This is a genomic window from Pseudomonas sp. Root71, from assembly GCF_001429045.1.
In the GTDB taxonomy this organism is placed as follows: domain Bacteria; phylum Pseudomonadota; class Gammaproteobacteria; order Pseudomonadales; family Pseudomonadaceae; genus Aquipseudomonas; species Aquipseudomonas monachiensis.
The window spans coordinates 399,375-457,045 of the sequence record NZ_LMHY01000022.1 but is presented as its reverse complement, the minus strand read 5'-3'; the positions used below and the strand labels follow the sequence as shown (position 1 = coordinate 457,045).

General features: G+C 58.9%; 47 protein-coding genes and 3 pseudogenes (1 of these 50 only partly in view). 22 read left to right on the top strand and 28 right to left on the bottom strand.

What is annotated here, in order from left to right; genetic code table 11:
* Positions 1-665, bottom strand: the beginning of a protein-coding gene (gene pdxR, locus ASD95_RS15875; RefSeq protein WP_056724950.1) for a MocR-like pyridoxine biosynthesis transcription factor PdxR. Its footprint begins 844 nt before the window's first position; 665 of the gene's 1,509 nt are visible here — the first part of the coding sequence; it begins with the start codon at positions 663-665; the stop codon falls past the left edge of the window.
* Between the two features lie 296 nt (positions 666-961).
* Between pdxR and ASD95_RS15870 the strand changes: the two genes are divergently transcribed.
* The 4 genes from ASD95_RS15870 (at position 962) to ASD95_RS15855 (ending at position 4,865) form a co-directional block, all read left to right on the top strand.
* Positions 962-1,834, top strand: coding sequence for a DNA/RNA non-specific endonuclease (locus tag ASD95_RS15870; protein WP_056724948.1), 873 nt, complete (start codon positions 962-964; stop codon positions 1,832-1,834).
* 198 nt (positions 1,835-2,032) lie between these two features.
* The gene (locus ASD95_RS15865) at positions 2,033-2,401 is read left to right on the top strand and encodes an Orn/Lys/Arg decarboxylase N-terminal domain-containing protein (RefSeq protein WP_056724947.1); all 369 of its coding nucleotides are present in this window, start codon (positions 2,033-2,035) and stop codon (positions 2,399-2,401) included.
* Positions 2,402-2,570: 169 nt separating this feature from the next.
* Complete coding sequence (gene potE, locus ASD95_RS15860; RefSeq protein ID WP_056724945.1) at positions 2,571-3,911, top strand: putrescine-ornithine antiporter; 1,341 nt, start codon at positions 2,571-2,573, stop codon at positions 3,909-3,911.
* Positions 3,912-3,959: 48 nt separating this feature from the next.
* Entirely contained in the window at positions 3,960-4,865 is a 906-nt protein-coding gene (locus tag ASD95_RS15855; RefSeq protein WP_056724943.1) for an amino acid ABC transporter substrate-binding protein, read from the top strand.
* A gap of 197 nt (positions 4,866-5,062) precedes the next feature.
* Here ASD95_RS15855 and ASD95_RS15850 read toward each other — a convergent pair whose 3' ends face one another.
* From ASD95_RS15850 to ASD95_RS15840, 4 genes and pseudogenes are all read right to left on the bottom strand, one after another.
* Entirely contained in the window at positions 5,063-5,311 is a 249-nt protein-coding gene (locus tag ASD95_RS15850; protein ID WP_056724941.1) for a hypothetical protein, read from the bottom strand.
* Positions 5,312-5,455: 144 nt separating this feature from the next.
* A pseudogene (locus ASD95_RS30335) lies at positions 5,456-6,430 on the bottom strand (methyl-accepting chemotaxis protein); the annotation flags it as partial.
* A gap of 288 nt (positions 6,431-6,718) precedes the next feature.
* A pseudogene (locus ASD95_RS30330) lies at positions 6,719-7,021 on the bottom strand (PAS domain-containing protein); the annotation flags it as partial.
* A 314-nt stretch (positions 7,022-7,335) separates the two neighbouring features.
* Positions 7,336-8,673 (bottom strand): MFS transporter, encoded by a 1,338-nt coding sequence (locus ASD95_RS15840; RefSeq protein ID WP_056724938.1) that lies wholly within the window; start codon positions 8,671-8,673, stop codon positions 7,336-7,338.
* A gap of 228 nt (positions 8,674-8,901) precedes the next feature.
* Here ASD95_RS15840 and ASD95_RS15835 point away from each other — a divergent pair, with 228 nt between their 5' ends.
* Positions 8,902-9,468 (top strand): nucleotidyltransferase family protein, encoded by a 567-nt coding sequence (locus tag ASD95_RS15835; protein WP_056725114.1) that lies wholly within the window; start codon positions 8,902-8,904, stop codon positions 9,466-9,468.
* Between the two features lie 69 nt (positions 9,469-9,537).
* Here the strand turns inward: ASD95_RS15835 and ASD95_RS15830 are convergent, their stop codons facing one another.
* Entirely contained in the window at positions 9,538-10,563 is a 1,026-nt protein-coding gene (locus tag ASD95_RS15830; RefSeq protein WP_056725112.1) for an AraC family transcriptional regulator, read from the bottom strand.
* Between the two features lie 223 nt (positions 10,564-10,786).
* Here ASD95_RS15830 and ASD95_RS15825 point away from each other — a divergent pair, with 223 nt between their 5' ends.
* The 3 genes from ASD95_RS15825 (at position 10,787) to ASD95_RS28740 (ending at position 15,191) form a co-directional block, all read left to right on the top strand.
* A complete protein-coding gene (locus ASD95_RS15825) occupies positions 10,787-12,457 on the top strand; it encodes a GMC family oxidoreductase (protein ID WP_056724936.1) in 1,671 nt (556 codons plus the stop codon).
* A complete protein-coding gene (locus ASD95_RS15820; RefSeq protein ID WP_056724934.1) occupies positions 12,444-14,882 on the top strand; it encodes a flavin-containing monooxygenase in 2,439 nt (812 codons plus the stop codon). The genes ASD95_RS15825 and ASD95_RS15820 overlap by 14 nt, the downstream gene beginning before the upstream one ends.
* Positions 14,883-15,032: 150 nt before the next feature.
* Positions 15,033-15,191, top strand: coding sequence for a DUF2986 domain-containing protein (locus ASD95_RS28740; RefSeq protein WP_082562965.1), 159 nt, complete (start codon positions 15,033-15,035; stop codon positions 15,189-15,191).
* A gap of 277 nt (positions 15,192-15,468) precedes the next feature.
* Here ASD95_RS28740 and ASD95_RS15815 read toward each other — a convergent pair whose 3' ends face one another.
* Positions 15,469-16,791: a DUF1329 domain-containing protein gene (locus tag ASD95_RS15815; protein WP_056724932.1), complete on the bottom strand. Its 1,323-nt coding sequence runs from the start codon at positions 16,789-16,791 to the stop codon at positions 15,469-15,471.
* A gap of 332 nt (positions 16,792-17,123) precedes the next feature.
* Here ASD95_RS15815 and ASD95_RS30325 point away from each other — a divergent pair, with 332 nt between their 5' ends.
* The 3 genes from ASD95_RS30325 to ASD95_RS15800 all read left to right on the top strand — a co-directional run bounded on the left by ASD95_RS30325 (position 17,124) and on the right by ASD95_RS15800 (position 21,053).
* Positions 17,124-17,354 (top strand): hypothetical protein, encoded by a 231-nt coding sequence (locus ASD95_RS30325; RefSeq protein ID WP_082562964.1) that lies wholly within the window; start codon positions 17,124-17,126, stop codon positions 17,352-17,354.
* Between the two features lie 190 nt (positions 17,355-17,544).
* Positions 17,545-20,442: a sensor domain-containing phosphodiesterase gene (locus tag ASD95_RS15805; RefSeq protein WP_056724928.1), complete on the top strand. Its 2,898-nt coding sequence runs from the start codon at positions 17,545-17,547 to the stop codon at positions 20,440-20,442.
* A gap of 32 nt (positions 20,443-20,474) precedes the next feature.
* Positions 20,475-21,053 (top strand): eCIS core domain-containing protein, encoded by a 579-nt coding sequence (locus ASD95_RS15800; protein ID WP_056724926.1) that lies wholly within the window; start codon positions 20,475-20,477, stop codon positions 21,051-21,053.
* On the opposite strand, the gene ASD95_RS15795 is transcribed toward ASD95_RS15800, so the two are convergent.
* A complete protein-coding gene (locus tag ASD95_RS15795; RefSeq protein ID WP_056724924.1) occupies positions 21,022-22,248 on the bottom strand; it encodes an MFS transporter in 1,227 nt (408 codons plus the stop codon). The genes ASD95_RS15800 and ASD95_RS15795 overlap by 32 nt on opposite strands.
* Before the next feature lie 135 nt (positions 22,249-22,383).
* Here ASD95_RS15795 and ASD95_RS15790 point away from each other — a divergent pair, with 135 nt between their 5' ends.
* Positions 22,384-22,842, top strand: coding sequence for a winged helix-turn-helix transcriptional regulator (locus tag ASD95_RS15790; protein ID WP_056724922.1), 459 nt, complete (start codon positions 22,384-22,386; stop codon positions 22,840-22,842).
* 88 nt (positions 22,843-22,930) lie between these two features.
* Here ASD95_RS15790 and ASD95_RS15785 read toward each other — a convergent pair whose 3' ends face one another.
* The gene (locus ASD95_RS15785) at positions 22,931-23,848 is read right to left on the bottom strand and encodes a LysR family transcriptional regulator (protein ID WP_056724920.1); all 918 of its coding nucleotides are present in this window, start codon (positions 23,846-23,848) and stop codon (positions 22,931-22,933) included.
* A 195-nt stretch (positions 23,849-24,043) separates the two neighbouring features.
* On the opposite strand from ASD95_RS15785, the gene ASD95_RS15780 reads away from it, so the two are divergent.
* Both ASD95_RS15780 and ASD95_RS29890 read left to right on the top strand, forming a co-directional pair.
* Complete coding sequence (locus ASD95_RS15780; RefSeq protein ID WP_056724918.1) at positions 24,044-24,484, top strand: DoxX family protein; 441 nt, start codon at positions 24,044-24,046, stop codon at positions 24,482-24,484.
* Between the two features lie 44 nt (positions 24,485-24,528).
* Positions 24,529-24,801: pseudogene (locus ASD95_RS29890) on the top strand (NADP-dependent oxidoreductase); the annotation flags it as partial.
* A 26-nt stretch (positions 24,802-24,827) separates the two neighbouring features.
* On the opposite strand, the gene ASD95_RS15775 reads toward ASD95_RS29890, so the two are convergent.
* The 4 genes from ASD95_RS15775 to ASD95_RS15760 all read right to left on the bottom strand — a co-directional run bounded on the left by ASD95_RS15775 (position 24,828) and on the right by ASD95_RS15760 (position 32,572).
* Positions 24,828-25,898 carry a threonine aldolase family protein gene (locus ASD95_RS15775; RefSeq protein ID WP_056724916.1) on the bottom strand — a complete coding sequence of 357 codons (1,071 nt, stop codon included), beginning with the start codon at positions 25,896-25,898 and terminating at the stop codon, positions 24,828-24,830.
* A 102-nt stretch (positions 25,899-26,000) separates the two neighbouring features.
* Positions 26,001-26,816: an AraC family transcriptional regulator gene (locus ASD95_RS15770; protein ID WP_056724914.1), complete on the bottom strand. Its 816-nt coding sequence runs from the start codon at positions 26,814-26,816 to the stop codon at positions 26,001-26,003.
* Between the two features lie 184 nt (positions 26,817-27,000).
* Positions 27,001-27,456, bottom strand: a complete 456-nt coding sequence (locus ASD95_RS15765) for a glycine zipper 2TM domain-containing protein (protein ID WP_056724912.1) — start codon at positions 27,454-27,456, stop codon at positions 27,001-27,003.
* Between the two features lie 283 nt (positions 27,457-27,739).
* Complete coding sequence (locus ASD95_RS15760; protein ID WP_056724911.1) at positions 27,740-32,572, bottom strand: M10 family metallopeptidase C-terminal domain-containing protein; 4,833 nt, start codon at positions 32,570-32,572, stop codon at positions 27,740-27,742.
* A 609-nt stretch (positions 32,573-33,181) separates the two neighbouring features.
* Here ASD95_RS15760 and ASD95_RS15755 point away from each other — a divergent pair.
* The gene (locus tag ASD95_RS15755; protein ID WP_056724909.1) at positions 33,182-33,796 is read left to right on the top strand and encodes a dTMP kinase; all 615 of its coding nucleotides are present in this window, start codon (positions 33,182-33,184) and stop codon (positions 33,794-33,796) included.
* 94 nt (positions 33,797-33,890) lie between these two features.
* Here ASD95_RS15755 and ASD95_RS15750 read toward each other — a convergent pair whose 3' ends face one another.
* The 3 genes from ASD95_RS15750 to ASD95_RS15740 form a co-directional block, all read right to left on the bottom strand.
* Positions 33,891-35,306: an amino acid permease gene (locus tag ASD95_RS15750; RefSeq protein ID WP_056724906.1), complete on the bottom strand. Its 1,416-nt coding sequence runs from the start codon at positions 35,304-35,306 to the stop codon at positions 33,891-33,893.
* Positions 35,307-35,480: 174 nt separating this feature from the next.
* Positions 35,481-36,536: an ornithine cyclodeaminase gene (locus ASD95_RS15745; protein WP_056724903.1), complete on the bottom strand. Its 1,056-nt coding sequence runs from the start codon at positions 36,534-36,536 to the stop codon at positions 35,481-35,483.
* A 50-nt stretch (positions 36,537-36,586) separates the two neighbouring features.
* Positions 36,587-37,621: a histone deacetylase family protein gene (locus tag ASD95_RS15740; protein WP_056724901.1), complete on the bottom strand. Its 1,035-nt coding sequence runs from the start codon at positions 37,619-37,621 to the stop codon at positions 36,587-36,589.
* A 119-nt stretch (positions 37,622-37,740) separates the two neighbouring features.
* Here ASD95_RS15740 and ASD95_RS15735 point away from each other — a divergent pair, with 119 nt between their 5' ends.
* The gene (locus ASD95_RS15735; protein ID WP_056724899.1) at positions 37,741-38,241 is read left to right on the top strand and encodes an Lrp/AsnC family transcriptional regulator; all 501 of its coding nucleotides are present in this window, start codon (positions 37,741-37,743) and stop codon (positions 38,239-38,241) included.
* A 186-nt stretch (positions 38,242-38,427) separates the two neighbouring features.
* Positions 38,428-39,069 (top strand): LysE family translocator, encoded by a 642-nt coding sequence (locus ASD95_RS15730; protein ID WP_056724897.1) that lies wholly within the window; start codon positions 38,428-38,430, stop codon positions 39,067-39,069.
* A 49-nt stretch (positions 39,070-39,118) separates the two neighbouring features.
* Here ASD95_RS15730 and ASD95_RS15725 read toward each other — a convergent pair whose 3' ends face one another.
* The 6 genes from ASD95_RS15725 to ASD95_RS15700 all read right to left on the bottom strand — a co-directional run bounded on the left by ASD95_RS15725 (position 39,119) and on the right by ASD95_RS15700 (position 45,956).
* Positions 39,119-40,111 (bottom strand): LacI family DNA-binding transcriptional regulator, encoded by a 993-nt coding sequence (locus tag ASD95_RS15725; RefSeq protein WP_056724895.1) that lies wholly within the window; start codon positions 40,109-40,111, stop codon positions 39,119-39,121.
* A 75-nt stretch (positions 40,112-40,186) separates the two neighbouring features.
* Positions 40,187-41,689 carry a glycoside hydrolase family 32 protein gene (locus ASD95_RS15720; protein ID WP_056724894.1) on the bottom strand — a complete coding sequence of 501 codons (1,503 nt, stop codon included), beginning with the start codon at positions 41,687-41,689 and terminating at the stop codon, positions 40,187-40,189.
* Entirely contained in the window at positions 41,686-42,831 is a 1,146-nt protein-coding gene (locus ASD95_RS15715) for an ABC transporter ATP-binding protein (protein WP_056724892.1), read from the bottom strand. Before ASD95_RS15715 ends, ASD95_RS15720 begins: the two co-directional genes overlap by 4 nt.
* 27 nt (positions 42,832-42,858) lie before the next feature.
* Positions 42,859-43,701: a carbohydrate ABC transporter permease gene (locus ASD95_RS15710; protein WP_056724890.1), complete on the bottom strand. Its 843-nt coding sequence runs from the start codon at positions 43,699-43,701 to the stop codon at positions 42,859-42,861.
* Complete coding sequence (locus ASD95_RS15705) at positions 43,698-44,660, bottom strand: carbohydrate ABC transporter permease (protein ID WP_056724886.1); 963 nt, start codon at positions 44,658-44,660, stop codon at positions 43,698-43,700. The genes ASD95_RS15710 and ASD95_RS15705 overlap by 4 nt, the downstream gene beginning before the upstream one ends.
* Before the next feature lie 21 nt (positions 44,661-44,681).
* Positions 44,682-45,956: an ABC transporter substrate-binding protein gene (locus tag ASD95_RS15700; RefSeq protein ID WP_056724884.1), complete on the bottom strand. Its 1,275-nt coding sequence runs from the start codon at positions 45,954-45,956 to the stop codon at positions 44,682-44,684.
* A 167-nt stretch (positions 45,957-46,123) separates the two neighbouring features.
* Between ASD95_RS15700 and ASD95_RS15695 the strand changes: the two genes are divergently transcribed.
* The 4 genes from ASD95_RS15695 (at position 46,124) to ASD95_RS15680 (ending at position 50,097) form a co-directional block, all read left to right on the top strand.
* Positions 46,124-47,689: a carbohydrate porin gene (locus ASD95_RS15695; protein ID WP_056724882.1), complete on the top strand. Its 1,566-nt coding sequence runs from the start codon at positions 46,124-46,126 to the stop codon at positions 47,687-47,689.
* Between the two features lie 160 nt (positions 47,690-47,849).
* On the top strand, positions 47,850-48,782 hold the full coding sequence (locus ASD95_RS15690; RefSeq protein ID WP_056724880.1) for a carbohydrate kinase family protein: 933 nt from the start codon (positions 47,850-47,852) through the stop codon (positions 48,780-48,782).
* 156 nt (positions 48,783-48,938) lie between these two features.
* Complete coding sequence (locus tag ASD95_RS15685) at positions 48,939-49,712, top strand: ParA family protein (RefSeq protein WP_056724878.1); 774 nt, start codon at positions 48,939-48,941, stop codon at positions 49,710-49,712.
* 169 nt (positions 49,713-49,881) lie between these two features.
* A complete protein-coding gene (locus tag ASD95_RS15680; protein ID WP_056724876.1) occupies positions 49,882-50,097 on the top strand; it encodes a hypothetical protein in 216 nt (71 codons plus the stop codon).
* Position 50,098: 1 nt separating this feature from the next.
* On the opposite strand, the gene ASD95_RS15675 is transcribed toward ASD95_RS15680, so the two are convergent.
* On the bottom strand, positions 50,099-50,707 hold the full coding sequence (locus ASD95_RS15675) for a trimeric intracellular cation channel family protein (protein WP_056724874.1): 609 nt from the start codon (positions 50,705-50,707) through the stop codon (positions 50,099-50,101).
* Between the two features lie 283 nt (positions 50,708-50,990).
* Here ASD95_RS15675 and ASD95_RS15670 point away from each other — a divergent pair, with 283 nt between their 5' ends.
* Positions 50,991-52,295 carry an MFS transporter gene (locus ASD95_RS15670; RefSeq protein WP_056724872.1) on the top strand — a complete coding sequence of 435 codons (1,305 nt, stop codon included), beginning with the start codon at positions 50,991-50,993 and terminating at the stop codon, positions 52,293-52,295.
* Between the two features lie 43 nt (positions 52,296-52,338).
* Here the strand turns inward: ASD95_RS15670 and ASD95_RS15665 are convergent, their stop codons facing one another.
* From ASD95_RS15665 to ASD95_RS15645, 5 genes are all read right to left on the bottom strand, one after another.
* Positions 52,339-53,316, bottom strand: coding sequence for a 2-hydroxyacid dehydrogenase (locus tag ASD95_RS15665; protein WP_056724871.1), 978 nt, complete (start codon positions 53,314-53,316; stop codon positions 52,339-52,341).
* A gap of 21 nt (positions 53,317-53,337) precedes the next feature.
* On the bottom strand, positions 53,338-54,630 hold the full coding sequence (locus ASD95_RS15660; protein WP_056724869.1) for an MFS transporter: 1,293 nt from the start codon (positions 54,628-54,630) through the stop codon (positions 53,338-53,340).
* 103 nt (positions 54,631-54,733) lie between these two features.
* A complete protein-coding gene (locus tag ASD95_RS15655) occupies positions 54,734-55,720 on the bottom strand; it encodes a sugar kinase (RefSeq protein WP_056724867.1) in 987 nt (328 codons plus the stop codon).
* Positions 55,713-56,495, bottom strand: a complete 783-nt coding sequence (locus tag ASD95_RS15650; RefSeq protein ID WP_056724865.1) for a sugar phosphate isomerase/epimerase family protein — start codon at positions 56,493-56,495, stop codon at positions 55,713-55,715. The genes ASD95_RS15655 and ASD95_RS15650 overlap by 8 nt, the downstream gene beginning before the upstream one ends.
* Before the next feature lie 88 nt (positions 56,496-56,583).
* Positions 56,584-57,609 carry a LacI family DNA-binding transcriptional regulator gene (locus ASD95_RS15645; protein ID WP_056724864.1) on the bottom strand — a complete coding sequence of 342 codons (1,026 nt, stop codon included), beginning with the start codon at positions 57,607-57,609 and terminating at the stop codon, positions 56,584-56,586.
* Positions 57,610-57,671 lie beyond the last annotated feature (62 nt).

Genomic DNA, 57,671 nt, shown 5'->3' with positions numbered 1-57,671 from the left:
TCCTGCGGGTTGAGCAACAGCATGCCCAGCAGGTTGAAGGCTTGCTGGGCGCCGGACACGATGACCACTTGATCGGCAGTGCAATCAATGCCACGGGCATCGAAGACGTACTCGGCAATCGCCTCGCGCAGGGCCAGCAATCCCTGCAATTCTCCATAACCGAGCATGGCCTTGGTCGGCTTGTGCAGGTGGCGGTTCAACAGGCGCTTCCAGACCGATTGCGGGAACGCATCGTAGGCGCTGTGACTGGGCAGGAACGAGGTCGGGCTGCCGGTCGCCCAGCCGGCATAGGAAACACCGCGGAAATGATCGCTGCGCAACGACAGCATGGACTGGCTCAGGTCGGACAGGCGAGGGGGCTGGCGCTTGTGCTCATCGTCGTCGATACCGCGGCTCTCCCATTCATGCCCCACATAGGTCCCGGCCCCGGTCCGCGACGTCAGGAAACCTTCGGCAATCAGCTGATCGAACGCATTGAGAATGCTGATTCGCGACAGCTGCAGTTCCTTGCTCAGGGTCCGGGTGGAGGGCAGGCGCACGCCGCCCTGAATCCTGCCGCTGAGAATCTGTTTGCGAATCTGCAAGTAGAGTTGGCGGTACAAGGGGATGGAGCTGGCACGGTCCAGTTCGATACCTGACAACAGCAAACCTGCGGAGGATTTCATTTTTGGTTCGTCTGGATGAGTGTGGTTTGGCCTGAACTGCCGTCAGGCGCCCGGGTGCGAAAGGGTATCGAGGGGGGCTGGATATGTCATCCACCACAGCGTCACAATAATATGGCTGCCGAGTACGGCATTGCACTAACCGATCTTGTCATGGTCCATACACCCCGCATCGATAACTTGATCAAGGACCGCGAAAGCATGATCGCCGCCACATAATCAGCAACGCCCTCCACCCGGTTCCGTGAATCGGGCCTCGCCGCACGTTTATCCCTCAATTCCTTTCGAAGATTTAACCCATGTACCTACGCAAAATTGCAGTTGGGCTGTCGGCCCTTGTTTTGCTCTCGACCGGGGCGCAAGCCCGCAGTCTGCTGGATCTCCTCAAACCGCCCACCGCGCAACATGAACACACGTCCCGCTCCGGTTCGATCAGCCAGAACGCGGCCCTGGACCTCTATTCAAGCAAACAGAAACAGGCATCGTTTGACGGCTGCGCCGACCTGTTCCCGGCAGCGAAACCGATCAACACGGCGACAGTGCCATCCTCCATGAAACCCCTGGCGCTGTGTTCCGACAACTTCGCGGTGCTGTACTCGCAAACCAGCAAGACCCCGCTGGTGGTGGTCGAGCGTCTGAATGCGGCCCAGTTGCAGGATGCCAAAGGGGAGGAGCGTACCAATCAGTTCTACCCGGACCCACGCATTCCCAAGAGTGGGCGCGCCGAGTTGAGCGACTACCGCAGCCAGAAGCCGGCCGTGGACCGAGGCCATCAATCCCCGGCAGCCGATGCCCCGAGCCCCAAGGCAATGGCCCAATCCTTTGCGCTGTCGAACATGGTGCCGCAAGACCCGACCAACAACCGCAAGATCTGGAGCAAGGTCGAGTCTGACGTCCGCAAGTTTGCCAAGCGCGCCGATGGCAACGTGTTTGTCTTTACCGGCCCGCTCTTTGACCCGGGCCACTCGACCATCGGCGACAACCAGGTCTGGGTGCCGACCCGTCTGTTCAAGCTGGTGTACGACGCATCGTCCAAACGTGCCTGGGCCTACGTGCTGCCTAACGCAGAAACCCGAATCGAGAAGCCGATGGACTATGAGACGTTCGTGAAGAGTACCGGGCTCAAGCTGCTCGGGAACCTGCCCGTGACAGGTTCCGCCGGGCGCACCTGATGGCTGGATGAGCAGCACTCCAAAGGTTGGAGGCAACCGATGGGGTGTTGCATTGACCGATAAAATTTCGGCAAGGGGTAACAAATTGTAAAAATGGACTATACCCAATAGGGCAATCGCTCCGGACCCGGGACATGATGCCCCTGAAGGTACTCGTCCCAGGAACTTCAACGTCAAGTAGACCGAGAGATTCTGGATATGAACGCATTGAAAATCGCTGCCAGCGATGCGGTCCGGGATTGTTTTCGTAATACCCGTGAAGTCGTCCGGTTCGACCAGACAGACTTTACCGATGTCGCCGTCGCCGTACTCTGCATTGATGACCTGGCCGCCGGAGTGCTGGATGCCATCAAGCGCACCGGCTTCGATATCCCGATCTTCCTGGTGGCCTCTCAGGGCCGCAGCATTCGCTCCCTGGCGATCTACAAGCAACTGTGGGATGTCATCTTGCAGGTCAATGGCGTCTTCGACAGTTGCAGAAGTACATGTTCCGCAAGGAACACTTCCCGAAAAAGGGCATCAACCGCTTGCCCGGTTTTACGCCGGAGTTGCAGGGGGTGTACCTGAAGCAGGAAGGCGGTCGTACCCGGGCGTATGGGTATGTGATCAAGGCCTGATGCTCCACGGGTCAGAAGCGTTCATCTGGTCAAGCAGTAAGCATTAGCCCCTGTCCGGCCGCGTGTTGCACGTCGCCAGCCCCAGGTTCAAAACCCTGCAAAAAGGCAAGGAGTTTGCGATGGCTGATTCAAGCAAGAAAATGGGCCTGATGGGGCTCACGACGCTGGTAACGGTCAACATGATGGGCTCGGGCATCATCATGTTGCCCACCAACATGGCTCAACTGGGTGCCGTCTCGCTGCTGTCATGGATCTTCACGGCAATCGGTTCGATGGCCATCGCCTACTGCTTTGCGCAGTGCGGAGTCTTCTGTCCGCGCTCCGGCGGTTTGTCCGCGTACACCGAAGAAGCCCACTCAAAGTCGGGTTTTTTCCTCTGTTCTTACCTGTACTTCCTGTCACTGGCCATCGCCAACGTGGCCGTGGCCATTTCGGCGGTGGGCTACATGACCGCCTTCGTGCCCTGGCTGGGCACGGGTGCCATTCCATTGTGCGTCGGCACGATCTCGCTGATCTGGCTGACCACCTTCGCCAACTTCGGTGGCCCGGGCATCACCGGCAAGATCGGCGCGTTCACGGTGTGGGGGGTGATCATTCCGGTCGCGGGCCTGAGCATCATCGGCTGGTTCTGGTTCAAGTCCGATGTGTTGGCCGCTGCCTGGAACCCCAACAGCCTGCCGATTTCCGAAGCCATCGGCAAAGCCATCCCCCTGACCCTGTGGGCCTTCCTGGGCATGGAGTCGGCGGCCCAGGCCACCGATGCCGTGGAAAACCCCAAGCGCAATGTGCCGCTGGCCTGCCTGTTCGGCACCCTCGGTGCCGCCGTGGTCTATGTGCTGTCGACCACTGTCATCCAGGGCATCATTCCCAATGACGAACTGGCCAAATCCTCGGCGCCTTTCGCGTTGGTCTACGCCACGATGTTCAGCCCGATGGTGGGCAATATCGTCATGGCGCTGGCGGTCATGGCCTGTGTCGGCTCGCTGCTGGGCTGGCAATTCACCCTGGCGCAAACGGCCAAGATGACGGCTGACCAGAACCTGTTCCTCAAGCTGTTCAGCAAGGTCAACTCGATGAATGCGCCCGTCGTCGGCATGATTGTCTGCGGTGTGCTGCAGACCCTCATGGCCCTGTCGACCATCTCGCCCGATGCCGCCGCCCAGTTCAGCAAACTGGTCAGCCTGGCGGCGGTTACCAACCTGATCCCTTACATAACGGCGATGACCGGCCTGCTGGTGATCATGCACAAGGCCGGGGTCTCGTCGGGCATTTACTCGCGCAACCTGGTGGTCTTGCTGATTGCCATAACGTACTCCTTGTACGCCCTGTATGCCTGCGGCAAGGATGCAGTGATGGGCGGCACCCTGGTGCTCGCTGTCGGCTACCTGCTCTATGGATTCCTCGCCAAGCGCTTCACCGAAGCGCCAGCGGCCAACCAGGCCAGGGTCGCAAACCCTTAGGCGTGGCCAACAGGACTGCACAGACATCTGCATACGGGGAAACCGGACATGAACGTACCATTTGCCACAACCACCAGACTGCTGCTCGCCTTCGCACTCTCGACGCTGCCGCTAGTGGCTGGCGCCAATACCCTCGAACGTGTGCGCAGCAGCCACACCTTTACCCTGGGCTACCTGCCAGACCTGGCCCCTTTCAGCAAGCAGGAGGGCGACAAGGCCAGCGGCTATGCCATCGACCTGTGCCTGAAAATCGCCGACAAGCTCAAGAGCGAACTGGGCCTGCCCGACCTGCAAGTGCACTATCAGCCGGTAACGGTTTCGGACCAGGTCAGTGCCGTGAGCCAGGGCAAGGTCGATATCCTCTGCACGCCGACAGCGCCTACCCTGGAACGGCGCAAGATGATCAGCTACTCCATACCGGTCTACACCGCCGGCCTCTCGGTGGTGGTGCGCAACGATGCCGGCGAGCCGTTGCTCAACGTGCTCAACGGCAAGGTCGCCAATGCCGGCCCGACCTGGCGCGCCAGCATCAACAACGGCCTGGCCAACCAAACCTACGCGACCCTGGAAGGGGGCGTGACCGAAGACTGGATTCGCGAACAGATGCGCCTGCTCAACGTGATTGCCTCGCTGGTGACCGTGGCCAACAACGACGAAGGCGTCAAACTGGTCTCCGAGGGCAAGGCCGATGCGTTCTTCTCCGAACGCATGCTGCTGCGCAACGAAATCGCCAAGGAAGGCGCCGACAAGAACCTGATGATCCTGGACCGGATCTTCGAGTACTCGCCGGTGGCGATGATCGTGGATCGCAATGACGAAGACTTCCGTTTGCTGGTCGATACGGCCCTGAGTGAAGCCTACTACTCGGGCTACATAGAAAAGGCCTACGACCAGTATCTGGGCGGGAGCAACCTTACCGTGAAGAGATTGTTCAGGGTCTATGCATTGCCCTGATGCCGTCGAGAATCAAAGGCCGCTTGCGGGCGGCCTTTATCGAGCAGGTTGGCGAGCCGCCTCAAACTGACCTGTTACAGTTACCCAGTGCCTGTCCAAGGCACTGCTTGCAGGCAAGTAGCAGACTACTCAGGAGCTTTATCATGCGAATCGTCGCAGCCACTGTGTGCACACTCCTATTCTCCCTGGCTTTGCCATCAATCTCCTTTGCCGGTTCCAATTGCGATGATGCGGGCAGTGCAAGTGATGTCAGAAACTGCTTGAAAAACAGCAATGATCAAAAGGGGAAGGGCAATTGCAATGACAATGGCAATTGCGGCAAGGCCAAGGACAAGGCCAAAAATAATAATGATGACGATTACTCGGTCAGTTGCATGGAGATCAATAACCTTACCCTGCGACGTCAGTGCCTTGATAAACGCAGAGATTGAATGACGGGATTGCACCAGCGGATCCAGCAATTATTGAGCGCCAATCAACTGCGAAATCATGCAGCGACCTGAGCGTCGCCGACGAACTCTTGCATATGTCGGGTATTGGCCGATGCCTGCCTGTTGCCCGGATGCCAGACGGTCAACAGGCGCCAATGGCTATCGGCTGAAACGTTCGGCCAGGCTGTGCAGGTAATCGGCCATGACTTCCAGGTCCTGGCTGATGGCGGCGCCTTGCTTGGCCTGCCCGGCGCTGTGATCACACAGTTGGGCAATTCGGGTGATCTGTTGATTGATATCTTCAGCCACGTGACTTTGCTCTTCAGATGCCGAGGCCATCTGCTGGCTCATGCCGGTTATCCGGGTGACGGCCTGGCTGATGCCGACCAACGCCGACTGCACCGCCTCGACACTTTGCATGCTTTCGCGGGAAATCTGCTCGCCACGATTGGCCGTTGAAACGGCGCGATCGGCACCGTCATACAGTGAAGCGATGATGCCGTGGATCTGTTCGGTGGAGGTGCGGGTGCGTTGGGCCAGGGAGCGCACCTCGTCGGCAACCACGGCAAAACCGCGTCCTTGCTCACCGGCCCGCGCCGCCTCGATGGCCGCATTGAGCGCCAGCAGATTGGTCTGCTCGGCAATGGAGGTGATGACATCCACGACACTGCCGATCGATTGCGTTTCGCTCGCCAATGCATTGACCGCCTGGCCAATCTCGTTGACCGCCTCGTGCATGGTTTTCATGGCACTCAGGCTTTGCCGGGCCAACTCGCTGCCGTCACGGGTCAACTGGTCAGCCTCCGAGGCGGCATGTGCGGTGCTGATGACGTTTTGCGTGACTTCCTGAATGGTGGCGGCCATCTGTGAAATGGCGGCGGCAGACTGATCGGTTTCACTGCGCTGGCGATCCAGCGACTGCGCCTGGGAACCTGAAAGCTCCGATGACTGCGCCGCCTTGGCCTTGACATTGACCCCGGCATCGACCAACCGGCTCAGGGCTGTCTGCAGGCGCGCTTCCTCACTAAGCATGGCCATGTCCAATTGCCCTTGGGGGCCGTGGTTATCGCTGTAGGTGAGCGCGACCAGCGGATCGGAAAAGGCTTTCGGATGCTCGGCCAGGGTGCGCTCAATGGCCCTGCGATTTCGGGACTCGATCAGGTACCAGGCAATACCAAGGCTTGCGATCAGGACCCCTTGTGCCGCCGTTTGAGGTAGCCACTGACTACCCACCAGTGAAACTCCGCCAGCCATCAATAATGGCCATCCCTGTCGGAGTGGCCGGAATATCCGCGCGCTGCGCGCAACGATCGGCTTGCTGGCCCGCATCCTGGAATAGAGCGCTGATGCCCGCCGGACCTGGTCGCGGCTGGGCACCGAGCGGACCGATTCGTAACCACTCATGCGTCCGTTTTCATAGATGGGCGTGACGTAGGCACTGACCCAGTAGAAATCACCATTTTTCGCGCGGTTTTTCACAATACCCATCCAGGGTTTGCCTTGCTTGATGGTATGCCACATATGCACGAATACCCCGGGTGGCATATCGGGGTGTCGAACCAGGTTATGGGTCTGCCCGACCAGTTCGTCGTAGGTGAATCCGCTGATGGCAACGAAGGCGTCATTGCAGTAGGTGATTCGGCTGTCCAGATCGGTCGTGGAGATCAATCGCTGTTCGGTGGGGAAAACTCTTTCATGCTCGGTTACGGGTAAATTCACACGCATACAATGCGACCCCTCGGATTATTATTATGTTGAGCATATAAATCAGGAATGCGCCCAGGCATTGCGCCGGCCGGGCCTGGCGTCAGATCGGGGGATTCAACGCGCGGGCCTGAAGAGGAATTTATGGACGGGGGAGGCTATCGACCCTTCATTCGACGACAATTTCTTTTCATTTCATGACAAATCGGCGATATCAATGTGAAATCACTCGTGACGTCGACTTGAGTGGCCCCTGAGCCGCGAATGAGCATCGCAGTCAGAGGCCGCTGATGGAAACCCTGCTTACATGACGCCTGCCGGCTCGTTTCGTGTTTTCAGGCCGATGCGCCCACGCCCTCGGCTTTCTCCTGCGCCGCAACGTCATGCAGGGAAATCCTTGAAGTCTCCGGTAATGCCAGCCCACCCGCCAATGCGAGCAAGGCAATCGCGATCAGGTAGAACGCCGGCGACAGGTTGCTGCCGGTGGTGCTGATCAGCCACGTTGCCACCAGCGGCGCGGTGCCGCCGAACAGGGTGTACGCCATGTTGTAGGTGATAGCCGAGGCGGTGTATCGAGTACGGGTAGGGAAGGTTTCCGAGAGCAAGGCCGCGGTGACCACGCCACACAACACCGCGCCAATCGCCAGGAGCATGACGCCGACGATGGACGCGGCGAACGAACCGGAACTGGCCATCAGGAACGATGGATACACGACCACGATCAACAGCGCGCAAGCCGTCATCACCGTGATTCGACGCCCGACCCGGTCCGAATACAGCCCGGCCAGCGGGCAGATCGCCGCAGCGAACAACAATGCAATCAGGGACACCAGCAAGGCTGTTGCGCGACTCAGGCCTCCGGCGACTTGCAGGTAGGTCGCGAAGTAGGTGGTGAACATGTAAAACGAAAGCGCCGTGAGTGACACAAAGGCGCCCAGGCAACAGATCGCCGCACCATGGTTGCGCAAGGTTTCCTTGAGTGGGGAGTGGGCAACAGCATGCTCCTGAGTCACTGCCTGGAATGCCGGTGTCTCATCGAGCTTCCAGCGCAGGTAAAGCCCCACCAGGCCCAGAGGCGCGGCAATCAGGAACGGCAAGCGCCAGCCCCAGCTCCCCATCGCTTCGGCGGACAATGACGCCTCGAGCGCGTACGCCACCACGGCGGCCGCGGCGAAGGCGGAAAATGTCGAGACCGGAATGAAGCTGCCGTACCAGGCGCGTTTATCACTCGGTGCATGCTCCATCAGGTAGGCACAGGCGCCTGCGTATTCTCCCCCGGCGGAAAAACCCTGGGCGCAACGGATCAGGGACAGAAGAATCGGCGCCATGACCCCGATCGCCGCATAAGTGGGCAACAGTCCGATCAAGGTCGTGGCGCCGGCCATCAGCAGGATGGTCATCGCGAGGGTGCGCTTGCGGCCGATCCTGTCGCCCAGCATGCCGAAGAAAATCCCGCCAAGGGGCCGAAACGCAAAGGCCACGGCGAATACCGCAAAGGTCTTGAGCAGCGCGGCACTGGCATCGCCGCTGGGGAAGAATTGCTGGGCGATGGTCGTGGCCAGAAAGCCGTAGACGGCAAAGTCGAACCATTCGACGAAATTGCCGATGCCGGCGGCCACAATCACTCTTCTCAGCGTTTGCGGGCTGACTTGTTCCATAGTTGCGCTCGTCATGCTTGACCTCGACTGTTCGTCAGTAAGCTATCGATTATCGGGGCAGGCCCTGAGGTGGCTCACTTCAAAAGTGTCACCCACATAGTCAGTACCGACTTCATGCCGTTGAATGAGGCAGGATTCGCGCCAGATTGGCCCAAGGAGGGAAAAGGCCGACTTTTTCGCAAATTTGAAAAGCGTTGGGGGTATTGTCGGTCGCAGGGATCAGATCAATCAGAAGGGATGAAGATGACATTGACTGCCGAAAGCCTGCTCAGGATCGCAATGGCCAACCCGGTAAACGCAGAAATTTCCGCTCGCTTGCCTGAGCTCGGTTTGAACCAATGCGTGCTCACGGCCGGTTGCCTGTTCCAGGCCGTCTGGAATCATCAGGCACAGCGACCGCCGGCGTGGGGTGTGAAGGATTACGACGTCTTTTACTTCGATGATGACCTGTCGTGGGAAGCTGAGAATGAGGTTATCCAGTCAGGTCAGCGTCTGTTCCAGGACCTCGACGTGAACATTGAGATCAAGAATCAGGCTCGCGTCCACCTGTGGTACGGCCAGCGCTTTGGCGGGGATTATCCAAGGCTTCAGTCAGCCAAAGACGGGATTGACCGCTACCTGGTTGCCGGAACCTGCATTGGCCTGGATATTGAAACTGGCGAGGTCTATGCGCCCAACGGCCTGGCCGACACAGAGCACGGACTACTTCGAATCAATCCAAAGAATCCCAAGCCAGAGCTGTTCGATCAGAAGGCGAGAAGTTATCAGGCTCGCTGGCCGTGGCTCAGGATCGTGGAACAGCAACGTTGAATGGGGGGAGCCGATTGCTGCCGGTCGCGTCGGGCTTCAAACGCCCCCCTTAACGACCGGGTGCCTCATTTAGCACACGCCGCTGCTACTTTTTCGCAGCGAGAAATGACTCGGTGCTACCCCATACCAGCGCTTGAATGCCTGGGAAAAGCTCGACAGGTCGCTGAAACCCAGTCGCTCGGCAATCTCGGTGAGGCTCAGGCGTTCGTCGTTGAGCATTTCGATGGCACTGTGGCTGCGGGCTTCGGCCAGCAAGGCACGGAAAGTGGTGCCTTCATCGTGCAGGCGGCGCTTGAGGGTGCGTGTGCTGACGTGGATCAGGCGGGCCATGGCGCACAGGTCCGGTGGCGTGTTGTCGGTACTGGTCAGGTAGTGCTGGACCAGCGCCGTCATGCCGGAACGGGCGATCCGCCGCTGCATCAACTGTGTGCACATCTGCTCGCACATGCCCACTGTGACGGCGTTGGCTTGTGGCAAGGGGCGCGCAAGGAATGAGCGATCAAAGGCCAGGCTGTTGCTGCTGGCTGCGTAGGCAGGCGCCAGCCCCAACAAACGGTCGTTATCGCACTCGTGAGCGGGACCTGCGCGCAGCGTGAAACGCGACAGCGAAAAGTCATCGCCCCCCAGTTCCTTGAGCAACAGCGCCCCCGCAGCCATGTCCCGGGCCAACAGAAAATCCCGCAGGTCGGGTGCCAGCCCGGGCGTGGCGAAAGTCAGCACACCTTCACTGCCTTGCTCTTCATAGGTCACCACGGTGAATGCGTAGGTCAGTGGCAAAAAGCTCAGTGCCAGGGCTAGTGCATCCCCGGTGGTCGCGCTGCTGATCAGGCCGTAACCGAACAGGCCGTAGGTCGAGAAGTGGTAGCGTGCACCGACTTCGAAACCAAGACCCGGAGGATGACCGAGCAACTGCAACAGATTGCCGGTCACCCGCAGTTCCTGATCGGCAGTCAGCTCCAGATTCGGGTCGGCCAGTTGCGCTGCCGTCAGCCCCGAACCGGCCAATATCGCGCTGGCCTCCAAGCCTTTTTCGACACCGAACTCCACCAGCAGCAAGGCGCTGGCCGGGCCACGCAGAAAATCCCGAAAGCTCATGCCGATGTGCCTGTGGCGAAAAGGTTGGCCCGAATAATAAAACAATTGTCCCATTCCAGCATTCGGTTCTTTATCAATGGCCGTCACCATCCTTTGCGCACGGTTCGTCGTTTAACCATCAATAAAAGGCCGTTGCGGCACCTGGCGAAAACCTGGAGGCGCAATTGTGTGTTGTCGGGTAACCCCGCAAATCTCGCACTGCCTTGCACAAGGGAGAACAACAATGAAAAAGACCTTCGATTACATCGTAGTGGGCGGCGGTTCCGGTGGTTGCGTGGTTGCCGGTCGGCTAAGCGAAGATCCGGACGTCAGTGTCTGTTTGCTCGAGGCCGGTGGTGGCGGGCAGTCCAGCCTGGTCAATATCCCGGCGGCGATGGTGGCAATGGTGCCGACGTCGGTGAATAACTGGGCCTTCGACACCGTCCCGCAAATGGGGCTGGAAGGGCGCAAGGGCTACCAGCCAAGGGGTAAGGCACTGGGAGGTTCCTCTGCGATCAACGCCATGATCTACGTGCGGGGTCATCAATGGGACTACGACCATTGGGCCGCCCTGGGCAATACCGGTTGGGGGTTCAAGGATGTCTTGCCGTACTTCCGTCGCAGCGAACACAACGAGCGCATCGGCAACCACTTGCATGGGCGGGGCGGGCCGTTGTGGGTCAGCGATTTGCGTTCGGACAATCCATTCCAGCAACGTTTTCTGGAGGCGGCCCGCGAGTCCGGTTTGCCGCTGAACGACGACTTCAACGGTGAGGAACAGGAAGGCGTTGGCATCTATCAAGTCACGCAAAAGCACGGTGAGCGCTGCAGCGCGGCGCGGGCGTATCTGTTGCCGTATGTGGGCGTGCGCAACAACCTGACCGTCGAAACCCGGGCCCAGGTGCAACGCATCTTATTTGAAGGCACTCGCGCCGTGGCTGTCGAGGTGCTGCAAAACGGCCTGGTTCGCACCCTGCGCGCCAGGCGGGAAGTCATTCTCGCCGCCGGGGCTTTCCAGACCCCGCAACTGTTGATGTTGTCGGGCGTGGGGCCGAAAGAGGAACTGCAACGCCACGGCATCCCGCTCTTGCAGGACTTGCCTGGTGTCGGGCAGAACCTGCAAGACCACCCGGACTTCGTTTTCGTCTACAAGACCTCAAGCCTGGATGCCATGGGTGTTTCACTTGCAGGCAGTACCAGAATGCTCAAGGAAGCCGGCCGTTTTCGCCGGGAACGTCGAGGCATGCTGACCTCGAATTTTGCCGAGGGCGGAGCGTTTCTCAAGACGCGCGAAGGGCTGGATAAACCGGATATTCAATTGCATTTTGTCGTGGCTCCGGTGGAGGACCATGCGCGCAAGTTGCGCCTGGGCCATGGGTTGTCGTGCCACGTTTGCCTGTTGCGTCCGCGCAGTCGCGGAACCGTATCTCTGGCCAGCAAAGACCCGCAAGCGGCCCCGCTGATTGATCCGGCGTTTCTTCAGGACCCGCAGGACCTGGAAGACATGGTCGCGGCATTCAGACTGACACGCCGTTTGATGCAGGCACCGGCCCTGGCCAACTGGATCACCCGCGACCTGTACACCGACGGGGTCGACACCGACGAGCAGATCCGCACCGTACTGCGTCGTCGTACCGACAGTGTCTATCACCCGGTGGGCACTTGCCGCATGGGCGATGACCCACTGGCCGTGGTCGACGCACAGCTTCGTGTACACGGTCTGCAAGGGCTGCGAATCGTCGACGCATCGGTGATGCCTACCCTGGTCGGCGGCAACACCAACGCACCGACCATCATGATCGCCGAGAAAGCCGTTGATCTTATTCGCGGTATTGGGCGGGTGTGTTCCTCCGCCCGGACTGAAACGACAGCCACCACTGAAAACAACAATGAGGCATCTTATGTCGTTGCATGAAGTTGGAACCGGCAGTCAGTCGGCAACAGCCTTGAACGCCATCATCATCGGCAGCGGTTTTGCCGGTATCGGCATGGCCGTTGCCTTGCAAAAGGCCGGTGTGAAGGACTTTGTGATCCTGGAGAAGAAACAGGACGTCGGCGGTGTCTGGCGGGACAACAGTTACCCCGGTGCCGCGTGCGACGTACCTTCGCACTTGTATTCGTTTTCGTTTGAGCCGAACCCGGACTGGAGCAGGGTGTTCGCGCCCCAGGCCGAGATTCATGCCTATCTGCGGCATTGCGCTGACAAGTACGGGCTGGACAAGCACATTCGTTTCGGCGCCGAAGTGGTGTCCGCCGAGTTTGATGAACGCACCTCGCTGTGGCACGTGACTCAGCAGGATGGCAGCGTCCTGAGTGCATCGCTGTTGATCAGTGGCACCGGTCAGTTGAGTCGCCCGGCGTTCCCGAAGCTGGCGGGTATGGAAACCTTCAAGGGACACGTGTTCCACTCGGCGACCTGGGACCACGGCTATTCGCTGGCTGGCAAACGCGTGGCGGTGGTCGGCACCGGTGCATCGGCCATTCAGTTCGTGCCGGCGATTGCCGGGACTGTCGGGCACATGAAAGTGTTCCAGCGCTCGCCGGCGTACCTGATGCCTCGACCGGATCGGGCTTACTCGGAGCGGGCCAAATCATTGCTGCGCAACGTGCCCTGGATGATGACCGCGTACCGTGCCTCGATATACATGCGCTACGAGTCCCGGGCGCTGGCGTTCACCCGATTCAAGGGCTTGATGAAGTGGGCGGTGGGAATTCCGTTCCGTCGACTGTTGTCCGGGCAAGTGCCGGACCCGGTACTGCGCAATAAACTGACCCCGGATTATCCATACGGCTGCAAGCGTATCCTGCTGTCGAGCGATTACCTCAAGGCCATGAGCCGGTCCAACGTGGAGTTGGTGACCGACGGCATTGCGCGAGTCACTGAAAGCGGCATTGAAACCGTTGACGGCCAGCGGCATGAAGTCGATGCGATCATCTACGGCACGGGGTTCGCGGCCACCGAGTTTCTGTCGCCAATGCGTATCGTCGGGCGCAATGGCGTGGACCTTAACCATGCCTGGCGCGATGACACCCGCGCGTATCTGGGGCTGACGGTTGCGCAATTCCCCAATTTCTTCATGTTGTATGGGCCCAACACCAACCTGGGCCACAACTCGATTGTCTACATGCTGGAAAGCCAGATCGCCCACGTCATGCGCTGTTGGCGCGCGATGAAGGGCAACGGCGCCAACACCGTGGAAGTCGACTCCAGCGTGTATGAGCGCTTTCATGGGCAGGTCCGGCAGCGCCTGGTCAACACGGTGTGGAACGGCTGCAAGAGCTGGTATGTGGATGACGCTGGCAACAACAGCACCAACTGGCCTGGATTCACCTTGAGCTATCGCTGGCTGACGCGGTTTTCCGGGTTGCATGCATACCGCTTCACACGCGAGTTTAAAGGCGGCGCGACCGTTGGCGAATCCCGCGACTGGGCGGAAACGTTGAGCGCCGGATTCCTGAGGGTTTTTTTGCGCACCACGTTTCGCTCTCTGATCGGGCCTGGGTTGGCTGCGCCAGCACAGAGAAAGGTGGTGAGCCTATTGTCCAGGTTGATGCCTGGCACTGGCGGCGTGATTCGTTATCGTCAGCAGGCAAACGGCGTTCCCGTGCAAGTGGTCGCACCGAAGCAGGGTGAAAACGGCGGGGTCATTCTGTACCTGCATGGCGGGGCGTTCTGCCTTGGCTCGCCGGATACACATTGGAGCATCACCAGCCGCTTGGCCAAGACCTCGGGGATGTCGGTGTGGGTAGCTGATTATCGCCTGGCGCCAGAACATCCTTGCCCGGCGGCATTGGAGGATGCGCTGGCTTGCTACCAGGCACTACGGGCTCAGGGGTATGCCGCTGACCGAATCTTCCTGGCCGGTGATTCGGCGGGCGCCTCGCTGGTGTTGGCTCTGGCGCTCAAGCTGCGTGATCTGCATCCGCATTTTGCCGCCGGCATGCTTCTGTTGTCGCCAGTGGCTGACGAAAGCCTGAGCGGTGCTTCCATGGCCTCGCGGGTCGAACAGGATCCGATGATCCGTCGCGGCTGGCTGGAGCAGGGGCTGGGCTGGTATGCCGGTACGCAGGTGATGGACTGTCCGCTTGAGGTGGACCTGCAAGGGCTGCCGCCGATGTTGATCCAGGTCGGTGACCATGAGCTGTTGTTGTCTGACGCCACCCGGTTGGCCGAGCATGCGCTTGACTGCGGGGTGAATTGCCGCCTGGAGGTGTATGCCGCACGCTGGCACGTGTTCCAGTTGCAAGCCTTCTACCTGCGTTCGGCGGCCAAGGCGTTGAAGACCCTCGGCACATTTGCCCGGGAGCAACTGGCACGCACGAAGCCTGGAATGACGTAAAACCAAAAACACAAAAGCCCGCCATTCTCTTTAGGGTGGCGGGCTTTTCGGCGTTTTATCGGGCGTTCTTGCTCGCTGGTCGGTAACGGCACAATGGGGCCAATATCTTAAGCTGGTATCATTCAAGGCCTGACATACCGAGTAGAAAAAATGAATCGTCAAAAGAAATTAAAGCAGCTGTTCAAGGCTAAGGCCAAAAAGGCCAGTGCCAAACTGGCACCGAAGAGCAAGGATAAATACATTTGCAAAGCGGACCGATTGAAGCTGGCAGAAACCAGTGTCGAGTCAACGATCGCCTCTGAGAGCTGATTCAGGTCGGACCGCGTAGACGTGGTCGAACCCTTCCTCCAGGTCGAAGACGCTTCGCGGCTTTGAATGACCAGACTGCCTTGCTACATTTGACCGATCACTTCGGGACAATTTCTGCCGTCTCGAAAGGTGTCAGGCAGCCGGTCATTTGAGTCGGCAACGTCAGGGGCCTTTCACAAAAAACACTCACCCGAAATCTCAAGCCCCCGGTTCTTCTGAACCTGGGGGCTTTGTCATTCATCGCTCCTGCATGAGTGTGCGTTGTTTCGCCACGGACCTAGCGGATACCGGCACCCGCCATGGACTCTGGTACCCACTGCGCCGTCGATAGCGGCTCGATGTAGCGGATGCCGCCATGCGGGCCCACCACGCCATTGATGTTATAGGTGCCTTTCGACAGGTCGTAAGTCATGAAAGGAGTGGCGTCCGGTACCTGCTGGTCGTAGCTCTGGCTGAAGAACGCGAAGGAACCGCGGTATAGCTGGCCACTGGTGTCGTACTGATCGGAGGCGACTGCGGCCCAGGTGTCTTCATCGAGGTAGAAGCGGCGCTTCTGGTAGATGTGCTTGGCCCCAGGCTTGAGGTTGCCTTCCACGACGTAGACCCGGTGCTTTTCCCAGCGTACGAAGTCCGGGGCTATGAAATTGGGCGTGGTCAGCGACTTGGCAGCGCGAGCGTAGGTGAGTTTGTAGGTGTTGTAGGGCACGATCATTTCCTGCTTGCCCACCAGCGTCCAGTCGTACAACTCGAGCGCGCGGGCGGTACCGGGGTTGGGGGTGTCGTAGGCCAGGATCGAAATCTGTTTGACCCGGCGTTGGGCAGGCATGTACTGCCAGGCGCGGCCAGGGAACTGCGTCGGGTTGGTCGCGTTCTTGAGCATGATCGACTCGCCGGCCCGGCGGGCAGGTCCGGTATAGGACAGTTTCAACTGATAGTAGATGTCGGAGCTGTTGAACGGCTTCGACAGGTTCTCGTAGATCGGGAAGGAGATGAATGCCTCGCCGGTCACCGCCAGGCTCGGTACGCCCGCCGTGTCGACGCTCCAGGAGTCGTACTTGGAATGGATGTTGACGCCCTGGTAGCGCAGCAGGAAATTCCACATTGCTTCGGCGCCGGATTGCGGGATCGGGAACGGCACTCCGGGCATCACATTGTCGATGGCGATCCCGCCATTGAGAGACCTGGCGTTGGTGGCATTCTTGCGGCTGTTGTCCAGGATCGCCTGTGGCAGCGATGCCGTGCGGTGGGTCGGATAGACGTCAATGCGAAAGTCGGGATAGCGCTTGGCCAAGGCCACTGTGGTGGCGGTCAGCATGCCTTTGTGCGCGTCGACGTTCTTGCCGTTGATCACCAGCAGCGGTTTTTCGCCCGCAAAGGGGTCCGGGCGCATGCTGTCGCCGGCCTTGAAGCTGGAGGGGGCGGTGGTCAGGCCACCGTTGTAGGGCGGAATGGAACCGTCGGCATTACCGGCCTTTTCGGCTCCCACCCACGTCAGGCTGGTACCCAGCCGGGCGGCTTCCTGGCTCGACACATAGGCTTGGGCATCGATGGCCAGCGCCATGAGGGGTACAGCAGCCAGAAGACTTTTCACGAATTTCATATTGTTATTCTCCTGCCTGGCGTACCAGGCAACTCGTGACTCAGGCGCAGCAGACGCTCACGTCGACTCATCGCCAAAGACCTTTTCAGTACTGCCATTAAATAGCTCCCGTATCAGGGGCACTTTTCATTCGACGACAACCCCTTGGCTATTGATGACAGGCCCGGGCTGTCCCGGCGGGCATTCGATGGGGAGAGTGGCCATCAGTTGTTTGTATTTTTCAGCGGAATCATCGGGTTACCGAATGGTCATAGTTACGGCTGAACACTGCCCGGATGAAAGACTCGAGCAGCCATGACCCTTCCATATCTCCGACGTTTAGGACGTTTTTTATGAATCGCGCAGTAATCTTGATCGTGGCCATTTCCAGCGCCGTCTTGTTGGGAGGCTGCGGCCCGCATTGGGATGACGGAGAACGGTACGGGCGGTATCACGATCATGACCATCGACGGGGTTACGACCACAGAGGGGACGATGATCGGGGTTATTACCGTGACTATGATCGTGGTGACTATGATCGCGATCACCGTCGCTACCGTGATCGCGATGACAACGACGACTGATACGTTAGCTTCGAGTGATAGACGCCAGGTTTGGACAACACAGTGAATAATTTGCAGCCCGTCTCAGACCTGGCACTAAATTGAACAAATTCATTGAAAAAAACCGCCATAAGCTTTAAACGGAAAGTCAAATGGCACATTGAATGCAATCAGCCAGTGAGTTTCAGCAGTTTTGGCTCAGGGAGCGCTGATGAGTTTTTGTACGTTGACCGGCCCCCCGCGGCAATCGAGCAATGACGCAGTTGCCGCATTTCACCCTCCAGGGAACCCGGATACTGTCGGTATGGCTTGCGCCGGCAACGACGACAGGATCGAACAACTGCTGGATTCGGCGCGCAACTGGGACCATACCACCGCGTGGGTGTTTTACCGTGCCGGTGAACAGATGCTTCGGGTTGGCCAGGGCGACCCACGGGTACCGTGGCCTTCGAGTGTTGCGAATGACGAGTTCGAAGCCTTTTGCCTGGCTTCGAACCTGCACCGCTGGCCCACCGGCAGGGGCGAAAGTGAGCTGGGTTGGCTGCTCGCACCCGTCGACGATGCGACGCAACCGGCATTTGCTGAACTTGCCCTGCGCCTGGGCATCGAGCTGCAGACCAATACCCTGGCCCGTGCGCAGATCACTCAGCGTGTGCTGTATGAAATTACCTACCTGGCCAGTTCGACCCGTGACCGCTCAGAGTTCCTGGTGGGGGCTCACCGGCTGCTGGCCAGCCTGATCGACGCCGAGAACTTCTATCTCGCCTTGTATAACCCGCACACTGGCAAGATCGACTACCCGTATTACGTCGACATCATCGACGTTGATGCCCTGGAATCCGAAAACTACGAATACCTTGACCCTTCGCGCCTGTCGCTGACCGGCCAGGTGTTGACCACGGGCCAGCCGTTGCTGATCGATGCCGCCGGGATTCTTGCGGCCCAGGCCGAGAACCGTTTCCACTGCGTGGGTGATCGTCCCGAGTTCTGGATGGGCGCGCCGTTGAAAAATGCCTCGGACGAGGTGTTTGGCATGCTGGCGATGCAGGTCTACGACGTTTCTCGCATCTACAGCGCCGAAGACCGCGCGCTGTTCCTGGTGGTCGCACGCCACGTGGCCATGGCGCTGGACCGGATTCTGCACCGGGAGGACCTGGAAGAAACGGTGTTACGTCGCACCCTGGAGCTTTCGGCAGTCAATGACGCATTGCGCCAGGAAGTCACAGACCGGGAGCGTGCCGAACATCTGCAAGGCGCGCTGTTCCAGATTGCAGAACTGTCGAGCCAGCCGGGTGACATGGCCGAGTTGTTCCAGACCCTGCATGGCATCGTCGGTGATCTGCTGTTCGCGCAGAACTTCTACATTGCCCTGTTTGACGACGGGACCGGCGAAGTGACGTTTCCCTATTACGTGGATGAACGCCAGACCACTTGCCCGGCGGCACGCCGAGGCCGCCGGGGCTTGACCGAGTACGTCATCCGTCAGCGCCGCCCGTGCCTGATAGATGTCGGCGAGGCAGAACGATTGTCCGCGCAGGGTGAAATCGAAATTGCCCATGAGTCCGTGCGCTCCTTCTCCTGGCTGGGCATCCCCTTGTTCGAAGGCGACGTGGTGCGTGGTGTGCTGGCGGTGCAAAGCTATACCTCGCAGGTGCGCTATACCCTGCGCGACCAGGAACTGCTGACCTTCGTGTCGCGGCACATCGACACAGCGTTGTCGCGACGCACGGCCGCCGAAGCGATTCATGCCGCCAACCTCAAGCTCGAAGCCAGGGTGCAGAGCCGCACCCGCGAACTCGATCACGCCAATGCCAAGTTACAGCACGAAAACTCCCACGATGCGCTGACCGGGCTACCCAATCGCACCTATCTGCAGCAGCGCCTCAACCTGGCCTGGTCACGGTTCGGCAGCGAAGGCGGGCACCTGGCGGTGATGTTCATCGACCTCGACCGCTTCAAGATGGTCAACGACAGCCTCGGCCACCATTTTGGTGATCTGCTGTTGATGCAGGCCGCCCACCGCTTACGCGGTTGCCTGCGCGACACCGACATGTTGGCGCGCCTGGGGGGCGACGAGTTTTCGGTGATGGCTCCCGAGGCATCGCTGGAGGTGGTGATTGAAATCGCCGAACGGATCCTGGTGGCATTCGACCTGCCGTTTTTCATCAATGGCCATGAAGTTTTTTCGTCCTGCAGTATCGGTATCGTCAGCGCCGACAGTCAGTTCCATCACGAGCCCGCCGACTTGCTGCGCGATGCCGATGCGGCGATGTACCGGGTCAAGAGTGCCGGGCGCGACAGCTACGCCGTGTTCAACCAGGAAGTGCGCCGTGAAGTCTCGGACCAGGTCGAGCGAGAAGGCGCCTTGCGCAACGCGCTCAAACGCACCGACGAACTGCTGCCGTATTTCCAGCCGATCGTCAGCATCGAAACCGGTGAACTCTTGGCCCTTGAAGCGCTGATCCGCTGGCACCAGCCGGGCGGCCGGGTGATCGCACCGGGCGAGTTCCTGCCGGATGTCGAGGGGTTGCGCCTGATCGGTCGACTGGACCTGTACATGCTCGCCAGCATTGCCGCGATCCTCGCACAGCCCGAACACGCCGACTGGCCGCCGGTGCACGTCAATTGCTCCAGCTACAGCATGACTCGCCCCGAATTCGCCGGTGAGGTGCTTGCACTGTTGGCGCAGCACCGGGTTTCGCCATCGCGAATCTGCCTGGAGTTGACCGAAGGGGCACTGGTCGCCGAACCGGCGATTGCCCGACAGACCATGCAACAACTGGCCGACAACGGCATGTCAGTGGTGCTCGATGACTTCGGTGCAGGGTTTTCATCCCTGAGCTATGTGCATCAATACCGTTTCAGCGGCTTGAAAATCGACAAGTCGTTCATCTTCGAACTGACCACCAGCCCCCGCAGTCGCGCGATTGTCCGGGCCATTGTGCGGATGGCCGAATCGCTGGACCTGAGTGTGGTGGCCGAAGGTGTCGAAGATCAAGCGACGCTGGAGTTGCTGCGTGAAATGGGGGCAGGGCAGGCCCAGGGTTATCATTTTGCCAAGCCGATGAGCTTGAAGGCGCTCTTGACCAGTCCACTGCTCGGTCGCTAGAGGTCACCACTGTCCGCTACCTGGAGAGTCCAATGCCGCCCATCATCACGCGCCTGGGGGCGCTGCTGACTCTTTGCCTGGCGCTTGATGTGACAGCCCAGACCAATGCCTGCCCGGCTGGCGAGAAACAAGTGTGCCTGGATGGCTGCATTTGCCTGCCAGACGTGGTGCCTGATGGCATCTACCAGATCGCGGCGCCTGCCCTGGCATTGTGGCTGACCCAGGCCCGTGCTGAAGCTGCGATTGCCGGCACCCAAGCCATTCCACCGCGCATCCGCGAGCAGTTGCTGCATTGGTACGAGCCCGGCGTCCTCGATACCGCGCGCTACAGAATAAGCGACAACGGCCAATTCAACGCCGCCACTGCCATGCTGCAAAACCCCGATGTCGGTGCCGTGACGCTGATCGATATCATCCTGTTCCGGGACGCTCAATCCGCAGAACAGGACATCGAGCTCTGGGCTCACGAACTCAAACATGTGCAGCAGTATCAGGATTGGGGGGTGTCGGGATTTGCCCAGCGGTATACGCAGGATTTCAATGCGGTAGAGGCGCCGGCTTATGCCATACAGGCTGAGGTCAGGCGCTCGGTGCGGGCGGGGGTTTACTGAAGGGCAGCGTACTCAAGATCAGGGCCGTCGCACTGATCGAGGCTCCCAGCAGGCAAACGGCAGTCCAGCCCCATAGCGCATACACCTGCGTCGCGGCAGCGGCACCCAGTGCGCTGCCCACCGAGTAAAAGCACATGTAGGCGCCGACCATGCGACTTTGGGCGTCGGGCCGTGTCGCGAAAATCAGGCTCTGGTTGGTGACGTGTACGGCTTGCACCGCGAAGTCGAGCAAAATCACCCCGCAAACCAGCGCGATCAGCGAAGACTGCGCAAAGGCGATGGGTAGCCAGGACAGCGTCAGGATCACCAGCGAAATGCCGGTGACCCGTTGCCCCAGACCCTGGTCGGCCCAGCGTCCGGATCTTCTGGCAGCCAGGGCACCGGCGACGCCCGCCAGGCCAAACAGGCCGATGACCGTGTGTGATAGCGACAACGGAGGGGCGCTCAACGGCAGCACCATGGATGTCCATAGTACGGAAAACGCGGCAAAGATCAGCAAGGCCAACAGCCCCCTGATTCGCAACACCGGTTCGGTCATGAGCAGCGTGAAGAGCGAGCGGATGAGTGCCGGGTAAGTGTATCGACTGCGTGGCGTTGCTGCGCGAGGCAAGACTTTCCAGAACACCGCCGCAAGGGTCAGCATCAATCCCGAGGAAACGAAATACACGGCGCGCCAGCCTGCCAGATCGGCGATCAGCCCGGAGGTGAACCGCGCCAGAAGAATGCCCAGGACAATGCCACTGGTCACGGTCCCCACGGCCTGGCCACGTTGTGCCGGCGTTGCCAGCGCGGCGGTGCAGGCCACCAGCACTTGAACCATCACTGCCAGCAAACCCACGGCGATCATGGCCCCCAACAGGGTCAGCCATTGCTGTGCGGCGCCGACTCCCGCCAGTGCAATCGCAGACAGCAGCATTTGCGTCAGAATCAGCCTTTTACGGTTCAACAAGTCGCCCAAAGGGACGATGAACAGTAACCCCAGCGCGTAACCGACTTGAGTCGCCGTCACCACAAACCCGATCATTGAGGGGGCCACATCCAGGCTCCGGGCCATTGAATCGAGCAAGGGTTGTGCGAAGTAGACGTTGGCGACGGCGAGCGCGCAGGTGACAGAAAACACAAACGTGAGTTGCGCAGAAAGCCCCGAAGCCTGCGCGGCGAAAGGATGGGTGGCTGAATCGGTACCTGCTTTCATGTGAGCCTCCGTGGCGCTAAACTGGTTTCAATTAGCAACTTGATTCAATTGTTATCGAATCAGGTTTCATATTGCAACCACATTGCTCAAGACCAGACGACTGAACTGGCCGTCCTTATCCAAAAGGTAAACACCATGGTCGCAGACCCTTCACCGCAAGGCAGCGAATGCCCGGTAGCACGAACACTGGAAGCCATTGGGGATCGTTGGTCGCTGCTGATCATTCGCGACGCGTTCGACGGCATTCGCCGATTCAGCGAATTTCAAAAAAGCCTGGGGGTGGCCAAGAACATTCTGGCATCGCGCCTGAAGACGTTGGTTGAGGCCGGTGTGTTCGACGTTCAGCCTGCGTCGGATGGCAGCGCCTACAAGGAATACGTCCTTACAGAGAAAGGACGGGAGATCTTTCCGGTGGTGGTCAGTATGAGGCAGTGGGGCGAACGGTTTATGTTCGCGCGGGAAGAAACGCGCTCGGTATTGCTGGACAATGAGTTCGGCCAGTCCCTGATGCCGATTGAAGTACGCTCCGCGAGCGGTCAGAAACTTGGACCGTCCGACTGCCACCGAGTGAGGGTGGTTGCCGAGGAGTCTTGAATCGAACGGTTGAAGGCGAATCAGTCGAGCAGCGCCACCAATCGTGGTTTCATTGTGGGCGGCTCGAGCGGCACTGTGGTTCCAGACATCAAGGGGATGTCTCCTGCACCGGGCATTGTTGAACGAAGCGGTCGATCAACCACCTCGCCGCCGGCCCCGGCGGCAGATCTGTGCGGTAAATGATGTCGAAGGCGTAAATCCCGCTTTTGTATTCCGGTATGTTCAGTTGCACGAGTCGGCCGCTTTCCAGATCTTCCCGGACCATTGGCGCGGGCATGTTCCCCCAGCCGATGCCCTCACGCAGCAACATGTGTTTGGCGCCCAGGTCCGCCAGGCGCCAGGTGCGGTTACTGAGCACCGCGAAATCCTTGCCCCTGGTCAGGACCGAACGATCGGACAGCACCAGTTGTGTGTGCTCTCGCCCGGCGCCCGGAACGTTCGCGTCGCTTGAAGCCAGCGGATGATTCGGCGCCGCCACGGGAATCAACTCGACACTGCCGACGCCTATTCTTTCGATGCCGTCGATGCCCTCGTTCATGGGGCCGCTGACGCCGATGATCGCACCTCGGTTGATCACCAGCTCAGTGACGGCACCGAGGGCTTCCATGTGCAAGTGCAGGGCAACCGTCGGGAACTCTTCGCGAAAGGATTTGAGTGCGTCCACCACGCGCTCGGGGGGCAGCATGACATCGAGCACCACGTGCACTTCGGCTTCAAGCCCCTGGAGCAGGCCCTTCACTTTGGCGCGTAATCCATGAACACCGTTGGCGATGGTCCTGGCTTCGGCCAACACCGTGCGGCCGGCATCGGTGAGCTGGGGTTTGCGGGTCGTCTGGCGATCGAACAACGACACCCCGAGCTGCATTTCAAGATTGGCGATCGAGTAGCTGACGACCGACGTGGCGCGATGCAGTTTTCTGGCGGCCGCCGCAAAACTGCCGACTTCCACGACCGTCAGGAACACCCGCAGTTGGTCCAGTGTCGGTGTTCCCGGGTCAGAGATCATGCCTGTTTCCTCGAACCAGATGTCCCTGAGCAAATTGCACGATTTAACTCCTTTACCGGATATGTGGGCTGGCTTTTCTAATTTATAGAATCTAATGATCTAAATTAGTCAGCTATTCAGGTTAGCTGATGCAGGGCAACATTTCTTCACCCGGGCGGTTCAAGTCGAATCGCACCCAACCGAAGGAATTGCCCCATGACGACTTCTGCAAACATCGCTCAAACAACCACTTCTGAACAGAGCCGTTCTGATGTGGCCCAAGCCTCAGCTTCGTTGATCGGCCGCGTACTGCTCAGCGTAATCTTCATCCTTTCCGGTTTTTCGAAACTCGCCGCTCCGGCAATGATGGTCGGCTACATCGGTTCGGTCGGCCTTCCGTTTCCACAATTGGCACTGGCGGTGGCGATCATTGCGGAGATCGGCGGTGGCCTGGCACTGATCGCCGGCTACCGTACCCGTACCGTCGCCGCCGTACTGGCCGTGTTCAGCGTGTTTACCGCGCTGGCGTTCCATAACGCACTGGGCGATCAGAACCAGTTCATCCACTTCTTCAAGAACATCGCCATGGCCGGTGGCCTGTTGCAGGTCGTGGCCTTCGGTGCCGGTCGCTTCAGCCTCGACGCTCGCCGTCGTTGATACGTCCGCGCTGCGCAGGGCCCGCGCTCTCGCAGCGCAAATGTTTCGGCTTCATCGACATCGTCGGCGGTTACGCGACCAAAGCCGTTGCCCAGGTTTCCAAACTGGCGCTCAATCCAAAATCGATCAGTGTCTTGCAGGCCGGCGCTGTCCCGGCAACGGCCCTGACGGCCTGGCAGGCGCTGACCGAGCACGCTGGCGTGCAACGTCGCCAGAAAGTGTTGATCCATGCCGCGGCCGGTGGCGTGGGCAGCATGGCCGTGCAGATTGCCAAGTACCTGGGCGCCGAAGTCTACGCAACGGCCTCGGCACACCATCAAATCCCTGTGTTGGGTGACGAGTGTTACTCGCGATCCCGATCTACAGCACGCCTCACCTGGTTCAACAGATGGTCGACATCCTCGGCGGTGGTGGCGAACGAGGTGACGAAGCGAACGACATTCGGTCCCCAGCGATCATGGTAGAACCCGAACCCGGCCTTTAGCAGGGCATCGATCATTGCCGAGTCCAGCCGACAGAACAGGATGTTCGCCTCGGTGCCGCCGAGCACCTCAACCCCACTCAGGCCAGCAAGTCCCTGGGCCAGGCGCTGGGCGGCAGCGTTGGCCTTGCGTGCGTTGTGCAGCCAGAGATCGTCGGTCAGGTACGCATTGATCTGCGCCGACAGAAAACGCATCTTGGAAGAGAGATGGCCTGCGCGCTTGCGCCGGTAACTCATCTCGGTGGCGAGGGAGGTGTTGAACAGCACGATGGCTTCCGCCGCCAGCGCGCCGTTCTTGGTGGCACCGAACGACAGGGCATCCACGCCGGCCTTCCACGTCATCTCGGCCGGGGAGCAGCCAAGCGACACCAGGGCGTTGGCAAAGCGCGACCCATCCATATGCAATCCCAGGGAAGAGGACTTGCAGACGTCACCAATGGCTGCGATTTCGTCCAGGGTGTAGAGGCTGCCGACTTCGGTGGCCTGGGTGATGCTGACGCAAGCGGGCTGGGTCGTGTGCACGTCGCCGACTTTGTCGCGGGTGCGCTCGCGCAGTCGGACGATATCCAGCTTGGCCGCCGGGCCGTCGACGGTCATCAGCTTCGCGCCGTTGGAAAAGAACTCCGGCGCGCCGCATTCATCGTTGTTGATATGGCTGGCCGGATGGCAGTAGATGTTGCCCCAGGGTGGCGTCATCGCGCTCAGGCAAAGCGCGTTGGCGGCGGTGCCGGTGGGCACGAGAAAGACCTCCACGTTGCGTTCGAAGATTTCGCAGAACTTGCGCTGGACCTGCGCCGTCAACTCGTCGGTACCATAGGGACTCGCCTGGCTCGTGCTGTGTTTGACCAGGGCTTGTACCACCTCCGGCGAAGCACCGGCGATGTTGTCACTTGAAAAACCCAGCGCGGGCGGTCTGTTTGTTTCACCGTTCATCATCCAGTTCTCGGCTGCGCAGGCGAAGGTGTTTCGCCCGGATTGGCGCATCCTATGGAGAGGGAAGGTTGTTGCGCTTGTAAAAAATTGACAGCTGAAGGCCTAAGTCCTGTAGCGCGATGGCGCGACGCCGAATGCCTGCCGAAAGGCGCGGTTGAAATGGCTTTGATCGTAGAAGCCGACGGCGTGGGCGACCTCGACGATGGGTTGCGCGCTGCGAGAGAGCAGACCACAGGCCCGTTCGAGACGCAGGCGAAGCAGCCACGCGTGGGGCGTCATGCCGACCGTGCGCTTGAACTGCTTGAGAAACGGGAAACGGCCCAATCCGCACAGGCCTGCGAGATCATCAAGGGTGATTCGCTGATCGATGTGACTGAAACAATAGTCCCTGACGCGAGACCATTGCAGAGGCGACAGGGTGCCGGTAATCGTTTCGGGCTTGATCGCCCGTGACTGGCTCAACAACTGTTCCAGCAGGGTGAACCATTGCGTCTGCACCGCGAGGCTGCCGGGGCCAACGCACTGCTGCATCGCTTCGTGCAAGCCGCGCAGGTTGCCTTCAAGCCCCGGGTCTTCGAGCAATACACCGGCCAATTCAAGCTCTTTCGGATGACCGCTGATTTCCTCGGCCAGGCTCGCGACCAGCGCCTGGGACAGGCGGAATGTCTTGAGCGTATAAGCGCCGCCGCCCTCGGACACGCCATCGTGAATTTCACCCGGCGGCATCAGGGCAACACCTCCTGGTCCTAAAAGAAACGACTCGCCTTTGGATCGATGGCGCTGGATGCCCTCGGTGACAAAACCAATGTGCAAATCGAGGTGGTAATGACGATCGAAACCGACATCCGCAAAACGTGCGGACCCCAGCACCAGGCCTGGTACTTCGGAGACGTGATGGTACTGGGCATGCTCAGTCATGAAACCCGTTCAACAATCGGCGAGGAGGGCGAAAGACTCAAAGTCTAAGTGTGTCAGAGGTATGGATCCATGGGTAGCCAACAACTGGCCTGAGGTTGTGCATGAGTCATTGAGTGTCAACCGAACTTGCTCGGCATGGTGATGTTGCGCAGCTTGTCCGCTGCGCAACGTCCAGTAGCTGCCGCTAGCTTTGTGGCACCACCCGCGCTTCGTTTCCGGCACCCTCGACATACACGTTCATGCCTTTTCTCAGCACCGGATTGATCGACTGGGTCACCTGAACCAGTACGCCGCTTTGGGTGCGGACGATGATCTGCTGTGCGTCCACGGGCTGATCATATTTTTTCTTTTCGATGTAGTTGCCGCCTGCCGCGCCCGCGAGGGCACCGGCGACCATCGCCACATCCCGGCCGGTGCCCCCGCCGATCAGGCTGCCCAGGCCCAGACCGCCGATACCACCCAATATGGCACCGACACCGCTGTCGTGATTGGTCTGCATCTGGGTCTGTGTAATCTCCTCGATTTTCCCCGAGCGAATCTCCGTCTCGCCAGCGCCTCCGCTCCCGGCACCCACCGCGGCACAGCCGCCAAGCACCAGTCCAAAAAGCGCTAACGTCAGCCAGGAAGCGATTGTTTTCATCGTCGAACTCCATTTTTCAGAGGAAGTGGGTCATGCAAACGCATCCAATGACGTTAGACGAAAAAATCCGGTTCAGGCGCTTGTTTGGCTGTGCACAGCACTTGAGGTTGGCCAGGCTTTGTCTTTCTTGGAAGCTGATGATCCGCGGGTACCTTTGAGCCGCAGGGTTGCAACCAGGTTCAAGATGGACCCCGTGTGGCGCGCGAGCAAGCTCCCTCGCCACAGGTTCAGTATCCCCCTTGACTGACCGATCAGGACGAGCCCGCTCCCGCAGGGTGTGCGCTCAACCCAAGCCTGTGAAATCGCTGGCGTGCAGCTCCTGGACGCCCACCAGTTGGATTTCGAATTCCGGGGTGGCGTCGGCGTTGACACTGCCCTGGAGAACGCCATCGGCAAAGCGTAGTTGGCCGGTGGCGTTGGCCGGGTCGAAAGCGTTGCTGCCAATGAAGGTGAAGGCGTCGACAGCGGTGGTCAACGGCTTGGCGTCCAGGCCGGTGAAATCCAGATGATCACCCTCGGTGCTCTTGAAACCGTTGATCACATCGCGCAAAGCCCCGACGCCCATGTCCGACAGCGCACTGAACGCGAAGGTATCCGCGCCAGTGCCACCGGTGAGGTTGTCGGTGCCTGCACCGCCGATCAGTCGGTCATCGCCCGAACCGCCCACCAGCGTATCGTTGCCCGCACCACCGTTCAGAACGTTCGCGGCGCTGTTGCCCGACAGACTGTCGGCGTAGGCGCTTCCCGTCAGGTTTTCGCAGAACTTCAAGGTGTCGAGCCCGGAGCCCGCGGTGTTTTGTTGCGCCGAGGTCGAGAGGTTTACGTTAACGCCGGACAGGGCGCGCGCATAAGACACCGTGTCAGTGCCATCGCGCCCGTCCAGCACGTTGTTACCGGCTCCGGCGAACAGCGTGTTGTTCAGCGCGTTGCCCGTGCCATTGGCGGCGCCAGTGCTATCGATATACAGATGCTCGATGTTGTCGCCGAGGGTATAGGCTGCCAAGTCGCTGTGCACACGGTCGCTCCCTCCAGACACTGCATTGCTGTTGGTCTCGATCACGGCGTCATCGGCGTTGTCGACATAGTAGGTGTCGTTGCCATCGCCGCCACTCATGCTGTCGGCTCCGGCGGCACCGTCGAGCAGGTTATTGGCGGCATTGCCGGTGATGAAGTTGTGCCGTTCATTGCCGGTGCCGTTGATGTCCGACACGCCGCTGAGCACCAGGTTTTCCAGATTGGCGCCCAGAGTCCAGCTGACCGAGGCCTGCACCGTATCGATCTGCGAGATCGAGGTGCTGGTTTCCACCACGCGGTCCAACGCGTTGTCGACCACATAGATATCGTTGCCATTGCCACCGGTCAGGGTGTCGGCGCCAAGGGATCCATCCAGTGTGTCGTTGCCCGAACTGCCCGCCAGGGTATCGGCCTGGTCGGTACCGGAAATCATGTTCCGGGCGTTGTCGAAAATGTCCTGCACGCTGTTGTTGTCGTTGGGGTTGCCCTGCAAGCCAAGGTCACCGGCAATGTAGTCGGCCAAACGCTGGCCGACGATCTCCGCCGACTCCTCGTGCAGGTGCCAGACGTCGTCGGGATACGTCAGCGGATCGACTTCGTGGCGCAAGGGGAGGTCGGTGTAGTCCACCGCCAGCTTGACGTCGACGCGCTCGGCGGCGATGGCTTCCTGGGCGGCGCGGACATAACCAGCCCCCTCGACGATGGAGGCAATTTTTTCCTCTGAATAACCACGGGCCCGCGCCGCGTCCTGGTCGTAGTGACCGGTTTCCATCAAGTACACGCTGAAGTTGCCGAACTGGGCATGCAGGTAATCAAACACCTGCAGGGTCGCGGCCTTGTACGCCGCTGCTGCTGCAGCTTTGTCCGTGGCGCGGCCGATCTCCTGGGCGGCTTCCTCGCCCTGGCCCCAAATGATGCCCATGGTGACGTTATTGATCGATTGCAGTTCGCTGAGCTGGCCTCGCAGCAGCGTTACGGCGCGCAATAACGCCGCGCCGGGCTGGTTGGTGTCGGTCAGCCACCAGCACAACTCGAGCTCCCCGGCGCTGAGTGTCGACAGGCCGGTGACCGTGCTGCCCCCCACTGCGATGTCGATGCCGTTGCCATCGGCGTCGGTGAATTGGCTGCGCACATCATAGGGGGTGTAGCGGTCCAGGTCGTTGACCAGCATCGAGGTGCCGGACTGACCGTCGTCCTCGGTCATGCGCAGCAGGCGCGCATTGGATTGGCCGAGGGTGGGCAGGTAGAGAATGTCCTGCCGGGGGCTCTCGCCGAACACAAAGTCGCTGGCGGTCAGGGTGTTGATGTAGTTGCCGTTGAGGGCGATTTCAAAACGATTGCCATCGGCATCCGCTTCGGCGGACTTGATGTAGGTCTTGTCGCCGGCCGCGTTGAGGGTGATGTACAACGTGCCATTGTTGCCATCGCCGAGGCCGATAATACCCAGGCCTGAAACATCGATCTTGTCGACGCCCGCGGTGAAGTCATAAATCGTGTCGGTGGCCGAGACACCGCCGGTGTCGTAGTCACGGTAGCTGTCGAGCACGTTGCTGTAGCGGAAGGTGTCGGCACCGTCGCCGCCGTACAGCGAGTCGCGTCCGGCGCCACCGTCGACGATGTCCGCGCCGGTGCCAGCCTTGATCGTGTCGTTGCCACCGAGGCCGAGGATCAGGTCCGCACCCGCCGTGCCGTTGAGGGTTTCGGCGTTGTTGGTGCCGGTGATGGTATTGGCGGGTACATCGGCCACGACAAGGGTGAAGCTATCACTGACCGATGCTCCGGCCGGGTCCGTGGCCTTGACCAGCACGTTGTAACTACCGGACGCGGTGCTGGGCGGCGTGCCGGTGAAGGTCAGGTTGGCGGCATTGAAGACCAGCCAGCCGGGCAGGGCGCTGCCATCGGCCAGTTTGGCGGTGTAGCCGAGGCTGTCATTGTCCGGATCGGTGAAGCTGGTCGCTGGCACCACGTAACTGAACGGGGTGTTTTCGGTCGCGCTCTGATCCAGCAGCGGATTGGCCAGCACCGGTGCCTGGTTGGTCGGTGCCGACGTGGCGAAGACGAAGTTGGCGCTGGTCAGCTTGTCGAGGTAGTTGCCGTCCAGCGCCACTTCGAAACGGTTGCCATCGGCGTCGGCGGCCAGGGACTTGATGTAAGTCTTGGTACCGGTACTGTTGAGTGCCAGGTACACGGTATTGTTCTTGCCATCCCCCAGGCCGGTGAACCCCATGGCCGAGAGGTCGATCTTGTCGGCGGTGATATCGAAATCGGTGATCAGGTCGCCAAGGTTGGCACCGCCGGTGTTGTAGTTGCGGTAACTGTCCAGGCGACTGGAGAACACAAAGACGTCCGCTCCGGCACCTCCGGTGAGGGTGTCCATACCCGCGCCGCCGTCGAGCCTGTCGTCGCCCGCGCCGCCACTGAGGCTGTCGTTACCCGCCAGGCCGAGCAGGGTGTCGGCCGAATCGCTGCCCAGCAGCGAGTCGCTGGCGCCGGTGCCGGTGATCACACGATTGAAGATGAAGTGGCTAGCGGTCAGGGTGCCGGTGAGGTTGCCCGAGAGAATCAGTTCGAAGCGATTGCCGCTGGCATCGGCATCATAGTCCTTGATGTAGGTGCGGTCGCTGCTGGCGCTGTAGCTGACCTGCAGGGTGCCGCCACGGCCATTGCCCAGTCCTGTGAAGCCGAGGCCGGCGAGATCGATCTTGTCCTGGGTGACGTCGAAGTCGGTGATGGTGTCATCGAAGCTTGTGGTTGCGTTGCGGTAACTGTCGGACTGAGCGGTGAAACGGAACGTATCGGCGCCGGTACCGCCGGTGAGTTTGTCGATGCCTGCACCCCCCACCAGAATATCGCCACCGGCTCCGCCATTGAGGGTGTCGTTGCCGGCAACGCCGTAGAAAATCTCGCTGTCGGCGCTGCCCAGCAGGGTGTCGTTGCCGGCCGTACCTTGCACGATGGTCATCGGCACCGTGGCGCTGACGTAGCTGCCGTCGCCATAGATCAGCGTGGCGCCGCTGCTGGTGTGACTGATGGTGTTGCCAATAATGGCGTTGCGATCAGTGCCGTCTTCATTGCGCTCCGCGACGCCGTAGGTCGACAGGTCGCTGCCGCTGATGAGGTTGCCCTGGATGGTGTTATCGCTGCCGTTGAAGTACTTGCCGGACACGCCCAGGGTGTCGTCGTAGGACTGGATGATGATCTCCGGGACGGGGCTGCCCAGGGAATTGTTGTTGAGCGTGTTGTCGATGATCTCGACGTGGTTGCTGCCGTAGATGCGCACACCGGCGCTGGCGTTGTCGTGAATGTCGACGCCGCTGACGGTCACCTCGCTGGACAGCTTGATCAGCACCCCTTCGGCGCCGTTGCCGTACACCTCGCCACCGGTGATGGTGATGTTGCTGGGGGAGGGGATGTCCTCGCTGCCGCGCTGCACCACGATGCCAGTGCCGCCATTGTTGTAGGCAACGTTATTGGTGAGCGTGAAGTCGTGGGTGCTGGTAACGATGTTGAAACCGTGCCGGTCGTTGTCGTACGCGACGTTGTTTTCGAAGGTGCTGTCGCTGAGGAAGTCGGCAACGAAACCGTCCAGGCCGTTGCCGTGGGACACGCTGTTCTTGATGACCATGTTGACGGTCTGCTCGTGGGGGTCGAAACCGTACCCGGAGCAATCCTTGATCTCGACGCTGTCGAGGGTGACGTTGGAGTCGTAGCCCGCTTCGCCTGGAATGTAGCCGTTGAACCAACCGTCGATCTTGCCCGTGGTGTTGTCACGGTTGCCGTCGATGGTGAGGTTGCTCACGCCGAAGTCGTGGGTTTGCTCGCCGTAGGCGGAGCGGATGACTCCGGTGATCTTGGTGTCGGAGCCGTCAGCCACCTTGACGGTGGTTGCGCCCATGCCGTCGCCGTACAGGTAGACGTTGCTCTTGAGCATCAGGCAGCCGTCGGAGGGTTCCTCACCTCCCGAAACGATATAAGTTCCGGTCGGCATGTACACCTGCCCCCCGCCTGCAGCGGCCGCCGCATTAATTGCATTTTGTATCGCCGCCGTGTCGTCAGTGATGCCATCTCCTTTGGCGCCAAAATTTTGTACATTGAAAATCATGAGTTTATCTCCGTATCAGGCGAAAACCTCGGTAGTGCCAATATTCAATCGACAGCTAAGGCTTTATGACCCAACGGAGCGCAAAAGTTGCGACCGCATATCGGGGAAGCGTCAAGAAAACAGAACCAACTGATTAGCGGTTATGAGATGTTTCGAAAAAATAACGTTTTGTTGACGCTCGCTCGGGTAGCGAGGTTGCAGTGGACCAGCCAAGGAGTTGGCGCAAAGCTGTGTGGGAGGTGCCTGGAGGATCCTGGGCGATTCAAGTGGGCTCTACGTCTTCGGGTCGACAGAAACGCGTCACAACCCATGACATTGATGTTTGAGCGTCAACTGCGGTTTTTGGGGATGGAATTGCCCATCCGCGAATTCCACCGATGATCGTTAAGAGTGGGCTACTGCTACATACATGATTTAGCTTATGGGCGATGACCGATGTTCATAAGCGGCTGTAACCCTGGGTTTTGAGACCCGTTAGCCCGAAACCGGGTTAGAGTGTTCATCAATCTCTGTTCATAAGGGACCCTCCACTCGATTCGCGTAGTTGCGCCAAAGGGTTCCAGCGAACGAACAGGGCAAAAAAACCGTATATCAATCGTTATGTGAAAAATGAATCGTCCGCTGTTTGTTTCTCTGGATGGGCCCAAGGGAGCCGGCAAAACCACACTGTTGGAGGCCGTCACGAAAGTACTGAGGGCAGGCAACAAAAAAGTGATTCGACTTTGCGAGAAAAAAAGCGATCCCTATAGGGGTGAAACAATGACCCTCGTGAACAAATTCGTCAGAAATCCCACCCGCGATTTGGAGTTGGAGGTTTGTGAGCGCTTTGCTGATAGCCGTACCTGGATTTCCCGGCACGTGCTGGCTAAACAGCCACCAGGCAGCATCATCTTGATCGATCGCTGGTACCCGTCTGATGCCGCGTTTCGCCGGATAGTCCCGTTTGCAGAGATTCTACAGTTGAACATCGATCGAAACGTGCGAGTGCCCGACCTGCATGTCGGGGTTGTCACCGCCCCTGATATTTCATGGGCGAGGGCAGCGGCACGACGGCGTGGGCTGAGCAGTACCGTGATCCATAAGCTGGAAGAACATGTCGCTTGTACCAAGGCGTTCGAACGAGCGATTGCAGATCACGGCTGGGTTTTATGCCGCAATGAAGGAACGATCGAAGACGCAACGATGCAGGTGATTTCTGAGATCTATAGAGTCCTTCGATGCTAGCGAAGGCGCCAACAAACGCCCCGACATGTTCGGGGCGTTTGTTTTGTGCTGGAAAAAAGCCTTTCAGCCAATTAATACCATCAATAGGTGAACATCAGCTGTAATGACTTGCCGAGCCAGCAGCGGGTTTGAGTTTCCTGGTATGGGTCAGCTGATAGGCAATCGCCAGCCATATGAACCACCCTGGCATGACCGTCAAGGCAATACGGGTGTCAGGTCTCAATGCCAGCAGGCAGAGAACGAAACCCAGAAACCCCAAGGAAAACCAGGCCATCGGCACGCCGCCCGGCATCTTGTAGGCCGATATCGCATGTAAATCGGGTCGTTTTTTGCGATAGGCAATGTACGACGCGAGGATGGTCGACCAGGTGAAAATCACCAGGATTGCCGACACGGTAGAGACGATGGTGAACGCGGTCATGACTTCTGGAACGATGAACAGCAACAACACGCCTACCAGCATCAACAGTGTGGTGAACGCCAGGCTCAGCAGAGGCACGCTATTGCTCGACAGACGTCGGAAAATCCCCGGAGCGTTGTCCTGATTAGCCAATCCAAACAGCATGCGACTGGATGAAAATACGCCACTGTTGGCCGATGAGGCGGCGGATGTCAGTACCACGAAGTTGACGATGCCGGCTGCTGCGGGAAACCCTGCAACCAGAAACAGTTCGACGAAGGGGCTCTTGTTGGGCGAAACCTGTTGCCAGGAAGTCACTGCAATAATGCAGGCCAGTGCCAGCACATAAAACAGGATGATTCTCAGCGGAATCGAGTTGATGGCTTTAGGCAGGGTCTTCTCGGGGGAGCGTGTTTCGGCGGCTGCAGTACCGATCAGCTCGGTGCCCGCAAATGAGAAAATCGCCATCTGGAACCCGGCAAAGAAACCGAACAAGCCGTTGGGGAAGGCGGCCTGTTTATCCAGCAAGTGGTTCAGGGATGCGGTGACGCCACTGGGTGAGACAAAGGAGCTGGCAATCAGGACCATGCTGACGCCAATCAGGGTGACGACGGCAATGATCTTGATGATTGCGAACCAGAACTCCACTTCACCAAAGAGCCTGACAGTCAGCACGTTCAAGGCAAACAGTGTTATCAGCATACCGATGGCCGGTATCCAGGCGGGTACGTCGGGGAACCAGTACTGGAAGAATCCGCCGACCACCACTGCATCACCTATCACTGCAACGCTCCAGCTTAACCAGTATGACCAGCCGAGAAAGAATGCTGCGCGTGGGCCAAGGTAGGCACCGGCAAAATCCGCGAAGGTTTTGAAGTTCAAGTTGGAAAGTAACAGTTCGCCCATGGCGCGCATGACGAAGTAGACGAACAGACCGATGATCATATAGATGAGGATGATCGACGTGCCGGAGAGGGCGATGATCTTGCCGGACCCCATAAACAGACCGGTACCGATGGCGCCTCCCATGGCCATTAACTGAATGTGACGATTGCTGAGCGTGCGCTGCAGCGCGGGCTGTTCAACCCGCTCGGACGGAGTCGATTTCATTACAAAACCTCTTGATTTTATGTTTTTGAGTTTTGGCAGAAAGTGGGTGTCTAGCGTTCTTGTTAGAGATCCAACGGCTACTGACGATGGTGGGTTGCGGGTGGCAGGGTTTGTCGTCCACTCACAGGGTGAGTAGCTCCCCGGCACTTTGCTCAGGGGTATCACCTATGGCTATCAGCTCACTGTGCGTAGGCGCGAGGGGACGATTGCTGGCGGTTGATCAACCAGCTGGTATAGGTTTTTTATGTTGTCAGGCGTCGGCACCAGATGGATGCGCTCTCCGATGGCATGCTCCCGCGCCAGGTCATGCACGTAGCGCAGTGACGAAAAGTCTTCGAGGGCAAAACCCACCGAATCGAACACGGTGACCTGTGCGTCGTTCTCGCGGCCCGGGGCTTCGCCCTGAACAATCCGGAAGAATTCGACGACGGGAGAGTCGGCCTCCAATTGTTGAATATCGCCTTCAATTCGGGTTTGAGGTTCAAACTCAACGATGACCCGGGCGTTGCGCAGGATGTCGGCGTGCAGTTCGGTTTTCCCTGGGCAGTCACCACCCACGGCATTGATATGCATGCCGGGCTCGATCATCTCGGGCGTCAGAATCGTTGCATAGGTTTTGTCTGCGGTGACCGTGGTGACGATGTGCGCGCCCTTGACCGCTTCCTGTACCGAGTTGGCCAGAATCACCTCAATATCCGGGAACGCTGACAGGTTGTGCTTCAACTTGAGTGAAGCGTCGCGATCGAGATCGAAAATGCGGATTTGCTTGATGGACAGCATTTCGTGGAAGGCGAGGGCCTGAAATTCGCTCTGGGCACCGTTGCCGATGATTGCCATTGAGGTTGCACCGGGGCGGGTGAGAGATTGTGCGACCAATGCGGAAGTTGCTGCCGTGCGCACAGCTGTGGTCAGCGTCAGTTCACTGAGTAAAGTGGGATAGCCACTGTGGACATCGGCCAGGACACCGAAGGCCATGACCGTCAGCATATTGCTTTGACCGTTGCCCGGGTGACCATTCACGTATTTGAACGAGTACTGTTGGCCATCGTCGGTGGGCATCAACTCGATCACACCGTCGGCCGAATGATTGGCGGCACGGGGCGACTTATCAAACTGTGCCCAGCGCAAATAGTCCGCTTCGATATAAGTGGCCATTTCGCGGATTGCCCGGCGAATTCCCACCGTGGCGTACAGGCGTGCAGCATGATCGACGTCTATAAAAAGAGTCATGTTTTTATTCTCCGATTCAATAGTTGAAGCGTTGCGATTCAGGGGATGACTCAGGGGCGTTTGCTCTCGTAGCCATGCAGCACGTTGACCGCATTGATCCCGATCTCATCGACCATGTAGCCACCTTCCATGACGAATAGGGTGGGGCAGCCGACGCTCGCGATCAGCTCTCCGATGCCGATGAAGTCTTCGCTTTCCAGCAGGAAGTGGCTGATGGGGTCGTCCTTGAACGTGTCGACGCCCAGTGAAATCACCAGCACTTCAGGGGCGAACTGCTGGAGTTTCTTACAGGCGTGGAGCAAGGCGTTGCGATAACTTTCCCAGGTGGTGTTCTTCGGCAGCGGATAGTTCAGGTTGTAACCTTCGCCCTCGCCTGTGCCGGCTTCGTGGCTGAAGCCTGAGTAGTACGGGTAGGACACCGCCGGTTCGCCGTGCAGCGAGACAAACATGACGTCACTACGCTCGTAGAAAATGTTCTGGGTGCCATTTCCGTGATGAAAGTCGACGTCCAGTACCGCGACACGATTGGCACCTTGGGTAATGGCCTGTTGTGCAGCAATGGCGGCGTTGTTGAGATAGCAATAGCCGCCCATGTATTCACGCGCTGCGTGATGGCCGGGCGGTCGGCACAGGGCAAAAGCACTGTCATGGCCTTCATCGATCAGTGCCAGGCCGGTGAGCGCGATGTCTGCACTGGTTTTCACCGCTTGCCAAGTGGTGGCGGTAATCGGGGAGCCGGCGTCCATGGCGTAGAAACCGAGCTTGCCGTCGATGAACGTCGGGACTTGCTCGTTGGACAGGTCACGCACTGGCCATACCAGCGGTAGGGCGTCGTGCGTACGTCCGGTGGCGCACCATTCAGTCCAGGCGCCTTCTAGAAAGCTGACGTAGCGCTCGCTGTGCGCATTGACATAACACGACCGGTCAAATGCTCGCGGTTCGACGATCTGGCCAAGGCCTACCTGCTTGACACGCTTATGGACGGTATCGGCCCGACTGGGCTGTTCGAACGATGGCTTGAGCACGCCGTCTTTCAATTCGGTGCCGTGGTGCAAGCGGTGGGAATCACTGAAAACTGTAAACATTCTGCGCATCCGTTAATGTGAACCAGTGCAAGTATTCTGTTCCGGCCGGGATGCGCTTTCTTTGCTTTGTTTTCGTGGTTTGCTAGATTGTTCGGGCGTTTTTACTCTGGAATGGCGTAATGCAGAAAAAATTATCCAAACGCATCAGTCTCGACGATACCGACTTGGCAATCCTCGCATTGCTGCAAGAAGATGCGAGTATTTCCAACGCTGAGCTCAGTGAGCGCTTGTCGTTAAGCCTCACACCTTGCTGGCGGCGGCGTAAGAGAATGGAGGAGGCGGGTGTGATCAAGGGCTATCAGGCGAACCTTGATCGACGAATGCTGGGGCTGGATATCATGGCGTTCGTGCACATCCGTTTTTCCACCCACGCCGATCACGCTCCGGACGCCTTCGAGGCGGTGATTGCGCAATTGCCCGAAGTATTGTCCTGTCACAAGATCACCGGCGATGCCGATTACGTGCTGCAAGTGTTGGCAGAGGATCTTGATAGCTACAGTGACTTTATCGAGCAGGTGCTCAGGCGTCAGGTGGGTATTGCGTCCATCCAGTCCAGTCTGGCTTTACGCGAGGTCAAGACCAGTAGCCGTATAGCGATACCCAAATCGAGCAAGGAGTGAATGGGCAGGGGGTAGATCACCTTTTGAAACCCTGCCTTTGACGTAGCCCCGTTGTAGTCAACCGACACACTGGAGCCTGCTTTAATGCCACGGTCTCCATAAATCGACTCCATGACCAACGCATGGTAGTCCGCGCCAGATCATCTTCTGTAATATGCAACGCACATCCCACTATGAGCGTTGAAAATGGAATTTCACTCGATTCTTGCCTTTACCCTGGTCGCTGCAATTGCCATTGCGAGTCCAGGACCTGCGACCCTGATGGCGATCAACAACAGCTTGGCCCACGGACAGCGCAGCGCCGTGTGGTCGTCCCTTGGTAATGCCAGTGGCCTGTTCTGCCTGTCGGCCGCTGCCATGTTGGGGCTGGGGGCGTTGCTTGCCAGTTCCGAATGGCTGTTCAATGTGGTGAAGATCATCGGTGCCGGCTACCTGTTCTACCTGGGGCTAAGGCAGTTGTTCAAGAAGAGCCCGATGCTCGCGGAAGGTATGCAGGATGGCTCGAAGAAGAGCAGGCCCACTCGCTTAAAACTGTACAAGTCGGCTTTCCTGACGGCAGTGACCAACCCTAAGGCGACGATGTTCTTCACTGCGCTGTTCCCGCAATTCATCGATCAGAGCGCGACGTTGCTGCCGCAGTTCCTGATCCTCACCTCGATCTTCATGGCGTTGTCGGTTACGTCGCTGAGCCTGTATGCCGCGCTTGCCTCCCGGGCCAAGGGCGTGCTGACGCGGCCTGATTTGTCCCGGTGGGTTAGCCGGGTGGTAGGGTCGACGTTCATCTGCTTCGGAGCCGCCATCCTGACCATGCGTCGACAGGCTGCATAAGAGAAGGGCGGCTAGTCGCTCGTTCGGGCATCACCGAATTAACTGAATCTCATAGCGATGCCCTAACCACCAATGGACAATCAACTGGCTGGGTTCCCGATACGTCGAGGGTCTCGATCAGGTGCCGGGCAGCCTTGCGACCGATCTCGTAGTACGGTAGTTGCACCGTGGTCAGCGGCGGGATGAACAGCTCAGCAATACCGATCATGTTGTCGTAGCCGAGCACGGCGACATCGTCGGGAATTTTCAGGCCACGGCCCAACAACAGCTGATAGGCACAAAAGGCAATGCGGTCGTTGCCACAGATCAGAACATCGAACTGGGGACGACCTTCGATGATGTGCCGGTCGAGGATGGCTGCGGTTTCACCATAGGCATCATGATCGGAAAGGTCGTATTGCAGCAGTGCGTCAGGCGCCAGGCCGAATGCCTGACAGGCACGCTGCAGGCCTTTTTGTCGCAGGCCCCAGGCCAGGCTCTGTTTGGGCAGATTGATGCACAGAGGGCGTCGATAGCCTTGGCTCAACGCGTGATGTACGGCGCGATACTGCCCCGATTCGTCGTCCGGCACATAACTGACCAGGTGACTGTCATCGGCCAGGCAATTGGCGAGGACCAGGGGTTTGCTCTTCAAGCGCTCGGGAATGCTCACCTGGCGAAACCCCATGGCGCTGAAGATCAACCCGTCGGGACGGTGCGACAACATCAGGTCGATGTTCTGGTCGGTGGGCGGATTGCTCAACAGGTTGAGGATGAAGACATTCCAGCCGGCTTGCTGTGCGGTCTGTTCGATGGACAGCAACAGTTCGACCGCGAACGGTGTGGTCGCGGTGTCTAGCGCGAACACTCCGATGGTTCGCGACTGGAGGTTGTCGCCGCGCATCTTGCGCGCCGACAGGCTCGGTACGAATTGCAGTTCATCAATGGCGCGACGCACCCGCTGAAGGGTTTCGGGACTCAGTTTTTCCGGATTATTGAGCGCTCGAGAAACCGTCATCAGGGACACGCCGGCCAGCTGTGCAACATCTTTCACTGAAGTCATGCGAGATGAGACCGGTCAGGTTGACGCAGAATCATGACACAGGGCCCGGGCTTCTCGCGACTCGAATGACGCGGCTCATAGCCATCCAGAGCCGAGAGGCCATGCCTTGGGAATCGAGACACGCCCGCCACTTCCGCTGGTAAACAGCTTCACGCCCAGACTGTCGGGCCGCGGATAGAAGCGACTGCTGAGGCTGAAGCGCCCGTTCGCGTCGAACACCTCGATGGACGAGCGATCGAGAAACACACGCAGTTCCAGTCGCTCTTGTGTCGGGTCTATCGCCACGCTGCGCTGACCGGTGACTTGTGCACCCGAGCGGTTGCGGTCAAGCACCAGACGCTGCAGTGATGCATCGTAATAGAGCAGGGTTTCTTCCTGGCCATCATCGCTGCAACGCAAGGCGATTCCCAGGTGGCCGTCGGTGCAGTCGAGCAAATCCAGATGCACATGGATTTCGAGCCTGTCGCCATTCACTTCCCGCACCCATCGGGCTCCCGACCCATCCCACCAGGACGTGCCCGGTATTGGCTCCTTGCGTAAGGCGGCGAGCTCCCGAGCTGGATACACGCAAAGCCGATCGGCGTGCAGTTCAAGTTCGCGCGGCAACCCGAGCATGCCGCACCAGTGATGGGCCTGGCTCGGCATCGGGCTTTCCCACATGTCGAGCCACGCCCACACAAGACGCCGACCATCGGCGGCCAGTAGCGTTTGCGCGGCATAGAAATCGTGGCCGTTATCCAACTCGATAAAAGGCCCGCCGGTGAAGTGCCATTTGCTGTCGAGTCGGCCCACTCGATAACCGGTCTGGTACTTGTTGAGCCGTTCGTAACGCTCGGGTTGCATGCCCTGAGGGGAGTAGAGCAGCACATCGCGCCCGTTCAATCGGAACAGATCCGGGCACTCCCACATATAGCCATCGCCCTCACTGCCGCTGGACACATAATCGAGGAACTCCCAGGCATGCAGATCCGTGGAACGGTATAGCGGCAGTAGCGGTTTATCAGCCAGACGCGCGCCGGCAATCAGGTACCAATAGTCATCCTCCTGCCATACCTTGGGGTCACGAAAGTGCATGATCGTGTCTTGCGGCGCGTTCTCGATGACGGCGCCATGCTTGACGAACCGGATGCCGTCGGTGCTGGTGGCCAGGCACTGGACTTGGCGGATCGAGCGTTCGTCACCCACTTCTCCCAGCCAGGTGTGCCCGGTATAGATCAGTGCCAGGGTATCGCCACACACCACCGCGCTACCGGAAAAACAACCGTCACGGTCGAAGTCGTCGCCGGGCGCCAGCGCAATGGGCAAATGTTGCCAATGGACCAGATCGGAACTTTTGGCATGCCCCCAATACATCGGGCCCCATTTCGCTTCGAAAGGGTGGTGTTGATAGAACACATGGTATTCGCCACGAAAGTACACCACCCCGTTGGGGTCGTTCATCCAGCCCACGGGGGGGGCAAGATGATAATCGGGTCGATAATCGTGGATGACACGAGACAGGCCATCACTGAGCGCATGCTGCGCAATCTCAAGGGCAGTGGACATTGGAACACTCATGGAATTCAAAGACACAGTCATAGGGCGCCTGCTCGTGCCGAGCGTAGAGGGACGCCATCCGGCAGGGTTTCAATGGCGTGAGGGTGGCGCTTGAAGGCCGTGCCGTCGGCGTCGAACAGGTGCAGGTTGTCGACGTCCAGTTGCAGCTCGACCCGATCGCCCGCCTGCCATCCGGCGTTGACCTCACAACGACAGATCAGTGGCTCGTCCTGACCTGTATCCAGGTGCACATAGGTTTCACTGCCCAGGTATTCGACCCCGGTCACGACGACGCCGGCAGTTCCCTGCGCCGCCTTGAGCGACATGTGTTCCGGGCGAATCCCCAGGCTCAGTGGGGCGTCCGCCGCCAGGTTCGAGCTGTCGAAGGGCAGGGAGGTCATACCCAGGACGGGAGTTTCGACCAGGCTGGTTTCACCCGGGGCATGCAGGCGTGCCGCCAGAAAGTTCATTCTGGGCGAACCGAGAAAACCGGCGACAAAGCGGCTCGCCGGACGCTCATAGAGTTCGCGCGGTGAGCCGACCTGTTCTACGTGACCGCCATTGAGCACGACAATTTTGTCGGCCAGGGTCATCGCTTCCACTTGATCGTGAGTGACGTAGATCATGGTCGAGCCCAGTCGGGCATGCAGCCGGGCGATTTCGTTGCGCATCTGCACCCGCAAGGATGCATCCAGATTGGAGAGCGGCTCATCAAACAACAAAATGTCCGGCTCACGCGCCATGGCTCTGCCCATTGCCACACGCTGACGCTGCCCTCCAGACAGTTCCTTTGGCTTGCGTTGCAGCAGTTTGTCCAGCTGCAGGATTTGCGCAGTTTTCAGTACGCGCTCGCGCAAGCTGCTCTTTTCAGTCTTGGCCAGTTTGAGACCAAAGCTGATGTTGTCGTAGACGCTCATGTGCGGGTACAGCGCATAAGACTGAAACACCATGCCGACGCCACGCTCGCGCGGCTCCAGGTCGTTGACCCGTCGCCCGTCGATCAGCAGGTCGCCGCCGCAGATCGAATCCAGCCCGGCGATCAGCCGCAGCAGGGTCGATTTTCCGCAGCCCGAAGGGCCGACGAACACCACGAATTCACCCGCAGCGATCTCCAGGCTGACGTCGCGAAGAATCCGCGCGCCGCCCAATTGTTTGTTCACGTTGTCCAGTTTCAATTTGATCACGATGCTGTTCCTTGTCTTTGTTGGGCATCAACCCTTTAACGCGCCGGCAGTGAGACCGGAAACGATTCGGCGCTGGAAGATCAGCACCAGAATCACCAGTGGGACAGTGACCAGCACCGATGCAGCCATCAATAATCCCCAAGGCAACTCATGGGGGCTGCCGCCGGAAATCAGGGCAATGGCCACCGGCACTGTGCGTTGCGTGTCGGTGAGGGTGAAGGTCAGGGCAAACAGGAACTCGTTCCATGCGGCGATGAAGGCCAACAAACCGGTGGTAACCAGCGCAGGCCAGAGCAGCGGCAACAGCACCCGGGTCAGTGTGACCCAGGGTGAAGCGCCATCCATGATGGCCGCTTCTTCCAGTTCATGAGGCAGTTGCCCCATGAATGTGGTCAGCACCCAGACGGTGAAGGGCAGGGTGAAAATCGTGTAGCTCAGGATCAATGCCCAGGACGTGTTGTACAGGCCCAGGGCACGGATCACTTCGAACAGACCCGACAGCACAGCGACCTGGGGAAACATCGACACACCAAGAACCAGCATCAACACCGTGCCACGTCCTCGGAACTTCACCCGGCCCAAGGCATAGGCGGCGGTCAGGCTGAGGAACAGCGCCAGTGTCACCACACATAGCGCCACCACCAGCGAATTACCGATAGCCCGCAGGAATGAGGCTTGATGGAGTACCGCCGCGTAGTTGGAGAAGTCGGGGTTGTCGATCCAGTAGCTCACCTCGAACAAGGCGCTGGACGGCTTCAGTGAAGTCACGATGGCGTAGTAGAAAGGGAAAACCGCATACAGCAGCAATACTCCGATCAGGCACCAGAACCCGAGGCGCAACAGTGCTTTTTTCAGTAGGCGCAGGTTCATGACCGGACCTCCAGTTGACGGCGTCCGAGGTAGAGATAAAGCATGGCGATGACCGCAACCACCAGAAACAGCAGCGTCGAGGCCGCGCTGCCGTAACCGACGTCCTGGAACTCCACCAGGTGCTGGCGGGCATACACCGACATGCTCATGGTGCTCGACGAGTTCGAGGTCAGCACATAGATCACATCGAATACCCGCAGCGAGTCGAGGATGCGGAAGATTGCCGCCACCAGCAGTGCGGGCATCAGCAGGGGAAGGGTGACACGCCAGAACACTTTCAGCGGATGAATGCCATCGACCCTCGCGGCTTCGTAGCAATCGCTCGGCAACATCTGCAAGGCCGCCAGCATCAGCAGCGTGACAAACGGCACGGTCTTCCAGACGTCGACGAGGATCACCGCCCACATCGACAGATCCGCATCGGCCGTCCAGGCCAGGGGCGCGTCTATCAGGCCGAGGCTCAGCATCAGGTGATTGATGATGCCGAACTGGTCGTTAAGCATCCATGACCAGATCTTTGCCGAGACAATGGTCGGAATCGCCCAGGGAATCAGAATCAACGCCCGCACCAGGGAACGGCCGGTGAACTTGATGTTCAGCAGCAACGCCACCAGCAGTCCCAGTACGACTTCCAGTCCCACCGACACCACGGTGAAATGCAACGTGTTGCGCACCGCGTTCCACCACTGAGGATCGACCAGGATGCCCGACCAGGTGGAACCGTTGTGAAACAGATAATTGCTCAGGCCGACGAAGGATCCGCCAGCGGTGTCCGACAGACTGGCGTCGGTCAGGCTGAACCAGAATGTACGCAGTAGCGGCCAGGCTGCCACCAGCGTCAGACACAACAGCATCGGTGTCAGAAACAGCCAGGCGGTGCGTACCCGGCGTCGTTGTACGGGCGTTTCCCTGGTGAGCAGAAGCTCGTCACAGGGGACATGGGTCGTAGAGACAGACATGGCGATTTTCTTCCTTGTGGCTTACCAGTTCCGGCGTTTGATGCGCGTGAGTTCGCTTTCCAGCTCGGCCAGCGCCTGATCCACAGGCAACTCGCCCGCCAGCACGCCATGCACTCGATCGAAGAACGCATTGGAGACTCGTGGATAGCGATCGGCAGTGATGGAGGCGGGGCGCATGACCCCATCGTTGAGAATGCTGTGCAGCTGGGCGTAATAAGGCATGGCCGCGAGCAATTCGGGGTCCTGATACAGCGACTCGATAACCGGGTTATAGGCGCCGATCAGGGCACGGCGTTTTTGCTCTTGGGCACGGGTCAGGTAGCTCACCAGCTCGGCGGCAAGTTTGGGATGGGCGCTGTAGCGCGATACCGCCAGGCCCCAGCCACCGAGGGTGGAGGCATGGCTGCCGGTCTCGCCGCCGCGGGGCAGGGGAGCGACCCCGACTTTGTCTTTTACCGCACTGTCCTGGCTTTGCACTAACGCCCAGACATAAGGCCAGTTACGCATGAACAGCGCATTGCCCGACTGGAATACGCCACGACCTTCTTCCTCGGTGTAGTTGAGTACGCCACGCGGGGAGATGTCTCCCACCCAGCTTTTCGCCAGGGTCAAAGCAGCTCTTGAAGCCTGACTGTTGACCACGATGTCGCCTTGCGGATTGACCAGCCCGCCTTGCGGTTGGCTGCTGATCCACTCCAGGGCATTACACGTCAGGCCCTCGTAGGCGCGCCCCTGAAAGATGTAACCCCACGCATTGGGGTTCCCGGCATTGCGCTCAGCCTGTTGAATATTCCTGGCGGTAGCAGTCATCTCCTCCCAGGTCTGGGGAACCTGCTGGTTGTACTTCTCGAGCAAGTCCTTGCGGTAATACAGCAGGCCCGAGTCGGTGAACCACGGCATCGTCACCAACCGTCCGTTCACCGTGGCGTTATCCACCTGTGCCTGGAAGTAGCCTTGGGTCGCGTTGGCAGGTAGCACCTCGCGCAGATCCATCAAGTGTTTGGCCAGCATCCCTGGCCACACCATATCGATTTGAATGATGTCGATGTCGCTGGATTGCGCACTGAGGATCTGTTGATAGAACGACAACCTCTCGGTCGCCGAGTTAGGGGTGGAAACCACCTCGACGTTGTTGCCGGTCTGTTTCGACCACGCCTCGACAGCCTCCTTGCAGAGCTGCAACTCCGCACCCACCGCACCACACGAGATCGTTAAGTCGGCTGCGCTCGAGAGGCATGGAAATCCGGCACAGAGGGTGAGTAGTGCGGCTGGCAGGAGAGATTTTAGCTGTTTCATAAAGCCCTCTTTATTTTTGTTTTTAGAAAAGTTAACGTTAACATCGCCAAATGTAGCAGCGTATTTGCGATGAGGCATCCTTTTTTTCGTCAATTTTGACAATTCACAATTGACGAAAAAAGGCCGTTCGCGGGAACAGAAAAATAAAAACAAAACAGGAAATTCACATGCAGAAAGCATCAAGCTGGCTACTCGCAGGCGTGCTCGGCACCTCGGCGGTAACCTCTCAGGCCGCGACTCTGGAAGAACGCATGGCCGCGTTTGAAGCCCGTACCAGCGCAGCGGAGAAGCGTGCGGCCGCAGCCGAACAGCAAACCCAGGCACTTGCCAGGGAATTGCAGCAGATCAAACTCGCCACTGCTCCCTTGCAGCCTGCCGCGTCTACTGCGGCAGTAATTTCGGCGCCCGCTTTGGATACCCGACTGGCAAAACTCGAGGCCCGCCAGCAAAGCCTGGAGAAAGAAGGCAGTACCGGACACCTCACTGATGGGTTCAGCTTCAACGGCTACGCCCGCTCCGGATTGCTGATCAACGATCGGCTGGGGGGTGGTCGTGGCGGCCCTTATGAAACTCCTGCCGGTTCAGTCGGTGGTGCAGTCGGGCGACTCGGTAACGAAGACGACACCTACATGCGTATAGACCTGTCGAAAGAAATCTATGCGCAAAACGGCACCCGTTCCAAATTCACGGTCTCCATCGCCGACGGTGTGGAAAGTTCCAATGACTGGACGGCTGACGAAAGCAAACTGAACGTGCGCCAGGTATTCACAGCGCTTGACCATCTCGCGGCATTCAAGGGCAATTCAGTGTTCAAGAACGCCACCCTGTGGGCAGGCAAGCGATTCGATAGAGATAATTTCGATATCCACTGGCTGGACTCGGACGTTGTCTATCTGGCCGGCACCGGGGGTGGAATCTACGATATGCAGATGAACAAGAATTGGCGTTCGAACTACTCTTTGATCGGGCGCAACTACGGGGATTTCAGTCAAGGCGGTCTTAGTGCCGATGTGGAAAGCTACATCCTGACCTCCAACCAGTTCTTCGAGGATGGTCAGTGGCAGTGGATGTTCAATGCCATCGGCGCAAAGAAAAACGATTTCGCTACCCGAACCAATGCAGCGGGTTTGACGCCTGCGGATTCCGGCTTGCACAGCATGCTGGCCAATCACCAGAAAAACTTTTTCGGCAGGGAAGGCTTCTTCAAAACGGCGCTGCTCTATGGGCAAGGTCTGGGAGCTGAGGTCAAGAACGTCGGCTCGGATGGTGAACTGATCGACGATGCCCGCGCTCTGCGTCTGGCACTTTACGGTGAGACACCCCTTGCGCCTGACTGGCATATCGGCCCCAGCTTGCTGGCCGAACAGAGCAAGGATAGATACGTCAAGGGTGACGACTACCGCTGGCTGACCCTGAACGTGCGTTTGGCCAATAAAATCAACAGCAATTTCGAGATGGCCTACGAAATAAGCTGGCAAACCATGAACCTTGATCCGAAGGACTATCTACAACGTAATGCGGTCGACGGTAACTTTTGGAAATTCACTGTCGCCCCGACATTTAAACCCGAGGTTGGAGATCTTCTTACACGTCCCGAATTGCGAGTGTTCGCAAGCTTCATGAACTGGTCTTCGGATCTGGACAGATTCAGTACCACAGACTCCTTTGGCATGACGGACTTCAAAGCCGGAGGTGTATGGCAATACGGCATACAAATGGAAACCTGGTTTTAATATTCAAGCGCGTTAGGCCAACATCTGCTTTGAGGTTGGCCATGAGAACTTCTCTAACTTCAACAAACCCTGCCTTTCATCAAAACGCATTGAGTCAGTGATTACCGGTCGAATCTGATCAGCCAGCAGTTCCCTACGACAAAAAATTGAGGAAATGACGATGGTATTGCCTCGCGCAGTAGTGTTTGGCGAAGCCCTGACCGATCTTGTCCAAGGCACTCCTGGACAGTGGAAGGGCTACCCGGGTGGTGCTCCCTGGAACGTTGCACGAGCGCTAAGTCGCTTGGGTGTCAGCAGCGCTTTTGCTGGGGCGGTGAGCATGGATTCACTGGGTGACGAGATAGTTTCACAGTCGGAAGCGGCAGCATTGGATATGAGGTTTATCCAACGGGTAGACCGAGATCCTTTGGTCGCCATCGTTCCATCGAGCCGTCCTCCAAGGTATTTTTTTGCTGGAGATGCCGATCTGTTTTTTGATCCGGATCTGATGCCCGATGGATGGATCAACCATGCAGAGCTGTGTCATTTCAGCTGCATCAGTTTGGCTCGACAGCCACTCGCAGACAGGCTGGTTAAAATTGCTCAGCAGGCCAAAGAAGCCGGTAAACGGATTAGCTATGATCCGAACTGGCGCAATTTAATGGATAGCCATTATCGGGAGCAGACCTTCCCTACGATGACCACCCTTGCTGACATGATCAAGCTTTCCGACGAAGACCTTCGGCAAGTTTATCCAGGGCTGACAGAACACCAGGCAATGGATGAACTTCGCGCTCTTAATCCTCAGGCGCAGATCCTTTTTACCCGAGGGGAACACGGGATGGTTCTCCACACCCCGGACAGCCAACTCGATCAGCCGGCTATTGCCGTGAAGGTAGAGGACACGGTTGGAGCAGGAGACGCGTGTATGGCTGGTTGGCTGGCTGCGGAGTTGTTGGGGATCGCGGACTTGAGAGAGCGCCTGCAATTTTCAGCGGCTTGCGCATCCATATCTTGCCGCCATGCCGGAGCCCATGCTCCAGCGCTAGCTGACGTGGAAGGTTTGCTGCAGCGGCTAACATTGGCAAACCCAGGGGATTGCTCATCCGTGTAAATCTATCGCTACCACCTTGTGTTGGCAGTCAAATGCTCTAGTGCGCAGCTTTGGCCAATCGCTGTCGCAAAACTGTAATGTTGCCGTCATAGAATTGACATGACTTCTTACACACTTCAGCCGGCCTTTGGCCTTTTTCATGGATGAGCAAGCCCTATGCGTCGTGTCATATTCAATCAGAAAGGGGGCGTTGGGAAATCCAGCATTGCCTGCAACCTTGCCGCCGTGAGTGCTGCCGAAGGTTACCGAACGCTGCTGGTAGATCTCGACCCCCAGGCAAACTCGACTCACTACCTCACGGGCTTGACCGACGAGCACATTCCCGCAGGCATAGCGGACTTCTTCAAACAAACACTGTCCAGTGGCTTTGAAGGCAGAAGGAATCGAGTGGCCATCACCGAGACCCTTTACGACAACCTTCACCTGGTGACTGCTAGCTCTGAACTGTCAGACCTCCAGTCAAAACTCGAGAGCAGGTTCAAGATCAACAAGCTGCGCAAGTTGCTGGTAGAGCTGTCCGAGGACTATGAGCGCATCTATATCGATACGCCTCCGTCGCTGAATTTCTACACATTCAGCGCGCTGGTGGCTGCAGATCGATTGCTGATTCCATTCGATTGCGACAGCTTTTCTCGCCAGGCGATGTACCGTGTTATCGCACAGGTAGAAGAACTACGTCTTGATCACAATGAATCACTGAAAGTGGAAGGGGTGGTGGTCAACCAGTTCGCCGGGTATACCGGCCTACACCAATCTCTCGTGAATGAGTTGCTGGCCGAAGGCTTGCCAGTGCTACCGGTCTATCTGAGCAGCTCCGTCAAGATGCGCGAATCTCACGAAATGTCAGTTCCCATCGTCCATTTGGCCCCGCGACATAAGCTTTCGCTGGAGTTTGTTGGCTTGCTGGACGCCCTGGAACGGGCCGCTTAGCTTCATCGCGGATGGGCTGTTACAAGTGTAATCGTCCCCTCAGGGGTGTCACTCCAGCTAGTGTCAAACCAGCCAGGGTCGATGATTCAAAACCAGTTCGTACAGCTGAAACACTAACGAAACATTCCGGCCATATGATTCGCACCACCGAAACCAGGGAGGGTTGGAGATGAATCGGCCATCAAGAAGCATGCGCAAACTGCTCGATTCCGTTGCCACCAACAATGAGGCAGCGGCGCTTGATGTGATGCGTGCTGCAGAGCAGCTCCAGGATGAGGTGTTGCGCCAACGATTACTGAACTTGATTCATCGGCTCAACCAAGACGCCAATGACTTGCGAATGGCGAGGGACGATATCCAAGGCGGGGCCATCAAGCTCGCGTGACTTACCTCTGCCTGGTGGAGAAAATCGCTGGCATTTGGAGCCCTTTATAAATGGCGAGAAACCTGAATCCAGAGGTAAGTATCAAAGCGATCCAACCAGCGATCCGGATTGACGGAAATGTATCGCGCAGCAAGACATACAAGGTGCACCCCAGCAGGACTGGCGTGGCGTAGATCTCACGTGACATCAACAACGAGGCCCTGCCGGCTAGCACATCACGCGCTATGCCGCCTCCAATACTGGTCAGCACGCCCATCATCACTGCCAAAGGTGCACCAAGCTGTAATGCCATCACTTTCTCAGTAGCGACTAATCCGAACAGTGCGGCCGCAAAACCATCGAGATACAGCAATAGCTGATAGCGTTTGTGCAATCTATTGGTGAGAAAAAATGCCAGTAGTGAGGTAACCAATGCGACCCAGATGTAGTTGAAGTCTGCAATCCAGAAAATCGGTTGATCCAGCAGTAGGTCTCGAATGGTGCCACCACCAATAGCAGTGATGATGCCCAGCACTACGGCCCCGAACAGATCGACACCTACCTTTTGGATAGCTAACAATCCGGTAATGGCAAACACGGCGGTGCCCAACATTTGCTGAAAATAAAGCATCCGTTACTCCGTTCTCAGGTTGTCCAATAAGTGAACGATGGCGATGTGGGGAATGCAGGCGCGCGCCATCTGCAAGGCATCGTCGTTGGCCTGGCAATGCGGGTTGTAAATGTAGGTGGTGCTTCACCCACCGGAAGTCTAGTGGGTTCGTGCCCTTCCCACATCGGAGACTGCATTGAGGTGGAGGAGAGGGGAGTGCTCGCGAGTGGGGTGTTCAGGATCGCGGGTAACGAGACGACAGGCTTTTTTCAGACCTGTTGAGTGACTGTGCGGAGTTGATGATATGAAATTGTTCAGGCCGTTGCTTCAGCGGCCCGTAGCCTTGCTGTGGGGAGGGTTGGCGCTTTCTTCGATTGGTGACGAACTCTTCGCGATTGCCATCGCCTGGATGGCGGTGCAGATCGCCGGAACCGATGCAAGCTGGCTCAGTGCTTTACGCGGTGCTGCCGCGTTGGCAGGTGCTTTGCTGGGCGGAATATGGGCTGAGCGCTGGGACCACCGTCGCACGATGATCGGCGCCGACCTGGCGCGGGCCGGGCTTGCCTTGATTCCGGTGCTTGCTTGGGGATTCGGCATCATGAGTCTGTGGATGCTGGCGGTGCCGCTCATGCTCATGATGATCGTCAACTCGTTGTTCGAGCCGGCGCTGCGCGCCAGTCTTCCGCGGATTGCCGCGGCGCCGGACCAGCTGCAATCGGTCAATGCGCTGTTCGATGCGATCATCCGGGTCGCCCGGGTGATCGGGCCAATGCTGGCAGCGGCGATTACGCTGCTGATCCCGATCGAGCATCTATTTACCCTGAATAGCATCACCTTCCTGATCTCCGCGTGGGCGGTCATGAAGTTGGGCAAGGCGTTGCCGCGCCAACCTGTCAAGGCAACAAGCCGGCGTGCCGGATTTACCGCCGGTTGGAGAAGTCTTGCGGGACGCAGCCAGATGCAGGCGGTGTATGTGTGTGCGGGACTGGGCAATGTTGCCTGGAGTGTGGGGATATCGATCGGCATGGCGCTGGCAGTCGTCAAATACGATATCCAGGGATTCGGGGTACAGGGGTTTGCTGCCTACGGCCTGATCATGGGGGCTTACGGGGCAGGGAACCTGATCTCCATTTTTGTTGTGGGCAATCTGCAGATCCGTCGCTTGTATCACGGGTTTACCTTCGGTTCCGTGGTTAACGGCCTGGGCATCGCGATCATCGGTGCGGCGGTGCTGTACCTGCCACCGGAACACGTCCTCACGGGGATGATGGTCGGCGCAAGTCTTGCGGCACTCGGCGGGCCACTGATCGACATCTCCTTCATTCTGCTGATTCAAACCCGGTTCAGACAAAGCGAAATCGCCGGGCTGGCACGGCTGCGTTTTGCGGCGCTGGGCGCGTCGATTCTGATTGCCGGTGCCTGCGGTGCTGCGCTGTATGCCCGCTTTGAAACCGGCCTGGTTATTGTCGGTGCCGGGATTTTCGAAGTGATCGTGGGGGCAATTGTGCTGCTAGCCCCCAAGGATAAAGTCCACGGCAAGATCCGTTTCAATTCAGGATTGTCGAAGTTCAGCGAGATATACGTGGCGTCGGCAGCGACCAATCGCTGAGCCGCTGCCTCAATCTTGTCGGGAGCAGTGGCTTGATGAACGGCTAACGCTTCCATGCCCCGGTGTTCACCAGATTCGCCGGCCGCTCACCCGCCAGCGCCGCCAGCAGATTATCCAGCGCGCACCTGGCCATCGCCTCCCGTGTTTCATGTGTCGCCGAGCCGATGTGCGGTGTCGCCACCACATTACTCAACTGCAACAGCGGCGAATCCGGATTCAGCGGCTCACGCTCGAACACATCCAGCCCGGCCGCGCGAATCTGTCCTCGGCGCAATGCGTCGATTAACGCGGTTTCGTCCACCACCTTGCCCCGGGAAATGTTGATGAAGATGCTTTCCGGGCGCATCAAAGCAAACTCATCGGTGCCGATCAGCCCCTCGGTTTGCGCAGTCAGCGGCAAGGTCAGACAAATGAAATCCGCCTGCTGCAACAGGTCGTTCAAGCTGCGGTATTGCGCATCGAAGCGCTGCTCGACCGCTGGTTTGGGCGAGTGGCTGTGGTAGATCACTGGCATGCCGAAGCCGAAATGCCCGCGCTGGGCCAGTGCCTCGCCAATGCGGCCCATGCCGATGATGCCCAGGGTTTTACCGTGCACGTCGATGCCGAAATGTGCGGGGCCGATATTGCGCTGCCAACCGCCTGTGCGCACCAGGTTCGCCAGTTCCACCACCCGCCGGGCCGTTGCCAGGATCAGCGCGAAACCGGTGTCGGCGGTGGTTTCGGTCAGCACATCCGGCGTATTGGTCAGCAGGATGCGCCGCTCGGTCAGGTAATCGATGTCATAGTTGTCGACCCCCACCGACACGCTGGCGACGGCTTCAAGGTTCGGTGCCAGGTCGAGCAGTCCGGCATCCAGCTTCAGGCTTGCACCGAGCAAGCCATGGGCACGGGGCAGGGCATCACGCAGTCTCGCCAGGCCCTCGGCGTCGAGGCTGTCGATCACTGTTACCTCGGTCTGCTCTTGCAAGCGAGCCATTAGCGGCGACGAGAGTTTCTTGTATAGAACGACCTGCTTTTTCATGGTGGTTATCTCAACATCGATTCAAGAGTGTGCAGTGGCGGTGCGCGCTACTGTGGGCCGCTCGCGGTCACTGGCGCCGGGTTTTAGGAACATCGTCAGCACCACCGAAAGCATCAGCGCACCGCTCATCAACAAGTACGACGCGCCGGGCGAACCGGTGGAGCTGTTCAGGTAACCGACCAGATAAGAACCGCCGAACGAACCCAGCGCGCCCATGCTGTTGATCAACGCCATGGCACCACCCGCCACGTTGGCCGGGAGGATTTCCGGAATGATTGCGAAGAACGGCCCGTAAGGCGCGTACATGCAGGCCCCGGCAATTACCAGCAAGGTGTAGGACCACCAGAAATGTTCAGCGCCCAATGCGTACGAGCCGTAGAAGGCAATCGAAGCAATCAGCAGCGGCGGCCAGACGAAACGTTTACGTTTTTGCAGCTTGTCCGAACCCCAGGACACCAGCAGCATGCCAATCACGGCCGCGAGGTACGGCAGCGCCGACAGCCAGCCGGCCTGGACCATGTCCATCTGCGCGCCGGCCTTGAGGATCGACGGCAGCCACAACACGAAACCGTACACGCCAATGCTCCAGCAGAAAAACTGCAGGGCCAGGATGATCACTTTGGGTGAGCGGAACGCTTCGGCGTAGTTCTTCACGGCCTTGATGCCGACCTGTTCGGCGGCCAGTGCGCTTTCCAGGTCCTGTTTTTCCTGATCGTTGAGCCACTTGGCTTGTGATGGACGATCATCGGCCAGACGCCACCAGATGAATGCCCACAACACCGCTGGCAAACCTTCGACGATGAACATCCAGCGCCAGCTGTAATGCTGCACCAGATAGCCCGAGACCACCGACATCCACAGCATGGTCACCGGGTTGCCGAGGATCAGAAAGGTGTTGGCCCGCGAGCGTTCGGCGCGGGTGAACCAGTGGCACAGGTAGATCAGCATTGCCGGCATCACTGCCGCTTCGACCACGCCAAGCATGAAGCGAATGACGATCAGCCAGTAGGCATTGGAGACAATCCCGGTCAACGTCGCCAGGCTGCCCCAGAGGATCAGACTGACGAAAATCAGCTTCTTCACACTGTGTTTCTGCGCGTAGATCGCGCCGGGTACCTGGAAGAAAAAGTAGCCGAGGAAGAACAGCGCGCCGAGCATCGACGACAGCCCTGGTGTGATCATCAGGTCCGCCGCCATGCCGGACGCGGCGGCGAATCCATAGTTGGCGCGATCCAGATACGCCAGGCTATAGGTGATGAACACGATGGGCATGATGTACCACCAGCGGCGGGTGGCGAGCGTTGCGGTTTTCATGGTGGTGCTCCTGAGCTTGTTGTTTTTGTCGCAGCAGGTAACGGTTTAAATCTTCGGTGCCTTTACTGGCCTCATCGCGAGCAAGCTCGCTCCCACAAGGGATCTAGGTTCGACACATATCCCCTGTGGGAGCGAGCTTGCTCGCGATGGCGGCCTCAAATTCGCTGGCCATTTCGGCGCGGGTCGGCAACCCCTCCATATCCCCCCGACTCTGCACCGCACGGCTGCCAATCCAGTTGGCGCGTTTCACGGCCTCGACAACGCTTTGGTTTTCCAACAGCGCGCTGATCATGCCGACGGCAAAACCATCGCCGGCACCCACCGTATCGACCACTGTTTGCACCGGTACGCCAGCCACGAAACCTTGATCAAGATGTGTGCGGTAGTAAGCCCCGTGTGGGCCAAGCTTGATCGCCACGGCTTCGGCGCCCTGGTCGAGGTAGAAGGCGGCGATGTCGGCCGGGTCTTCGAAACCGCTCAGCAAGCGACCTTCGCTCAACCCCGGCAGGACCCAATGGGCGAGGGCGGCGAGGCGGTTGATCTCGGTGATCATTTGTCGTTCGCTGGCCCACAGGCTCGGGCGCAGGTTCGGGTCGAAGGACACACTGCGCCCGGCCTCGCGCATGCGGGTCATCAACTCGAACGACATCTGCCGCGCCGACTCCGACAGCGCCGGGGGAATGCCGGTGGCGTGCAGGTGTCGGGCCTTGAGCAATTCGGGCACGATCGAGTGCGGCGACAGGTGACTGGCCGCCGAACCACGGCGGAAGTACTCGACCACCGGATCGCTGCCGTCGTCGGTGCGGGACTTGAGTTGAAAACCGGTCGGGTGGGCGGTGTCGATGTCGACGTGGCGGCAATCCAGGCCTTGTTTTTCCAGGGTGTCGACCACAAACCGGCCCAACGAATCGGCACCGACACGGCTCAGCCATGCCACGTTGAAGCCCAGTCGGGAAAGGCCAATGGCGACGTTGCTGTCAGCCCCGGCAATGCGTTTGTGGAAAGCGCCGACGCTGGCCAGATCGCCAGCCTGTTCGGCGACGAACATCGCCATGGTCTCGCCGAAGGACAGAATATCGATCTCAGACATGAGCACTCTCCAGCTGGGACTGGCCGAGGTGGGCGAGGGCAGCGACGTGCTCGGTGGTCAGTTGCACCAGGTCATCGCCTTGCAGCGGATATTCCGCGGCCCGCATAACGCCTTGGGCCATGTGCCGCAGCAGGTGTTCCCACTGTTGAAAATCGCTGGCAGCGGGTGGGATGGCCACCAGCTTGCCGTCGGCGCGGCGGGTCACCGCTTTGCAGTGCACGTAACCGACGTGACGCCCGAGCAAGCGCGCGGCGCTGGCGGCGGACTGGTCCTGCCAGTGCCAATTGCCGATATCGAAGGTCATCTTTATCGGCAAGTTGTGCTGCTCGACGTCCGCGAAAAAACGCTGGAAGGGTTCAATGCGGCCGCCGTGCAGGGTCTGGTCGTTTTCCACCAGCAACTGTACGGCGCTTTCACCCAGCACACGGGCGAGGGTTTGCAGATCGCTGTTGTCGGTGAAATAGCCCAGCGACACCTTCAACCATTTGGCGCCGAATGCCTGGGCGCGTTGCAGGGCCGTGATCAGTTCGGCGTTGGGTTTGGATTGCCCGGCCAGCCATAGCTCCATGGGCGACGAATACACGCTCTGCAGGCCTTCTGCTTGTGTGGCATCGGCCAGTTGAGCGGGGTCTTCGATGGTCAGTAACTCTTCGCGCCACTCAATGCGCGTGGCGCCGGCGGCGGCGAGAATCTCGATGAAGCTGCCCTGGCCGCGTTGACGCACAAGGTCGGCGCCGTAGCTGGAAAGGCTGATGGAAACGGCTGGTCTATTCATTGTTTTTCTACCTCTGAAACCGGTTTCATTTTTGTTCAAAAAAATTTTTAGTGCTACTTGGGGCCTCTTCGCGAGCAGGCCTTAACATTCAACGCAAATTCCCACGGGTCGACCCCCGCACAATCAGCCGCGCCGAAAAATCCAGCGTCCGCACCGCCCCGTCATCCCCGCGCAGCCGCTTGAGCAGGCACTCAAAAGCACTGGCGCCCATCTCGGTGGTCGGCTGCGCGAGGGCGGTAATGCCGCTGCCCACCAGCGGGTACCAATCCAGGTCATCGAGGGCAATCAAGCCCACGTCATCGAACAGGTTGCACTTGAGTTCACGCAACGCATGGGTGCTGGCGAGCGCGGCAATCCCGTTCGCGCAAAACAGTGCCTTCGGGCCGGGCCCAGGCGTGTCGAGGAAGGATTTCAATTGTGCGGTCAGTTCGCTGCCTGTTTCGATGTGCGTGCCGCGAAGCGCCGGGCGTTGCTCGATTTGTGCCTTGAAGCTGCTGACCCGCTCAATTCGCGAACTGGTGCCATCAAGCGGCTCAGTCACCAGCAATACATCGCAATAACCGCGTTCTTCAAGGTGGTTAAGGGCCATGTCGATGGCCTGCGGGTTGTTCAGCCCGACCATATCGCTTTCAAGGTGCTCCACCTTGCGATCCACCAGTACCAGGGGCATTTCCCGGTGCAGTTCGTGCAACTCGTCACGATGATGACCGAGGGTGTTCACGATCAAGCCTTCGATGTTGTACGAGCGCAGCAGGGCCAGGTGCTGGCGTTCTTGCTCGTCGTCGCGGTCGGTGTTGCACACCACCAGGCTATAGCCGTGCTGACGGCAGGCGGTTTCCACCCCGTGCATCACGGCAATTGAATAAGGGTTGCGGATATCGGCCACCAGCATGCCGATCAGGCGGGTGCGCCCGCGTTTCAGGCCACGGGCCATCTGGTTCGGGCGATAGCCGAGTTCGGCAATTGCCTGTTCGATGCGCTGGGCAATGGCATCGGAGAGCAGGGCGCGATCATCGCCAATGAACCGCGAAACGCTGGCCTTGGAGACCTTGGCGTGTTCGGCCACGTCGAGCATGGTCACGCGGCTGCGCTGGGCGGCGGAGAAATCGTTCACGGTCTGAAACCTTCTTATTGGATTTATAAGGTCGGGTGCTTCGTGAGATAGCACTGAAACCG

What these genes read in the sequence shown, in the direction of transcription:
- ASD95_RS15870 (WP_056724948.1), top strand. Translation starts at nt 962, where the DNA reads ATGTACCTACGCAAAATTGCAGTTGGGCTGTCGGCCCTTGTTTTGCTC.
- ASD95_RS15865 (WP_056724947.1), top strand. Translation starts at nt 2,033, where the DNA reads ATGAACGCATTGAAAATCGCTGCCAGCGATGCGGTCCGGGATTGTTTT.
- potE (WP_056724945.1), top strand. Translation starts at nt 2,571, where the DNA reads ATGGCTGATTCAAGCAAGAAAATGGGCCTGATGGGGCTCACGACGCTG.
- ASD95_RS15855 (WP_056724943.1), top strand. Translation starts at nt 3,960, where the DNA reads ATGAACGTACCATTTGCCACAACCACCAGACTGCTGCTCGCCTTCGCA.
- ASD95_RS15840 (WP_056724938.1), bottom strand. Translation starts at nt 8,673, where the DNA reads ATGACGAGCGCAACTATGGAACAAGTCAGCCCGCAAACGCTGAGAAGA.
- ASD95_RS15835 (WP_056725114.1), top strand. Translation starts at nt 8,902, where the DNA reads ATGACATTGACTGCCGAAAGCCTGCTCAGGATCGCAATGGCCAACCCG.
- ASD95_RS15830 (WP_056725112.1), bottom strand. Translation starts at nt 10,563, where the DNA reads ATGAGCTTTCGGGATTTTCTGCGTGGCCCGGCCAGCGCCTTGCTGCTG.
- ASD95_RS15825 (WP_056724936.1), top strand. Translation starts at nt 10,787, where the DNA reads ATGAAAAAGACCTTCGATTACATCGTAGTGGGCGGCGGTTCCGGTGGT.
- ASD95_RS15820 (WP_056724934.1), top strand. Translation starts at nt 12,444, where the DNA reads ATGTCGTTGCATGAAGTTGGAACCGGCAGTCAGTCGGCAACAGCCTTG.
- ASD95_RS28740 (WP_082562965.1), top strand. Translation starts at nt 15,033, where the DNA reads ATGAATCGTCAAAAGAAATTAAAGCAGCTGTTCAAGGCTAAGGCCAAA.
- ASD95_RS15815 (WP_056724932.1), bottom strand. Translation starts at nt 16,791, where the DNA reads ATGAAATTCGTGAAAAGTCTTCTGGCTGCTGTACCCCTCATGGCGCTG.
- ASD95_RS30325 (WP_082562964.1), top strand. Translation starts at nt 17,124, where the DNA reads ATGAATCGCGCAGTAATCTTGATCGTGGCCATTTCCAGCGCCGTCTTG.
- ASD95_RS15805 (WP_056724928.1), top strand. Translation starts at nt 17,545, where the DNA reads ATGAGTTTTTGTACGTTGACCGGCCCCCCGCGGCAATCGAGCAATGAC.
- ASD95_RS15800 (WP_056724926.1), top strand. Translation starts at nt 20,475, where the DNA reads ATGCCGCCCATCATCACGCGCCTGGGGGCGCTGCTGACTCTTTGCCTG.
- ASD95_RS15795 (WP_056724924.1), bottom strand. Translation starts at nt 22,248, where the DNA reads ATGAAAGCAGGTACCGATTCAGCCACCCATCCTTTCGCCGCGCAGGCT.
- ASD95_RS15790 (WP_056724922.1), top strand. Translation starts at nt 22,384, where the DNA reads ATGGTCGCAGACCCTTCACCGCAAGGCAGCGAATGCCCGGTAGCACGA.
- ASD95_RS15785 (WP_056724920.1), bottom strand. Translation starts at nt 23,848, where the DNA reads ATGATCTCTGACCCGGGAACACCGACACTGGACCAACTGCGGGTGTTC.
- ASD95_RS15780 (WP_056724918.1), top strand. Translation starts at nt 24,044, where the DNA reads ATGACGACTTCTGCAAACATCGCTCAAACAACCACTTCTGAACAGAGC.
- ASD95_RS15775 (WP_056724916.1), bottom strand. Translation starts at nt 25,898, where the DNA reads ATGAACGGTGAAACAAACAGACCGCCCGCGCTGGGTTTTTCAAGTGAC.
- ASD95_RS15770 (WP_056724914.1), bottom strand. Translation starts at nt 26,816, where the DNA reads ATGACTGAGCATGCCCAGTACCATCACGTCTCCGAAGTACCAGGCCTG.
- ASD95_RS15765 (WP_056724912.1), bottom strand. Translation starts at nt 27,456, where the DNA reads ATGAAAACAATCGCTTCCTGGCTGACGTTAGCGCTTTTTGGACTGGTG.
- ASD95_RS15760 (WP_056724911.1), bottom strand. Translation starts at nt 32,572, where the DNA reads ATGATTTTCAATGTACAAAATTTTGGCGCCAAAGGAGATGGCATCACT.
- ASD95_RS15755 (WP_056724909.1), top strand. Translation starts at nt 33,182, where the DNA reads ATGAATCGTCCGCTGTTTGTTTCTCTGGATGGGCCCAAGGGAGCCGGC.
- ASD95_RS15750 (WP_056724906.1), bottom strand. Translation starts at nt 35,306, where the DNA reads ATGAAATCGACTCCGTCCGAGCGGGTTGAACAGCCCGCGCTGCAGCGC.
- ASD95_RS15745 (WP_056724903.1), bottom strand. Translation starts at nt 36,536, where the DNA reads ATGACTCTTTTTATAGACGTCGATCATGCTGCACGCCTGTACGCCACG.
- ASD95_RS15740 (WP_056724901.1), bottom strand. Translation starts at nt 37,621, where the DNA reads ATGTTTACAGTTTTCAGTGATTCCCACCGCTTGCACCACGGCACCGAA.
- ASD95_RS15735 (WP_056724899.1), top strand. Translation starts at nt 37,741, where the DNA reads ATGCAGAAAAAATTATCCAAACGCATCAGTCTCGACGATACCGACTTG.
- ASD95_RS15730 (WP_056724897.1), top strand. Translation starts at nt 38,428, where the DNA reads ATGGAATTTCACTCGATTCTTGCCTTTACCCTGGTCGCTGCAATTGCC.
- ASD95_RS15725 (WP_056724895.1), bottom strand. Translation starts at nt 40,111, where the DNA reads ATGACTTCAGTGAAAGATGTTGCACAGCTGGCCGGCGTGTCCCTGATG.
- ASD95_RS15720 (WP_056724894.1), bottom strand. Translation starts at nt 41,689, where the DNA reads ATGACTGTGTCTTTGAATTCCATGAGTGTTCCAATGTCCACTGCCCTT.
- ASD95_RS15710 (WP_056724890.1), bottom strand. Translation starts at nt 43,701, where the DNA reads ATGAACCTGCGCCTACTGAAAAAAGCACTGTTGCGCCTCGGGTTCTGG.
- ASD95_RS15705 (WP_056724886.1), bottom strand. Translation starts at nt 44,660, where the DNA reads ATGTCTGTCTCTACGACCCATGTCCCCTGTGACGAGCTTCTGCTCACC.
- ASD95_RS15700 (WP_056724884.1), bottom strand. Translation starts at nt 45,956, where the DNA reads ATGAAACAGCTAAAATCTCTCCTGCCAGCCGCACTACTCACCCTCTGT.
- ASD95_RS15695 (WP_056724882.1), top strand. Translation starts at nt 46,124, where the DNA reads ATGCAGAAAGCATCAAGCTGGCTACTCGCAGGCGTGCTCGGCACCTCG.
- ASD95_RS15690 (WP_056724880.1), top strand. Translation starts at nt 47,850, where the DNA reads ATGGTATTGCCTCGCGCAGTAGTGTTTGGCGAAGCCCTGACCGATCTT.
- ASD95_RS15685 (WP_056724878.1), top strand. Translation starts at nt 48,939, where the DNA reads ATGCGTCGTGTCATATTCAATCAGAAAGGGGGCGTTGGGAAATCCAGC.
- ASD95_RS15680 (WP_056724876.1), top strand. Translation starts at nt 49,882, where the DNA reads ATGAATCGGCCATCAAGAAGCATGCGCAAACTGCTCGATTCCGTTGCC.
- ASD95_RS15675 (WP_056724874.1), bottom strand. Translation starts at nt 50,707, where the DNA reads ATGCTTTATTTTCAGCAAATGTTGGGCACCGCCGTGTTTGCCATTACC.
- ASD95_RS15670 (WP_056724872.1), top strand. Translation starts at nt 50,991, where the DNA reads ATGAAATTGTTCAGGCCGTTGCTTCAGCGGCCCGTAGCCTTGCTGTGG.
- ASD95_RS15665 (WP_056724871.1), bottom strand. Translation starts at nt 53,316, where the DNA reads ATGAAAAAGCAGGTCGTTCTATACAAGAAACTCTCGTCGCCGCTAATG.
- ASD95_RS15660 (WP_056724869.1), bottom strand. Translation starts at nt 54,630, where the DNA reads ATGAAAACCGCAACGCTCGCCACCCGCCGCTGGTGGTACATCATGCCC.
- ASD95_RS15655 (WP_056724867.1), bottom strand. Translation starts at nt 55,720, where the DNA reads ATGTCTGAGATCGATATTCTGTCCTTCGGCGAGACCATGGCGATGTTC.
- ASD95_RS15650 (WP_056724865.1), bottom strand. Translation starts at nt 56,495, where the DNA reads ATGAATAGACCAGCCGTTTCCATCAGCCTTTCCAGCTACGGCGCCGAC.